Here is a 57,671-nt window from a genome sequence, read left to right as displayed (position 1 = left end):
TTTGTTAGAGCAGCGGGAAGACCGCTCAAAACCGATGAGAAGTATCGGTAACGTTCAGCTGGATTATAGTTTTCACTTCCTTCCAGAGCTGCACGCCAATTTAAACGCGGCTTATGATGTAGCAACCGGTAAAGGTACTGTTTATGTAGATCCAAATGCTGCAGAATCTTTTTTGAGCAAAGGCGTAAACAATCAGTACAAAACCAACCGTAGAAATACAGTGCTCGATTTTTACCTGAATTACGTTAAAGAGTTTAAATCGATTAAAAGTAGGGTAGATGCAACTGCAGGTTATTCTTACAACGATTATTTAACTACCCAATACTATTACCCAAGTTTCGATGCATACGGAACTAAAGTGGTAAACTCCGATCCCGCTTTTGCGTTTAATAAACCACAATACCGTTTAATTTCTTATTTCGGTAGGTTAAACTACAATTACGATGAACGCTTTTTATTAACGGCAACAGTACGCCGCGATGGTTCATCACGTTTCGGCCCAGCCTATAAATATGGTGTTTTCCCTTCAGTAGCCTTAGCCTGGACGGTTAATAACGAATCATTTTTGAAAGATGTTAAGGCAATTACAGCTTTAAAGTTAAGGGCAAGTTATGGTGTTACCGGCCAGCAGGATGGAATTGATAATTATGGTTATTTATCTACATACGGGTTGAGCTCGCTTAATGCACAATATCAATTTGGCAATACCTTTTATCAGATGTACCGCCCAAGTGCATACATTGCCAACATTAAATGGGAAGAAACAGCCACAGCCAATATTGGTTTGGATTTTGGTTTATTTGATAACCGTGTAAGTGGTAGTCTTGATTTTTACCAAAAGAAAACAAGCGATTTATTGAACAGGATACCTCAGCCCGCAGGAACAAATTTCGCTGCTACAGCGGTTGTAAACGTTGGCGATATGAAAAATGAAGGTGTAGAGCTGACTTTAAACTTTAATCCTATCAAAGCGAAAGATTTTAACTGGGATTTCAGCTTCAATGCAACCTATAACAAAAATACCATTACCAATTTAACGGTAGTGCCAAACGATCCAAATTATGCAGGTTTCCCTAGCGGAACCATTGCAGGTGGTGTTGGCGGTCAAAATGCTTTTATCAATGCTGTTGGCGGACCAAAAAATACCTTTAACCTTTTTGAGCAAACTTACGATCAGGCAGGAAACCCGATCGAAGGCGTTTATGTAGATCAGAACGGCGATGGAATTACCAGCCCGAGCGATTTTAAAAAAGGCAAACAGGCCGATCCGAAAGTGTTTTTGGGCTTTAGCAATAACCTGAGCTATAAAAAATGGAATTTATCATTCACATTAAGGGCCAATCTGGGTAATTACGTGTACAACAATAATTTTAGTCAGGCCGGAAACCTGGCGCAGATTCTCGGTACATCAGTAATTTTAAACGGATCGCCAAACTACCTGGCCACCAACTTTACGGCACAGCAGTTATTGAGCGATTACTATATCCAGAATGCTTCTTTCCTGCGTATGGATAACGTTAACCTGGGCTATTCATTTGGTCAGCTTTTAAAAAGTAAGGCCAACCTACAGCTTACCGCAAGTGTGCAGAATGTGTTTGTAATTACCAAATACAAAGGGCTCGATCCCGAGGTAGCTTCTGGCGTGGATAACAACATTTATCCTAGGCCGCGCATATTCTCTTTGGGCCTAAATCTTAATTACTAACGCTTAGATATCAAAAGATGAACTGTTTTAACAAAAAATATATGAAACCACGTGTTTTACAATTAATCCTATTGGCTTGTAGTGCCTCTATTTTACTGCTATCGTGCAATAAATTGGACCTAACGCCAACCAACGATTTAACCGCAGATAAAGTATATACCAGTGCCGCAGGTTATAAGCAGGCCCTGGCCAAGGTTTATGGTGCGTTCGCATTAACCGGAAATGCATCAGTAGGTCAGCCTGATATTCCTTCAGAAATTATCAAAGATGAAGGAAATTCTGATTTCTTGCGTTTGTACTGGAATTTGCAGGAGCTAACCACCGATGAGGCCGTATGGTCGTGGAAAAATGATGCTGGTATTCAGGGACTGCACGAATTGAGCTGGTCGTCTATCAATTCGATCATCAACGGCTTATATTACCGTTCGTTCTTCCAGATTACGTTATGTAACGATTTTATCAACCAATCATCTGATGATAATTTGAGCAAAAGGGGAATTGTTGGCGCCGATGCCGATGCCGTACGTAAGTTTAGGGCCGAAGCACGCTTTATCAGGGCCTATCAATACGCTGTTTTAATGGATATTTATGGCAACCCGCCACTGGTTACCGAAACCACAGAAATTGGGGGAAAAGATTTACCAAAACAGATTTCCCGTAAAGATTTATTCGCTTACGTAGAATCGGAACTTAAAGCCATTGAAAATGATCTGGCTGCACCTAAAGCCAACGAGTATGGCCGTGCAGATAGGGCAGCAGATTGGGCTTTGTTATCGAGGATTTACTTAAATGCCGAAGTTTACACCGGTACAGCCCGTTATACCGATGCCATTACCTATTGCAATAAAATTACCGGCGCGGGTTATACACTTCATGGCAATTACCCTGAGTTAACCATTGCCGATAATCATTTAAACACCGACGAGAATATCTTTACGATTAATTACGACGGAACAAGCACCCAAAATTATGGTGGTACAACCTATTTAATGCATGGTCCTGCAGCTGTTCCGGGTGATGTATCGGGTTCGAGTGGCAACTGGGGCGGTTTAAGGATTACCCAGCAGTTTGTTAACCTCTTTGCCGATAAAACAGGCGCAACCGATACAAGAGCACAGTTTTACATGTCGGGACAGAATATGGAAGTGAACGATCTATATGTATCAACTGATGGTTATTCGAGTACCAAATTCCGCAATAAAACACGTTCAGGTGGTCCGGCGCCGCATCAGGATGTAGCTAAAGACTTTTCTGATATCGATTTTCCACTTTTCCGCTTGGGCGAAACCTATTTAACTTATGCTGAAGCTGTGTTGCGTGGCGGAACAGGAGGGAGTTTAACGCAGGCTTTAGGCTATATTAACCAGTTACGTACCCGTGCTTATAATGGGAGTACAGCAGGGAACATTACTTCGAGTGCTTTAACAACCGATTTCATTTTAGATGAACGCGGAAGAGAACTTTGGTACGAGGCAACCAGGAGAACCGATTTAATCCGCTTTGGTAAGTTCACTACCGCGGCTTATTTATGGGCATGGAAAGGCGGTGTTAAAGAAGGAACTGCCGTAAATACCAAATATAATCTTTATCCGTTGCCTCCAACCGATCTTTCGGCCAATCCAAATCTCCGTCAAAATATAGGTTATTAATCCAAGAATTATGAAAAAGTTATCAATTAAGATCATATACACTTTGCTATTAATCAGCTTGTTTTTTGGCTGTAAAAAAGAAGAAAGTACAAATATTGTGAGTTCACCTACTGCGGGCAGTCTTGCTTTTAAAAGTTCTGCAGCGAGTGTAGTTTTAACTGCAGCTACCGATGCAACTAATGTGGCTACTTTCAGTTTTAAGGCTGCAAATTTTGGTGCCAGCGTTATTCCGGTTTATTCGTTGCAGTTTGATGTACCTGCCGATACCTTAGGCGCAAATGCCTGGGCAAATGCCATAACTGTTAAGCTTGCAGCGGGCACTTTTGAAAAAGCTTATCTGGGTTCAGATTTTAATTCCCTTTTAGCCAATCAGCTCATGCTGCCAACAGGAACGGTAAGTACCTTGGTGGTACGTTTAAAAGCAGAGGTAACACAAAATACAGGAGCAGCATCGACCATTAAGCCTATATATTCGAGCTTAACCATGACGGTTAATCCCTACAAAGCTACAATAGAATACCCGGCTTTATTGGTAAGGGGCGGCAATTCGTGGAAAACACCAACAGCCAGAACCAATGGTTTTGTATTAACCTCTTCTAAATTTAACGATAAATACGAAGGTTATTTAAACCTGCCAAATGCCGATGGTTACGGTGGCGATGCCTTTCAACTGGTATCATCAAAAGATGCCACCAAAATTTACGGCTGGGGAGGTACTGCTACAACCATGAGTTTAACCGGAGGCAATTTATACCTTACACCTGCACCTGCCTACCTCAAAGTTAATGCCGATGTAAGCGCATTAACCATTACCTACACGCCAGTAAAATTCTTCATCTCTGGTGATGATAATGCCTGGAGCACCTCATCAACCCCAATGGTTTATAATGCAACAACAGGTAAATGGGTGGCTGCAAACGTTTCTTTAACCGCGGGCAAAACATTTGTATTTACCTGCAATGGCGGCTACGATATCAGCTATAAAGTAGATGCCAACGGTAATCTGGTTTATGCAGGTGCACCAACTTGGGGCGGTATCAATATTCCGGTTGCCAAAACAGGTGTTTTCACCGTTACTTTAGATTTAAGTGCAGGCGATGGGAATTATACTTACTCGGTAAAATAGTTTTAGCGAGGACAGAAAAATTAAGTTAAATTTTGCTTAAAGGAATATACAAATGTTTAAAAAAATAAAAACCATCAACTGGTTAGGCCTTATCTTAATGCTTAGCCTATTTAGTTCAGCCTGTAAAAAATCGGTTAAGGGCGAAACGCAGTTCTATCCAGAACCCGATCAACCTGGAACCTATGCCAAAGGAGCAGATGTAAGCTGGGTGACCGAGATGGAAGCTGCGGGTAAAAAATTCTACGATAATGCAGGCCAACAGCAAGATCTGTTCAAGATTTTGAAAGATAAAGGGATAAATACCATCCGTTTAAGGGTTTGGGTAAATCCAAGCTCAGGTTATTGCAATACTGCCGATGTACTGGCGAAGGCCAAAAGAGCATCGGCCATGAACATGCGTGTGCTGATCGATTTTCATTACAGCGATTCGTGGGCCGATCCTGCGCAGCAAAATAAGCCTGCAGCTTGGGCCACACAGGATTTTGCCACTTTAAAAACCTCTGTTTACAACCACACCGTAGAAGTGTTAACAGTTTTAAAAACCAACAAAATTGTACCAGAGTGGGTACAGGTAGGTAACGAAACCAATAACGGTATGTTGTGGAATGATGGCAAAGCTTCAGTGAATATGAAGAATTTTGCTGAACTTGTTCAGGCTGGCTATAATGGGGTAAAAGCTGTTAATCCAAGTACTAAAGTTGTTGTTCATATTTCTAACGGATATGATAACAGTTTATATAGGTGGATATTTGATGGATTGAAAAATAATGGTGCAAAGTGGGATGTAGTGGGCATGTCGATGTATCCAACGGCCAGCGATTGGTCGGCAAAAAATACTCAATGTTTAGCCAATATGACCGATATGGTTAACCGTTATGGATCGGAAGTGATGATTTGTGAACTAGGGATGCCGGTTTCGGATGCTGCAGCCTGTAGGGATTTTATCAAAGATTTAATGGCTAAAAATAAATCATTGGCCAACAATAAGGGATTAGGTGTTTTCTATTGGGAACCACAATCTTACAACAGCTGGAGTGGTTACAAATTGGGCGCTTTTGATGATACAGGTAAACCAACGGTTGCAATGGATGCCTTTTTGCCATAGTTTGGATATGTTGGTCCGGATTTGCAATCCGGGCCAGGCTAAAAGCGGATTTTAAATCCGTAGTTCAAATGTCGGGATTACAAATCCCGACTAACAGAATTGTCATCCTAAGCCTGTCGAAGGACAGGTTAAATGCCTTGAATTTTGGATGAAATTTCGACTTTTGATATAGCCGCCAGTTGGTCTGGATTTGTAACCCGGACCAAGCCAAAATCGGATTTTAAATCCGCAGTTCAAATGTCGGGATTGCAAATCCGGACTAACAACAAAAAAAATGACTTTACTTAAAAAAATATCTCTTTCAGTTGCTTTTGCCGCCATGGCCATTGCTGCGCATGCGCAAGATAACCAGGGCATTTACGTAGATGCTTCGGGTGTAATCCGATGGCAGAAAGACCATAAAGAAGCTGCTTTTTACGGTACAAATTATACCGCACCCTTTGCCTATGGGAACCGGGCAATTGTAAGGAGGGGGGTAACTGCCGAGCAGGCTATAAAAGATGATGTTTATCATTTTTCGCGTTTGGGCTTAGATGCCTTCCGCGTCCATGTTTGGGATCAGGAAATATCGGATGCCAAAGGAAACTTGATCGATAACGAACATTTACGCCTTTTCGATTTTCTGTTGGCCGAACTAAAAAAGCGTAAAATTAAAACATTGGTTACGCCAATTGCTTTCTGGGGGAATGGTTATCCTGAAAAAGATGAAAATACAGGAAGTTTTGCCAACATATTTGGAAAGGAAAAGGCTTTGGTTAACGAAGAAGCCTTTAAAGCACAGGAAAATTACCTGAAACAGTTTTTTAAGCATAAAAACCCTTATACTGGCTTAACCTATCAGCAGGATGCAGATATTCTGGCAACAGAAATCAACAATGAACCCCATCACAGTGGCCCCAAAGAAAGGGCAACCGAATACATTAACCGGATGACTGCTGCCATAAAAAGCACCGGCTGGACCAAGCCTGTTTTCTATAACATTAGCGAATCGCCCTGGTATGCAGATGCTGTTGTAAAAGCAGATGTTCAGGGGCATAGCTTTCAATGGTACCCAACGGGCCTCGTTGCCGGACATACACTGAAAGGCAATTACCTGCCAAATGTTGCCAGGTATAAAATTCCTTTCGATACTATCCCGGCGTTTAAAACCCGTGCAAAAGTTGTTTACGAATTTGATGCCGGTGATGTAATGGCACCGATCATGTATCCGGCAATGGCCAGAAGCTTCAGGGCTGCAGGTTTTCAATGGGCCACCCAGTTTGCTTACGATCCTATGGCCACCGCTTATGCCAATACAGAGTATCAAACACACTATTTAAACCTTGCTTATACACCCGCTAAAGCCATAAGCATGTTAATTGCTTCGAAGGTTTTTCATCAAACCAAGCGTTTAGATACGCTGAACAATAGCAATACCTTTGGGCCTTTTAAAATCGATTACAAAGGTTCGTTGAGCGAAATGAATGCGGAAACCGAATTTTATTACACCAATACAACCTCATCGAAAGTGATCAATGCGAAAAAACTAAAGCATATTGCCGGCGTAGGGAGTTCTAAAATTGTTCAATACCAAGGTAGGGGAGCCTATTTTATAGATCAGGTGGCTCCTGGCGTTTGGCGTTTAGAAGTAATGCCCGATGCAATACAGATCAAAGACCCTTTCGAAAAAGCATCGCCCAAAAAAGAGGTTACCCGCATTAACTGGGTTACCTTGCCCATCGGTATTGAGCTGCCTGATTTAGGTTCGGGCTTTACAGTTAAGGGCCTGAATCAGGGCAATACTTTTAATGCTGCAGCCAGTAAAAATAATTTCAGGGTTTCTCCCGGAGCTTATCTGCTAATCAGAAAAGGACTTAAAACGGCTTTAAATGCTCAAAGCAACATGCAAAATATTGCCTTGGGCGAATTTGTGGCCCCAAAAGCAGATCAGGAAGGTGTTTTTGTTAAGCATGAGGCATTGGCAAGCGTTTCAGCAGATGCGGCTTTTCTAATCAATGCAGAAATTGTAGGTTTAGGAACAACTGATTCGGTATTTATTCAGCTGAATGCAGGCAGCCGCTGGAAAAATATTCCGATGCAAAAAAATCAGGAGTATACATATACAGCAACCATTCCTGCCGAACTGGTCAAAAATGGCCTGCTGAAATACCAGATCATCATCCACAGGGCCAATGGCGATTATATTGCTTTCCCCGCCAACGAAAAGGGAAATCCGAATGCATGGGACAGGCTCGAAACCGAAAGTTACCAAACCTATGTTGCAGCTAAGGATGCCGTTTTGGAGATTTTCAACGCAGCTGCGGATGGAAAAAACATCAATATCTACAGTCCCGATTGGGGAAGCAACAAGGTGGATTATGTTTCGGGAGAAAATCCTTCCGTACTGCAATTGAACCTCGCGATCAACAAGCCCAAACCCGGCCAGTTGATGGGTTTTCAAAGTTACTTTGCTGATAAATTGGAAGGTAGGTTAGAATCGCTCCGCAATGCAAAGACATTGGTAATCAAGGTTAAGGCAAATGCCGAAAACACGAAGCTTAAAATAGGCTTAATTGATAATGATGCGCATTTTTTTGCTGCAGAAATTTTGGCAGGGAAAGAATTTAAATCAATCGAAATTCCATTGAACCAACTTAAAAAGGCTGCACAACTGTTGCTGCCCCGTCCATACCCGGGGTTTTTACCGCTGTATTATCAACCAACTGATAGCGCTGCCTTTAAACTGCAAAATGCCGAAAAGTTAGAAGTTACTTTTGGCTACGGAAGCAATACCAGTGCAACTCAAATTACCATCGAATCTATTTACCTAAAATAAACATCTGTTACATGTTCAGTTTAAAAAAAATACTTTTTACCGTTTTTATTCTCAGTTTAGCTTATTTAAATGCCCTTGCCCAAAGAACTGAAATACTATTAGATGAAGGCTGGAAGTTTTCGAAAGGAAATTTTCCTACAGCTGCAGAATCAACATTTAACGATACAAGGTGGGAAACGGTAACCGTTCCGCACGATTGGGCCATTAGCGGTCCGTTTGATAAAGAAATAGACAAACAGGTAATTGCCATTACCCAAAATAACGAAAGCAAAGCCAGCGAAAAAACGGGCAGAACAGGTGCTTTACCTTACATTGGTGAAGGCTGGTACAGAAAAAAACTTAATCTTCCGGTAATTCAGTCCAATCAAAAAGTTTTGCTGCAGCTTGATGGTGCCATGAGCGAACCACGTGTTTACCTGAACGGGAAGCTGGTTGGACAATGGAATTATGGCTATAACTATTTTTATATCGATATTACAAACGACCTCAAAAAAAGCGATAACTTATTGGCCATTCACCTTAAAAATATGGCTAAATCGTCGCGCTGGTACCCTGGTGCAGGTTTGTACCGCAATGTGCGCCTCATTATCAAAGAAGAAAAAAGTATTGAGCAGTGGGGCATTACCGTAACCACACCAATAGTTAAAAAGGAATTTGCCAAGGTAAATATCAAAACCAAATTAACAGGTAAAGGGTTGCGGTTGGTTACGCAGATTGTAGATAGCCTGGGCAAGCAGGTTGCTGTTGATACGGCCAAAACTATCTTTGGAAATGAAGCCGATCAGAATATCCAGCTCCAAAACCCTAAGCTTTGGAGTCCAGAACGGCCTTACCTCTACACGGCAATTTCCAAAGTATACGAAGGGAACGTATTGAAAGATGTAGTTAAAACAAAGGTTGGAGTTAGGGAAATCAGTTTTAGCGCAGCAAAAGGTTTTAGCTTAAACGGGCAGGTAAGGAAATTTAAAGGGGTATGTTTGCACCATGACCTTGGACCACTTGGAGCGGCCATAAACACAGCTGCATTAAGAAGGCAGTTAACCATTTTAAAAGAAATGGGCTGCGATGCCATCAGGAGCTCGCACAATATGCCATCGCCAGAGCAATTGGAGCTGTGCGATGAAATGGGATTTATGTTTTTGGCCGAAAGCTTTGATGAATGGGCAAAAGCCAAGGTAGAAAACGGTTATCACCTCTATTTTAATACCGATGCCGAAAAAGATATTGTTAACCTGGTTAAGGCTACTAAGAACCACCCTTGTATTGTAATGTGGAGCTCGGGTAATGAAGTGCCCGATCAGTTTGGTGCTGAAGGAGTTAAAAGGGCCAAATGGCTTCAGGAAATTTTCCACCGCGAAGATCCTACGCGCCCCGTTACTGTGGGTATGGATCAGGTAAAGGCAACCATGCAATCGGGTTTTGGTGCATTATTGGATATTCCAGGGTTAAACTATAGGGTACATCTTTACGAAGAGGCAAACAAGGCTTTCCCACAGGGATTTATCTTGGGTTCAGAAACAGCATCAACTGTAAGTTCGAGGGGGATATATAAATTTCCGGTTGTAAAAGGATTTGATAAACAATACCCTGATTTCCAGTCTTCTTCTTACGATCTTGAATATTGCAGCTGGTCTAACGTGCCTGATGATGATTTTGTGATGCAGGATGATAAGCCATGGGTAATTGGTGAGTTTGTGTGGACGGGTTTTGATTACCTTGGCGAACCAACACCTTATGATAGCAGCTGGCCATCAAGAAGTTCTTATTTCGGGATTTCGGATCTGGCGGGCTTACCTAAAGATCGTTATTATTTATACAGAAGCCGCTGGAACAAAGATAAACCTACTTTACACCTGCTTCCACACTGGAACTGGGCGGGAAGAGAAGGAGAAACGACCCCGGTTTTTGTATACACCAGTTACGATAGCGCCGAGCTTTTTTTAAATGGCAAAAGCCTGGGTGTACGGAAAAAAGATAAATCATCGCCGCAGAACCGTTACCGTTTAATGTGGATGGATGTAAAATATGAACCTGGAACGCTAAAGGTAGTTGCGTTGGATGGCAATGGCAAACCTGTAGCGGAAGAAAAGGTTACAACAGCCGGAAAGCCTGATCAAATCGTGCTAAGTCCTGATAGAACCACAATTAAAGCTGATGGAAAAGATTTGGTTTTTGTAACTGTATCGGTAGTGGATAAAAACGGAAATCCTTGTCCCACCGCTACAAATGCCTTAAATTTCGAGGTTAAAGGAGCAGGTGCATTTAAAGCGGTTTGCAATGGCGATGCTACCTCTCTTGAATCTTTTGTAAAACCAACTATGAAACTGTTTAGCGGCAAGCTGGTGGTAGTTGTGCAGGCTAATCAAAAAGGTGGGGCTATACAATTGAATGTAAAAGGTAAAGGTTTAAAAGAAGGGCATGTTCAGGTTACTGCTAAATAATATCATCAACTATTAGGTTATTTTACCATGTAAGGCAGCTGAAAACATAAGCCGAAGTACTTATATGCCTTACATGGTTATCAAAAAAATAAATCAACCACACAATTTCCACTGCATTATCGGGTTTTATTAGTGATACAGGTTTTATAAAAAAATCAGATTGTATAGGTGCTGTTACAATTCACCACAATTCGGATAATTTTTTAAATTAGCATATATTAAAACCTGATAAGCTTATGGAAGAACTAAAAGAAGAAACCAAAATCAAAGCTTTCCTCACCAGGATAAAAGCAGAGTGGCCAGGAGTTGTTGAGCGCTTTGAGTTTAAAACAGGAAGTGTAATTTATGTTCATTTAAAAGAAGGGATATCCAGCATGGATTTTTTGGGTAAACTTTCCCGAAAGGTAGAACGCTTTGTTGATTTTAGCATGCCGATTATCCTTTATCACATCGAGAGCGATGGCATGAATTTAAGATCGCACCCCATTAACTGGTACTCATCAATTACGCAACGGAAATCTTTCTGATCTAAGTAGCTTGCTGTTCATTCTCTTTGTACTGAAAGGATTAATCTTTACAGTTGTAAATCTTTTTGCGCATTATTAACAAATTTGTTTGCCTGTAATTTTGGTTTTTGCGTTTTAATCCTATTTTTGGTTTTTTAATTTAAACATCCAGTATAATGAAAAACGGAACAGTAAAATTTTTTAACTCAGAAAAAGGCTTTGGCTTTATCAAAGAAGAAAGCGGATCTGAGATTTTTGTGCATGCATCAGGCCTGATTGACGAAATCAGAGAGAATGATACAGTTGAATACGAAGTTCAAGAAGGCAAAAAAGGCCTTAATGCAGTGAAAGTAAGAGTTGTTTAATTCTTCCCTAAAAAGATTTTGAGCAGGATTTATTCCTGCTTTTTTTTTGCCCGGACATCTGTAAACCCAGCTGTGCAATTACTGAACAAAAAGGTTGAAAAAATTTCTTTCTCATTTCTAGCCCATTACCTTTTCAGTTTACTTAACAAGTTGTTTCTACAGTTATTTTCTGGATTGGATTTTTATTTTTGCCCTTGCCGGTACCAACGGCCAGAACCAGACAAACTAAATACTTTTGCAACTTTCTATTTTTTCAGTTCAACAACCTGCCAACAGCAATACACATGTGGATGAAGGCGCTTTTATGGCGGCCGCACAGTTCGTAATGGCACTTAATTTTGAAAGCGAATTCGAGCTCCTAAGCCTATCCAGTACCAACGTTCAGGCCGGAATGGTAAAAAAAGGCGGATTGGTATTTGTACGCAATGGGAAATTAAAAATGCATCCCGCAATTTACGATCACTTGTCACTGATTTCCATATCCTCTATCTGCGCTTCGAGTGTTTATTGCCACGGCTTGAGCAAAATTTCATCAGAAATTGTAGATCTCCCTTATAACGATAGTCTTTTGAATTTAAACGGTGCAGAAGAAGATTATATGGCCTTTAAGCGTCTTTGCAGTCCGGTTTCGAGATTCTTTCTCCTACAGGCTAAAAAAACGCAATGGTCGGCAATATTAGCTGCTTTTAGGTTTTTCCTAATGGATGGCATCTGGGATGTGGTTGCATTTGTAGCCAGGGCCATTCACCAGGCCGATGCGGATGTTTGTGCCTGCGTACAGCTTTTAGAGCAGCTTAAAAAAGAAGATTGGTATGAAGGTTTTAGTCTGTCGCTTAAAAACTTCCATTCCTCACGTTATCCATTAAACAAGGCCGGTTTAGAATCAGAACTGCCTGAGATTGTTTAAACTGCTTATTTTAAATAATTTTCCAAGAGGTCACTAATTTCAGCATCAATAGTTCTATTGCTCATGTTGGTGAGTTTTTGCTGAGAAGAGTTGTGTTTTTCAATATAGGTTGCTTCGGTTTTATTAAATTTAAGGTAGCCCTGTTCAAAATAACGCTCTTCAATTTCGTTGGATGAATCGAGCGAGCGGAACCATAATTTAATTAAAGAACCCGTAATTTTATCGAGATAAAGCCAGTGGTATACCGCTTCCGCATCAGCGTTTTGAGGTAAATCAAGACGTTGTATTTCTATTATAACAGTATCGGAGTTTTGAAAAAAATATAAAACCTTGTATTTAGACGACATCCCGCAAAAATAAGACTTAATTTTTTATCCCAAAGGGATTTTGTTGTTTAGATTTAATCTTGGTGATAATTATTCAGCTTAGAAAAATTGCGGGGCTTAATGTTTTTCGCCCTTAATAACCTTAAACAGATGAAATACATGTGGAAATAGCGCATCCATACTTTCTTCTACACCGTTTTTTGAACCCGGAAAAGTAAGCACCAAAGTATCGCCGATAAAACCGGCCACACCACGCGAGAGCATGGCATAAGGCATACGCTCTTGGCCATACCTGCGCGCCGTTTCCATAATTCCATCTATTGGGCGGTTAATTAAAGGTAATATCGCCTCAGGTGTTACATCACGTGGCGAAAGACCTGTTCCACCCGTAAATATCACCAATTCGTAGCCATTACTGCTTAAATCGAGCGCCTTCTCTCCAATAAGCTTTATTTCATCAGGTAAAACTTCATACTGTAAGGTGTTAATGCCAAATTGTTCCAGTCGCGAAATAATGGCCTTTCCCGAGCTATCCTGTGCCTTATTTTCAAAAACCGAATCAGAGCATACTACAACTGCAGCTTTTATTTCAGGGAATTTGGCATTTTTGAGATCCGATTTCCCCCCCGATTTTTTAAGCAGCCTAATATTACTGATTTCTACCCCTTTATCAATCGGTTTCAACATATCGTACATGGTAAGTGCCGTAATCGATGCGCCATGCATGGCTTCTACTTCTACGCCGGTTTTATATACCGTATGCACCTCTACGGTAATGATAATGCTTAAATCTATAATTTCGTAGCTGATTGCCGTATATTCAATAGGCAGCGGATGGCAATCGGGAATAACATCGCTTGTTTTTTTTACGCCAAATAATCCGGCTGCACGTGCAAATTCAAAAACATCGCCTTTTGGTATTTTACGCTGCTCAATAGCATCGATGGTTTCTTGCTTTGATACGTTAACAGTGGCAGTAGCAATGGCAATTCTTAATGTATTCGATTTTTTTGTAATGTTTACCATGTTAAATATTTTCTTTCCATTGATGCGTTTCGTCTTCAAATATTTCTTTTCCCCAGATGGGCAGTTCGGCTTTTAGGCGCTCTACCACTTCGTTGCAGGCATCCATTGCCGGTTTACGGTGGGCTGAAGATGTAAACACAAATAAACAGATTTCGCCAGTTTTTACAGTACCTAAACTGTGGTAAATGTGCATGCAGTTAATGGGATACTTTTCAAAAATATCTTCCCTTATCTGGTGCATTTTTTCCAAGGCCAGTTCCTCGTAAGCTGTATACTCAATAGCGGCAACGAATTTCCCAGATATTTCATCTTTCCTTACCTGGCCCATAAAAATACTGTGACCACCAATGGCAGTTTTAGTACTATGTTTGGCAATACTATCGGCAATAAAAGCAGGTTCTATTTTACCGTTTACGAATATATTTTTGATTTTTTTTTCGCTCATGTTACGATTTGATAAAATGGTCTCTCCATTTAACAATGCCACCTTTTAAGCTGTATATTTTTTTTGAAGCACCGTATTTTTCCTGTAGTGCTTCGGCGGCGGCTACACTTCTTATTCCATGCTGGCAGATTAAAACCACATGCTTTTGGGTAATTTCTTTCGTAATGAAAGCCCCAAACTCTGACATCGGTACCTGGGTAAAAACCTGTTTGTCCAATATAGGTACTTCGTGCCTTTCGCGCACATCGATCAATAGGGTAGATTCTGTCTGTTGAAGTTTTATCAACGCTGCGGCATCAATTTCTATATATCCCTGCGGCAGTTCGCACGTATCCTGGTATTCCATATTTAAAAATTCATCAACAGTTTTGGGCATGGTATAGTTATTGGCCTGACTGATGTTGATGATATACTGTTCTTGAGTAAGTAAGTTATAATTTAATATTTTGTTGGTTAAAGGTTGGCCAATTTTGGTGATCAGTTTAATGGTTTCAGCTGCGGCCATGGTACCCAATATGCCCGGAAGAACACCGATTACCCCATTTTCGGCACAGTTTGGAATTTCTCCTTTTTCTGGCGGGATAGGGAATAGGTCGCGGTAGTTGGTACTGGGTACCAAATGATCTGGCGTGTTAAATACAGCCAATTGGCCTTCGAAACCCGAAACAGCAGCAAAGATGAGCGGTTTGTTGAGCAGGGCACAGGCATCGTTAATGAGGTATCTGGATTCGAAATTGTCGGTACCATCCAATATGTAATCGTAGCGCGATAAAATATCGAGAATGTTGCCTTTCTGCAAACGGATTGGGTGGCGCACAATTCCAATCTGGGTATTCATTTCCTGCAATCTTTTTGCTGCAACCTCAGTTTTCAGTTTGCCTATATCGGCGGTGGTAAACAAGATCTGCCTGTGCAGGTTGGATAAAGAAACCGTATCATCATCAACAATACCCAAATGGCCAATCCCTGCGGCAGCAAGATACTGTAATGCAGGGCAACCTAAACCGCCAGCACCAATTACCAGTACTTTGGCCCTTAACAATTGCTGTTGTGCCTCTTCGCCAAATCCTTTAAGGATAATCTGCCTGTTGTATCGCTCTGCACTCATGTGTTATCCTCCAGAAAAAGGTGGCATTATGGCTATGGTATCGTTATGCTTTATTACTGTGTTGGCCTGAACGATATCCTTGTTCAAAGCGAGTTTGTATTTTATCCCTTTCAGTTCGGGAAACTGGTTTTCTAAGTGTGCTTGTAAAGCCGCTGTATCCCCAATATCAGAAATATTAATTTTTTGATTTTTGATCAGCTCAGCAATCTTTCCAAAACTGATAATGTCGATTTCCATGCTGCTAATTTACCTGTAAGATGCTGATTTTACTCAATCCTTTCACAAATCTTCTTCCTGTGGCAAAATCGCTTGGCGTAATAATGGCAATATTGCCTTTTTCTGCCTTTGCGGGGTCGGTGTCATATCCGGTTAACACCAATAGCTGGTTGCCCGTAGGCGAATTAAAAATTTCGTTCCAGGAATAAACCACTTTGTAGTTATCTGTTGCCGTAAAAACAAGGTAATATTCGCTCAACGTTTTCGGCGAAGCGGCATCAATTTCAACTTTGGCCAAAATATCTTTCAACAATACGCCCTTGATGTTTTTAATGCTGCTTTTACGCTGCATTAAGTGGTTAAAAATAGTCATACTATCCAAACTAACGGATTTGTATGCACTTAAATTGCCCAATGTTACTGTTAATGGAGCTTTAACCTTTCCTTCAATTACAAATTGCGTGCTTTCTTGAGCCCTTGTGGCAAAACCTATAAAGAGTAGGGCAATTAGGATGTATTTCATATTATTATGCATGTGTAAACAGTAATTTATAAGCGGCCAATGCCAGTACACAGGCCAGAACATTTTTTAAAACGGTTTGTGGAAATTTTAATGCACCAAAGTAAGCACCGCAAATGCCTCCAACAAAGGCTACGCCAACATAAGCCAACATATGGCTGTTAAAGTCGAAGCCCTTAATCAGCTGGCCACCTAAGCCCGAAACTGAGTTGACAAAAATAAAAGCTGCACTTATGGCTGCAGTTTGTTTTTGATCGGTCCACTTTAACAACAGCAAAATGGGCGATAGGATAATGCCCCCGCCAATACCGATCATACCAGAAAGAAGCCCGATTATACCGCCAATGGCTAAAGATAAAGGAATATTGGAAGGTTTAAAATCTTTGGGATCTGTATTTTTGAAAAAGAAAAAACGGATTACGGGAATAAGCAGCAGCAGCCCCAAAATCTTCTTGTAAACTGAACTTTCAATTGCCATCATGCCTCCCACAAAAGAGAGTGGGATAGAAGCCAGCGCAAATGGCCAGAATGTTTTCCATTTAAAATGCCCACCACGGTAAAACTGAATAAACGATGTGGAGGAAACAAAAAGGTTAAGCAGCAATGCAGTGGGTTTCATTACAGCTGGCGAAATTGCAAAAATAGCCATCAGTGCCAAATAGCCGCTAGCACCGCCGTGGCCTACCGAGGCATATAAAAAGGCAACAATAAAAAGTAAACAGTAAAATAAAATAAAGCTTTCTTGCATGTTTATTGAGGTAAAATAATGGCGGTTACGGTTTCTCCTTTTTCAAACTGCTCTTGGCTTTCGTTTAGGCAGATTAAGCAGTTGGCCTGTGCAAAAGAACTGAGCCTGTACGATTCTTGAGCACTAAGTGGCGTGGCCTGTCCGTTTTCATACTTACCTTTCAGAAAATGTGTTAATCCGGCCGGTTTAGTGTAAGGATGGGTTAAAATGGCTTTAACCTCATTTAAGCTGCTGGTTTTTTGAGCCGCAAGCTTAAGCGCAGGGAGCACATAATTGTAATAGCAACTGAGCACTGATGAGGGGTTGCCAGGCAGACCGAAGACCAGTTTTTCTGCTTTGGTGCCAAAAAATAACGGCTTTCCGGGTTTCTGTTTCACTTTGTGGAAAATAGGCTTAATTCCGCAATTGGCCGATGCTTCAATTACAAAATCATAATCGCCAACACTTACGCCGCCGGTTAAAAGTACTACGTCACTGTTGCATAATGCTTCTTGCAATACGTTTTGTAAAATATTAAGGTCATCATCAGCTTCATAAACGGCAAGCCGATTAATCCCTTCGGCCTTTAATGCGGCAGAAAGCGAGTAAGAGTTCGATTCGTACACCTGCCCAAAACCGAGCTCCGTTCCTGGTTTTTGCAGTTCTTTACCCGTTACAATAATCGAAACACTGGGCAGTGGAAATACCGCGACTTCGGTTATGCCGATGCCGGCCAGAAATCCAATTGCCGCCGGACTGAGCAGGTTGCCTTTTTCCATGGCCAATGCACCCGCACTAATTTCCGAACCTTTATCCCTTACATTCGAGCCTAGTTTTAAATTGCTATCCTGTAAGGTAATTTTTCCATCCTGCCGGGTTATTTTTTCCTGCATTACCACCGTATCGGCACCTTCGGGCAGTGGAGCACCCGTAAATATCCTACTGGTTTCGCCCTGCTTAATTTCAATATTGGTAGGGGTACCGGCCGCCATTTCGCCAATAAGCACCAATGCTTGATCGTGGTCTTCAAATTTTAAGGCGTAACCATCCATTGACGATTGCCTAAAAGCAGGAATATCGTATTGTGCGTAAATGTTGTTGGCAAGTGCGAGTCCTGAGGAATCCGCTAAGGGGCTAACAACAGGAGTTAAAGGTGTAATGTTTTGATAAATAAGGTTTTTAGCTTCGGTAACGCTTATCATGAATGTTTTATCCTCCAATGGTAATCATGCTGCGGTTGTTGATGGTTGCAGCATCTATTTGTTCAAAATCGGGTAGTAGTTGTCCGCCAAGTGCTTTTTTCTTGCTCCATATGTTCGCCTCAATTAAGGGCAATACATCTTGGTTATTTCTCAAAGCTGTAAGCAGATCGGTTTCACTGTCCGAAAAAAGGCAGTTTTTCAGTTTCCCATCAGCGGTTAAGCGCATGCGGTTGCAGGTATCGCAGAAAGGGTTGGTCATGGTGCTTATAATGGCAAAAGAACCCTCGTGCCCCGGTATCATAAATTTTTTGGCCGTATCGTGCGCGGCTCCTTTTACCGGAAGAACCGTAAACTTTTGGGCTGCAACAGCCAGTATTTCATCTAATGAGAACATTTTGTTGCTCGTCCATCTGTTTCCGCTAAATGGCATAAACTCAATAAACCTGATCTGCACTGGGTTGGGTTTAGTCCAGGCTATAAAATCATTGATTTCATTATCGTTAAGGCCCTTCATCACCACCATATTGATTTTTACCTCAATTTTATGCTGTAAAAGCAGTTCAATATTGCTGCGTACCTGATGAAATACATCTCTGCGCGTAATCATGAAAAACTTTTCGGGCTGTAAAGTATCCAGGCTAATGTTGATGGCTCTAATTCCTGCCTCCTTTAAAACAGGTAGCATTTCGGCAATGCGTGTTCCATTGGTGGTAATGGCCAGTTCTACAGGTAATTTGCCCAGGGCGGTAATAATGGCTGCAGCATCTTTGCGCACCAAGGGCTCGCCACCGGTCAACCTGATTTTTTTTACCCCATTGGCCACAAAAATTTCTGCCAGTTTGATAATTTCGTCAGTTTGCATCAATCTGGAAGCAGGTGTAAAGTCGTATTCTTCCTCTGGCATGCAATAAAAGCAGCGAAAGTTGCAGTTATCGGTAAGCGATATCCGCAGGTAATCGTGTGTCCTTCCAAAAGAATCTTTTATCATTTACCCGTTTATTAAATTGATGTAATCTGTTTCTGTGTCAATATCTACGTACCCAAGTTCAAACGCCACACTTTCTACGTCTGCTGGATATTGTTTTACTATTTTTTTTGCCCCTGAAGATCCTTCGAGCGATAAAAGTGCTTCAAAATAATCTTTTGTAAACAGAACCGGTGTACCTAAAGTTTGCTGGTAAGCACTGGCAATAATACCTTTTCCGGTCGATTTTTTCTTTTCAATTAGGTTATTAAAGGTAAGCTCAGTAATAAATGCCTGATCTGCTACTGCAATAATAATATTTGCCGGGTATGGATCTAGATTAACAACAGCCGAAAGGCCCGCTACAATGCTCGATGCCATTCCATTTTCCCAAAGGGGATTAACTATAAAATGTATGTTTTTGTTGTTATGTTGTTCCAATATTTCATCGGAATTTGCACCTAAAACTACAACAATGGGACTGCAACTGGTTTTTAAAGCTCCGTCTATAACATTTTGGAGCAGGGTTTTGCCTTTGTAGCTTAAAAGCTGCTTCGGCCTTCCCAAACGGGATGATTTGCCTGCTGCCAATATGATAATGCCTGTTTCCACCTTAAATGCTTTTCATTTCGTAAACATGGATCGGTTTTTTTTTCGCTTTGAGATAACCGCTCGATGCGCCTGTAAAAACGGCTTTAATTTCAGCGATGATCGAAATGGCAATTTCCGCTGCCGTTTCTGCACCAATATCCAAACCAATAGGGCCATGCACCCTTAATTCATTTTCGGGCGTTCGTAAATCCAGCTCATCAAGCATTCTGATGAGTTTTTTCTTTGGCCCCAATGTACCGATATAGGGAGCTTTGGTTTGTAACAAATGCCCAAGTAACTGTAAATCGTAGTTGTAATTGTGGGTCATTAATACAAAAGCAGTCTGATCGTCTATTTCGGTCTGGCCACAAACATTTTCTGGTTTACACACCAAAATTTTGTTGGCATTGTTAAAGCGTTGGGCGGTTGCATGGGTAGGCCTGCCATCTATCACGGTTACTTCCCAACCTAAAAGATAGGCCACTTCGGCCAAAGGCTGCGCATCGTTTCCGGCACCGGCAATAATCAAAGAAACAGATGGATGTATAAATTCTAGAAAAGCATCAATCTGCACATTATCCGTTTGGTAACTGTTAAATATTGAGGTTTTGTTGCCCATAACTTCTTCCGCATCTTTAAGTACGTTGTTTTGAATGCTTTCAGGGAGCTTGGACAAATTGTCTTCTGCCCGGTAAAGCATGCTGGTTCCCAGCTGAAGCTTTTCGCTTAAAGAAAAAAGGGTTACCAGTACTGCATTTTCTCTTTTTGCCTGCAGTGCCAGTAAAATGGCAATTGGGTTTAAGGCATCATCGGCTTTTATGGGTTCGAACAGGATGTGCACAATGCCGTTACAGCCCAGCTGAACGCCAAATTTGGCATCGTCTTCGTCGGTAGTATCGTAAGTAATCAGTTTGTTTTCCTGTTGTACAATTGCCGAAAGGGCTTTTCTCAAGGCATCGCCTTCCAAGCAGCCACCACTAATGGCACCTGTTAACTGTCCATCTTCGGTAATCAACATGCGGGCGCCCGGCCTGCGGTAAGAAGAACCTTCTACCTTCACCACAGTGGCCAGGGCAGTTTTTTTGTGTGCCTTTGCTGCCTTTTTGTAAGCCTTAAGTATATCGGTAATTTCTTTCATTCGCGGATGGTGGAATAGATGATGCAATTTAAGCATAATCTATTATAAAAAGACCAAAAAGATAGGCGAAAGAAGAACTATCAGCAGTAAAAGCTATCGTTAAAAAGGATCGGTATGAAAAACTTCGAGGTGCGTGCAACGGAGACCGATGCTGCTAAACAATGCTGTAATTTCTGCCGTCCAATCTTTGTTCGAATCTACCCGTAGGATTTTATCATTGTCCCAAAGATCGATGTTCCACTTAATCTCTTTAAAATAACGGTTAAGTAGCGGACTGATTTTGTTTAACTCACGATCTGAGGATACATTAGTTTTGAAAACGGATATCATATAGATTATGTTTTAGGTTTATTATTAGCGGTAGACGTATGAGACCGATAATTACTTTAAAACAATGTGCTTTTTTTGATATTCATTTAAAAATGCATTCGCAAATCCAAATTATAAGCCCGAATAATAGTCGTAGCCCTGTTCTGCCCAGTAATCCCTTGGCCTGTTATTGCTAAAACTCATGGTTCCTATTCTTTTTAGGTTTTTAATGCCATATTTTACCGGTACAATGAGTCTTAGCGGTGCACCATGCGCTACACTTAAGCTTTTTCCGTTCATTTCGTAAGCAAGCAAGGTTTGTGGATGAAGTGCGCTTTCTCTTTCTAAACCTACATAATAAGCGCCATTTGGGGTTTCTAAGCCCATGTACGGCAGTTGCGCCTGAGCATCTAATTTAAAATGTGTTAAAAAATCGCTCAGTTTTACACCTCCCCAATGCTGGATTTCGTCCCAGCCCTCTACGCATTTAAAATCGTAAACAATTTCAGTTTTGGGCAGCGCCTTTATTTCTTCCAAACCGATGTTTAGGTTTTGCCCATTTACACGTTTTACAACCAGTTTCCATGCGTTAATATCAAAATCTTCATCGTCTTCGATACCAATTAAGCTGTTAACCCTGGGCGTAGCAGCTGCCAGTTCTTTGGGGTAGGTTTTAACCAGGTGGCTGTTGCTAAACAAATTGCGGAAAAAGAGTTCTGTTTTGTTCAGTGCCCTCCGCAATGGCGCCCTTGCACCAGCGGTAACTCCAGGTATTTCTTCCGGAGCATCTAAAAGCCATTTCCAGCCAACGGTTGCAGCTCCACCGAGTGCGAAAAAAGCACCGAATGAAATAAAACTCCGGCGTTTAATTTTTTGCTCAACGGTTAAGGGCACTTTGAGTTTCTTTTTATGGTCTGCTGGCTTCATCATTTTCAGGTTTATGGTGTATTGGCTGTTCTTTTTCGGGCAAAGGCTTTTTTTCTATCACTTCAAAACCGGCAACCACTGCGCGGAAGTTATTCCACCCGGCAAGTGCTACCTGTACAATATGAATGATAAAGAATAATACATAGCCAATGGTTAATGCAAAGTGGATAATCCTTGCAAAATGGTAACCGCCACATAACCAGCATAACCAATATAGCTGCACAGGCTTGTAAATGGCTAAACCGGTTAAAGCAGAGCCTATACCCATTAGTATAATTGCCGAATAAGCTATGCTCTGGGCAGCGTTGTATTTTTTTTGCGGTGGAACGGTTTTACGGAGGTGAAGATCATGTAACAAAACTAACCAGGCCTCTTTAAACGAATTTTTATTGGGTAAAAGTTCGCGCCATGCACCAGAAAAAACCGTGTATAAGAGGTAAATCAGTCCGTTGATAAAGAAGAACCACATGAAAAGAAAGTGAAAGGCCATTCCTTCTGCCAGGCGCTGGGGGATATGGAAATAATTGTAAAACCACTCTGGGAAAAACTTAATCAATGTAATGCCCAAAATGGAAACACCATAAGCATCATTTGCCCAGTAAATCAATAAACCGCTCCAGATCATAATGGCCAATACGGGGAAATTTACCCAATGGGTCCACCGCATTAACAGAGCATGTTTTTCCTTAATTTCTATCATATTGATAACTGTTTAGCTTAAAAACGCAAAATATTATTGCTCAGATTTATGATTTAACTCATTGTATACCAGGCTTCTTAAGCTTGTCGCTGCAGTTATTCTACCTGTTTTATTATCTTGCAAAAAGGAAATCAGTGCTGTTGGCTGTTGCCCCTTTGTTTGTTCCATTTGCACAATTACCGACCCAGTGATTTTTTCACTAAGAGGAAAGGTTTCAAATTGGTTTACTATCTGCACATGGCTTAAAGTTTTGCCTTTATTCTCACCCTTTAAAACCCGATTGCTTGCTTGCTCAATTACCAAAGCCACTGCTAGTGAATAACCATCGGTTGGTTGGTCGGTATTATAATTTAGTGTTAGTTTACCGTTGCCACTTTTACTGGTTGAAACAGCCAAATTGCGGGTTGATGGTTTGGAGAGTGCTGTCTGAATGTTGTTCCGCAGGATGTTTTCTTCCGAACCCACAAACTCTTTACTTCCATTTACCACAATCTGTGGCGTGTAAATGGTTTTAAGGTTAAGCCAATCGGCATATTGATGCTGTCTGGAAGAAAATTTTGCACTGCTAAAACTATCTTTCCAGCCTAGCCTGTCCCAATAATCTACGTGATAGGCCAATAAGTATACAGGTTTGTTTTGGCTTTCTTTTTCAATCTCAGCAAATAATGCATCGGCCGGGGGACAGCTAGAGCAACCTTCGGAAGTAAAAAGTTCTAAAACTGCAAAACCTGTTTTAGCAGGCGGTTTTGAGGCACCTTTATGATCTTCAGTAGAAGCAACACAGAGTAAACTCATCACTAAAAAGGGCAATCCTATTTTTCTGATCATGGTTATCAATTTTAGATTTGGTCGTTTTCAATATGGAAACCTTACAAGAAAAAAAATAAAATAAATTGTAAGGATATACGCATTTGCCCGACTAAGCGATTAAGCACTATATTTATGCTAGATACACAAAAGATGCAAAAAGAAATGGATCGCAATGTTAATCAGAAGTATAGCAGTTCTGACCCGGTTACCTGGGTAGAGCAGTATGCCGATTATCTTTATGGTTTTGCCATGTCGAGATTAAGGGATGAGGATGTAGCAAAAGACCTGGTACAGGATACTTTTTTGGCAGCCCTACAGCGTTTGAACCAATTTGAAGGGAACAGCCAGGAGAAAACCTGGTTAACCGCTATCCTTAAAAACAAGATTGCCGATTTTTACCGGAAACAATCATCAGGTATTTTAAAAGATTTAAAAGTAACTGATGCCGAAAAGGAGCAAAGCGATTTTTTTGATGCCGAAACTGGCCACTGGAACGCACATTGCAGGCCACAGGCCTTTGGTTTAGAAACACACGACCCATTAATTTTAAAGGAACTGGGTGTTATTTTAAATGCCTGTTTGACCAAGTTGCCTAAATTATGGTTTTCGGTATTTGCCATGAAACATATGGATGACCTGGAATCGGAGCACATTTGTGCTGAACTCAAACTCAGCCAGCCCAATTTTTGGGTAATTATGCACCGAACTAAGCTAAACCTTCGGAACTGCCTTCAAAAAAACTGGAACTAACATGACTAACGCATTAAAAAATATTATTTACAACTGTAAGCAGGCTACTTTTTTAATAGAAAAGAGAATGACCGGTAAAATTACAGCTGCAGAAACGGTACAGTTAAAAGTTCATTTGGCCGGCTGCTCGGTGTGCAAGCTTTATCAAGAACAAAGTATGCTGATAAACAGATTGTTTACTGGCTTTCCGGTAGAGGGTTTTAAGTTAGATGAAACTTTTAAAAGCAATTTGGTTAAAAAGCTAGAAGCAGAAATAAATAAAAACTGATTTTTATTGTAAGGTATTCTGTTTTTCTCCGACAGAGGGGTAAAAACACATAAAACATGAAAAATCAAATTTTAAAATCGACAGGAAAATTGTTTGTAGCTACTTTAGTTGTGGCCAGTCTTTATTCACAAGCCTTTGCTGCTACCCAACCTTTGCAGGAAAAAGAAAAAATGAGCACAGTGAAACAGGATAAGATGGGTAAAAAGAAAATGGACAAGATGGAAAAAGACAAAATGGGCAAAATGAAAAGTGATTCGGTGAAGAAAGCTAAAATGGAAAAATCGAAAATGGCCAAAGACAAAATGTCGAAAAGTAAAATGTAAAAAAAACTGGCAGGAAAGGCTAAAATCTTTCCTACCTTTTAAACTAACCATATGATGAAAAGAATTATACTATCTATTGCCTTAATTACAGTCCTGTGTTTACAGGTAAAGGCGCAAAAAGGTTTAACAGTTGGCTCAAAAGCTCCATTATTTAGTGGTGTAGACCAGAACGGTAAAAAAGTGGGTTTGAAAGATGCGCTTAAAACACACCGCTCGGTTGTACTGTTTTTTTACCGTGGGCAGTGGTGTCCATATTGCAATAAACACATTAAAGAACTTCAGGATTCTCTGCAGTTGCTCAGCGATAAAGATGCTTATGTGATTGGCATTACGCCCGAAACCAAAGAAAACATAGACAAAACGATCAAGAAAACAAAGGCGGGTTTTTCTATTCTGCAGGATAAGGATGATTCAATTATGAAGGCTTATGATGTAAACTTTGTAATGGACGATGCTACATTTACCAAGTATAAAGGCTATGGTATAAACCTCGAAACCAATAATGGCAATAACAGGCACACGCTTCCGGTACCGGCAACTTATATAATCGATAAATCAGGCAAGATTAAATATATTCATTTTGATCCCAATTACCAGAAAAGAGCATCGGTTAAGCTTTTGTTAAGCCGATTGTAACGATAAATAAGACGGTATCATAAGTCGAAATTTTATTCGGATTTGTCAGGCTCAGCTCTCCGATTTTTGGGAAGCAATCTTTGATGCTAACATTCTTACCTTTTTTGAGGCCTAATCCTCAGCGAAAAGACGGTTAAAATGGTTTTCAAGATGGTTTCTCATCGCATTGCGGAAAAGTTCTGGCGATCCGTTTTCCAATATATCCACTAAACCTTTATGCGATACGAACTTATGCAGCTGTCCCTGTTTTTTTAATAACCCGCTATTGTGTACAAAATCGAATATGGGGAGCAGCATGCTCTGAAATTTCCTTAAGGTTTCATTGCCGGTAATATCGTAAAGTTTACCATGAAAGGCAATTTCATGTTCGATGTTGAAGAGGTGATCCTGTGCCGCTTCGGGCTCATTATCTACAATGGTTCTTAACGCTTTTAAATCTTCATCGGTAATGCGCTGAAACAGAAAATCGGCCATTCCAATTTCCAGCACCAGCCTGATCTCGAAAATTTCCTTTAATGTTCCCTGATCCAGGATATGTGGATTCATGCTTTTAGAAAGGATGCCAAATAGATCGGGACTGGTAATTACTGCGCCTTTTTTCTTTTTGGATTCGATGAGTCCCATCATCCTTAACCTCAGCATAGCCTCGCGCACAACCGTTCTGCTTACCCCCAAAGCGGCGCAGAGTTCGAGTTCAGTAGGGATGCTATCGCCCACTTTAAGCTTGCGCTCCTGTAACAGCTGAACTAGTTTATCTTCTACACGATCTACCAACGAACTGGTATCCACTTGTTTAAAATCACTAATGCTATCCATTATTATGTATAATTTATTTTTTCGGGTAAAATCCGCTTTATCGCTATGCTAAGGGCAAATATAAAGCTAAGTGCTTAAATTCTAATTCAAAATGTATAGAAATTATTTGCAAATAACTAAAATAAATCGGTACTTAGTATTATTATGTATAACATAATACAAAATAAGATAACCAAATTATGAAAGAAACTTACTTTAAACTCATTAGGCATTGCTTGCCGTTTGTGTTGCTGTTTGCAACCATTACAGCATTTGCCCAGCAAACCATTACCGGAAAAGTTACAGATGCAGGAGGGCAGGGCATCCCCAGCGCTACCGTTGTAGTAAAGGGAACAAGAAATGGTACGGCAACCAGTCCAACCGGTACCTTTAGCATTAAAGCGAATAAAGGAGAGGTATTGGTGTTTAGTTTTACCGGCTACCTTAGTCAGGAAATTACTATTCAAGATCAGACCAATGTTAATGTTAAACTTTTGGAAGATACTAAAGGCCTGGATGAAGTGGTTGTAGTAGGTTACGGTACGCAGAGCAGGCGCAGTGTAACCAGTTCTATTTCTAAACTGGATAAAGATGTACTGGCCAGTACGCCAAGATCAAATGCAGCATCGGCCTTGCAGGGTACTGTACCGGGGTTACAGGTGGTAACCGCTTCGGGGCAACCTGGCGCAGCACCTGCTATCCTGTTACGTGGGGGCGCATCTATCAACAGTCCGGGGGCACCTTTGGTTATTGTTGATGGAGTAATCAGATCATTAAGCGATATTTCTTCTGAAAATATAGAATCGATAGAAACCTTAAAGGATGCTTCGGCAACTGCTATTTATGGGGCAAGGGCAAACAATGGGGTAATATTGGTTACAACCAAAAGGGGTAAATCGGGCAGCGCGCAGATTGGCTATAAATTTACCGGAGGTTACAACCAGGAGCGCAAAGGCTACGAATACATGGGCGCCGGCGATTATATTTATTACACCCGTTTGGGCTATTTAAATGCCGGCAGAACTTTAGCCCAGGCCAACGGCTCGAGGGGACTTGGACTTTCTACAAACGCAGCAGATCTGGCTAGTTTCGATATCCGCACTTATACACCGGGCACTACGGTGCTGCCCAGCGGCTGGCAATTGGTAAACGATCCTTACGGTGGCCAGATTATGTACAAAGACCACGGTGGAGAAGTGGAAGACCTTGTTTTTCAGAATACCTATACCAAAGATCATTATGTGAGTGCCAGTGGGGGTAACGATAAAGGAAAATATTTTGCTGCTTTTGATGCCTATAACGAAAATGGTGTAATTGTGGGTTCGAAATATAAACGCTACACTGGCGATATCAACGGATCGTACAAGATTAAGCCGAACCTGGAAATCAGCTCGGGAGTAACTTTATCTACTTCTTCACAACTGGGTACAATTGGAGGCGAGGTAAATACACTGTACAGAAGTTTAGCCATATGGCCTACTTTTAACCCCTGGATTGATGAAGCAAAAACGGTAGCCAATCCCGGCAACAGTACCAGCGATGGCAATCCGCTTTACTGGTTGGGCAGGTTAGACCGATCGAACGAGGTAAACCGGATTGTGGCCAATGCTGCCGTAAAGTGGGATATTATTCCTGGTCTTTATTTTAAGGCAACAGGTAATGCCTATTTATTCGAAACACTGGATCAGTCTTTCCAAAAATCGACACAGACCTATGCGCAGATTTTTGCGAATACCGGTAGCAGTACCACCAGAAACTCGATAAGCGCTTTTAACAGGGATTTTCAGACCCAGTATAACGGAATTTTAAATTATACCAAATCATTCGGTAAGCACAATTTTACCATAATGGGCGGTGCAGAGTATTTTGATGTAAAATCGTACGGTTCTCAAGTATTTGGTCAAAATGCACCAACTGATGATATTCCAACGGGAAATGCATCTACAACTTTTGCGGCCGGAAATAACAACACTACCCGATCGGAGTATAAAATTTTATCTACCCTTGGCAATTTTTCTTACAATTTTGATGAAAAATACCTGCTTAATGCTTCATTCAGGGTAGATGGCGTATCCAGCTTGGCCAGCGAAAATAGAAATGGCTTTTTCCCGGGTATATCTGCAGGGTGGAATGTGCACCGTGAAGATTTTTTTAAGAACTCAAAAATCAGTCAGTTCATTTCGAGCCTGAAGCCACGCATCAGTTACGGCCAGAACGGAAATATTGCAGGTTTGGGCAGGTATGAAACCCAGGGTGTTTACAGTTTACAGGGAAATTATAATGGCAGTGCAGGTTTCTTAAATACAGGTATCATCAATAGTGATTTAAGATGGGAGAAAAGTAAAACTACTGATTTCGGTTTAGATATGGGCTTGTTGAAAGATCGAATTACAGTGATATTTGATTACTACAACCGCAAAACCAGCGACCTTTTAACCAACCTGGATTTACCAAGCTATACCGGATTTTCGAGCTTCCGGACCAACTTGGGTACTTTCCAGAACAAAGGTGTAGAAATGGGTATTGATGCCAAAATTATCAGTAAAGGTGATTGGAAATTAAATGCCGGCGCCAATGCCTCATTTGTAAAGAATAAGATCCTGAAATTGCCTTTTAACGGAAACGATAACAACAGGCAGGGTGGTTTACAGATTTACGATCCGGCATCGGGCCAGGTAATATGGGTTGGCGGTTTACAGGAAGGCCAACCGTTGGGTAATATGTATGGCTATAGGCAGATTTCGATTTTTAAAGATGCTGAAGAGGTAGCCGCAGTTGCGGGTAACAGAACCGATGCTATTGCAGGCATTACAGGACCTAATTTAGCCGTTGGAACCAATGGAAGGATTACCCCGGGTGATGTAAACTGGCAGGATGTAAACGGCGATAATATTATCGATTCGAGAGATCAGGTGTATTTGGGTAACATTTATCCAAAATGGACAGGTGGTTTTAATTTAAATGCCAGTTACAAAGGTTTCGGTATTTACAATAGGTGGGATTTTGCGCTAGGGCATACCATTTACAACGATCTTGTAGCCAGAACTCTAGGTAACTATCAGGGTACTTTTAACTATATCACGCTACAGGCTGAAGCTTGGTCGCCAACCAATACAGTTACCGATATCCCGAAAGTTTATTATGCAGATCAGGTAGCCGGTTCTAAACAAAATTATACGCGTGCCAATAACGGAAACGCTGTTTTGAACGGAAACAATTCGCGCTTTTACGAAAAAGGAGATTACCTGTGCCTGAGGGAGATTACCCTTTTTTACGATCTGCCTAAAGGGCTTTTACAAAAATCGAAATTCTTTAACAATGCCAGAATTTATGTAACGGGCAGCAATTTGTTGTACATCACCAAGTTTTCGGGTCCATCGCCTGAGCCACCAGTATCTGGATCTACAATTACCGGCATTTATTCAGGAACATACCCAACACCCCGCACTTTTATAATGGGACTTCAGGTAGGCTTTTAACACAAAAACGATCAAAGATGAAAACGATATTTAGAAATTTATTGGTAATGTTAAGCCTTTGTGGGCTGGTGTTTACCGGATGTAAAAATGACCTGGATTTAAGTCCGGTGAGTAGTTTAAGCGATGCAAGTTATTGGCAAACTGCCGATCAGTTTGATGCTTTTGTAAACGGTGTGTATGCAAGGTTCAGGGGCCACAATTCAAATTTTCAATACCTTGGCGAGCTGCGTTCAGATATTTTTGGTACCGATCCGGGTTCTACTGCAACCTTTACCGGCGAGGCTACACAGGGTTTGGAGCGCATGTGGCTACAAACACTCGATGCAGATAATGCTGGGGTGAGTGCTTTTGGTGGTTTTTATACCAACATTAACCAGATTAACCTGCTGATTAAAAAGCTGAACGAAACCAGCATATTGCCCGATGCCAAAAAGAAAAACTACCTGGGCATGGCTTATGGTTTACGCGCATTCTACTATTTCCAGATGTACCGGACCTGGGGCAAAACCATTATCCAAACCGAGCCCACTACTTCGGTTGATGTGGCTAACCTGGCCAAAGCGGCTTCAAGCGAAGCGGATGTAATGACATTGATTAAAGCTGACATTGATTTATCGAACGCTAATTTCGGAACGAGCTATGCTTTTGACAGCAAAAACAAAAAGGGCTTTTGGTCTAAAGCAGCAACACAGATGCTAAAAGCGGAGGTTTCACTTTGGAATGCACACCGCAGTGGGGGAGTTGCTGATGCCACTACAGCGAAAACGGCACTGACCGAAATCCAATCGAATGTTACCCTAGCCCTATTGCCAAATTTTGCAGATGTTTTTTCTACCACCAACAAGGACAACAATGAAATTATATTTGCTTCTAAAAATAAATTAGATGAGGCTACGCTAGGTTTTATTGGTAATTATGTGCCTCAAACCGGTTTGATTGTTAATTTTTACGATTCGGTGGGCAACCGTAAATTCGATGTAGCTACCGATAATTATGGTGGCCTGCTAAGGGCGCCGACCAAAATTGCCACCTACCGTAAATTCAACAATTTAGATCTTCGAAAAAACCTGACCATCCAGGCGGCCTATTCAAAAAATGCTGCCGGTGCCTACCTTATTGCCGGGGCCTTCTTTAAAAAATTCCAGGGCGAGCAAAATGCAGGTAACAGGGTTTACACCAACGATTTCCCGATTTACAGATACGCAGATCTTTTGCTTTTACTGGCAGAAGCTAAAGTATTGTTGGGCGAAAGTCCGGTTGCCGAAATTAATCTGGTTAGGGCCAGGGGCTACGGCGCAAATTTTAGCGCGGGCAGCTTTGGTTATCCAAATCAAACGGTAGATGCCAATCCAAACGAAGCCATTTTAAAAGAACGTTTTCTCGAATTTATAGGTGAAGGGAAACGCTGGTATGATTTAAGACGCATGGGCGATAATTATGTATACGAATATACACCGATAACCGCTGCAACGGCCTACAAATTGCTATGGCCGTTAGATCGGAGCACACTTACCAATAACAGGGCTTTGGTGCAGAACCCAGGTTACCCTGCTTTTTAGACAAGAAAATCGTCATTTCGACTGGAGCCAGCCGGTTTTTCACCGGTGGTGGAATGGAGAAATCTATTGAATCAGATTTTAGCTTCGCTGAGCCTTCGGGTTCTGGAATAAATTGCCCCGGATTACTATCGGGTCTGCTCGAAATGACGATCTTAAAGAGGATGTCATTGATATTGATTTTTTTACGAAATAGATTAACCCACAGGATGACAATTGATAGGGAAATAAAATTTGGTAGCATTTCTTAATGTTATCATGTTAAATTATATAGATATACAATATGTTAAATACTAAACTACAGGGACTTATTGCCGCACCCTTCACACCATATAACCAAAATGGCGAATTAAACTTGGAACTGATTCCGAAATACTACGGGTTTTTAAAACAGAATGGTGTTACAGGTGCATTTATCTGTGGCTCAACTGGCGAAGGAGTTTCCCTAACCAAAGATGAAAAAATAGCTGTTGCCGAGGCTTGGGCTAAGGCAAGCAAAAACGATCCTGATTTTAAGGTAATGACCTTGCTTGGCGGCACCTGCCTGGCCGATTGTAAGGTACTGGCAAAACATGCTGCATCAATTGGCCTCTATGGAGTTTCCTTTACGGCACCATCGTATTTCAAGCCCTCATCGGTAGCGGTATTGGCAGAAATGTGTGCAGAAATTGCCGCTGAAGTTCCTGATATGCCTTTTTACTATTACCATATTCCGGTATTAACAGGCGTAAACCTGAGCATGATCGATTTACTCGAAGCCGTTGATGGTAAAATACCAAACTTTGCAGGCGTTAAGTATACCCATGAAGATTTTATGGACTTTCTATCTTGCATGAGTTTCAAAAACAACAAGTACGATATGCTTTGGGGCCGCGATGAAAATATGCTTTCGGCATTGGTTTTAGGTGCTAAAGGCGCCGTTGGAAGCACTTTTAACTACCTTACCCCATTGTATAGCCAATTAATGGAGGCTTTTGAGCAAAACGACCTGAAAACTGCAGTAGCATTACAACAAAAATCGATTGATTTTATCCGCTTATTGGGTAAATACGGTGGCATTGCAACAGGTAAGGCCTACATGAAGCTGATCGGCTTGGATTGTGGTGGATTTAGGCTTCCGGTTAAAAATATGGATGCAGCAGCTTTTAACCATTTTAAAGCCGACGTTGAAAATTTAGACTTTCAGGCTTTCAGGTCAAAATAAATTGCATAAACCTTTATCAGCGGGTGACAAAATAACCATATTAATGTTTGGCAATGGTTATCTTTATTAAACCGCCAAATCGTATTCAAGAATTCATCATGTGCTTACCGTTCAGCAATAAAGCAACGAATATAGCTCATGATGGTTTCATAACGGATAAGGGTAAAATAGATTCCAATGAAAAACATCATTTTATACTTTACTTTCTTGCTAACATCTATCATATCACCCCAATTATTGGCGCAGCACCAACACGTTAAAAATATCGGTTGGCGCGTTGCAGCCCAAATACCGCCAGTGCCCGGGCAGCCCATTTCCATTGGTCTGGCTGGTGCAATTTCAGGTATCGATCATCATATACTACTTATTGCAGGCGGAACAAACTTTCCCCATGAAATGCCATGGAACGGTGGGAAAAAGCAATATTACGACAACGTTTTTATTTACCTGAAAACAGCAAACGATTTATTGCTAATGCCTGTTACTAATGCCTTAAAATTACCCTTTAACCTAGCCTATAGTGCTGTTTGCAGTAGCCGGCAGGGCATAGTGGTGGCCGGTGGCGAAAATGAAAACGGATTAAGCCAAAAAGTACTGCTGCTCAACTGGAAAGCGAATAAGCTACTTACCGGTTTTCTGCCAGATTTACCCCAGGGCTTAACCAATGCCTCTTTAACGGCAATAGGCGATGTAATTTATCTGGCCGGCGGCGAAACCGAAAATGGAGCAACTAATCAGTTCTTATCACTGAACCTGAAAAAAACAGGTGAGGGTTGGAAAAAAATGATCAATCTCCCTTATCAAGTATCCCATGCCGTACTATTGCATCCGGAAAAAGGCGAAGAACTTTTCCTTATTGGAGGCAGAAAAAGAAACCCGGGCGATACCAGTACCATATATAAAAATGTTTTTGCCTTTAATATAGCCAGGCAAAACTGGGTAGCAAAGGCATCGTTGCCCTATCCGTTATCTGCTGCTTCGGGCATAACAAGAGAAAAAGAACTTTTAGTATTTAGCGGCGATTTAGGCGAAACCTTTCATCAGGCAGAAAAACTGATTGCGGCAATTGACGAGGAAAAAGATCCATCAAAAAAGGAAAACTTAAACCAGCAAAAAGCTAAAGTTCAGGCCAATCATCCCGGTTTTAGTAAAACGGTTCTAAAATATGATCTGCTGAGCAATAGCTGGCAAGCTTTAAAAGGCGAGTTGCCTTATGGTACCGTTACCACAACGGCAGTATTTTTAGATGATGAGGTCATTATAGCCGGAGGAGAGGTTAAAGCAGGAGTGAGAACGCCCAATATCCTGATTGGACAATTAAAATCGAAGAAATGAGCGAAAAAAGATATGCTTGGATAGTGGTTGCTCTGCTTTGGTTTGTGGCCTTGCTTAACTACATGGACCGCCAAATGCTCTCTACCATGAAACCCGCCATGCAAATGGATATTGCCGAGCTAAAATCGGCTACAAATTTTGGCTATTTAATGGCTATTTTTTTATGGATATATGGCTTTATGAGCCCGGTATCAGGTATTATTGCCGATAAGTTAAACCGCAAATGGTTAATTGTGGGCAGTTTACTGGTGTGGTCGGCAGTTACTTTTTTAATGGGCTATGCTACCACCTTTAACCAGATTTATTGGCTTAGGGCTTTAATGGGGGTTAGCGAAGCCTTGTACATTCCGGCTGGTTTATCTTTAATTGCCGATTACCACAGTGCCAAAACAAGGTCGGTTGCCATTGGTATCCACATGACGGGGCTTTACATGGGGCAGGCCCTTGGTGGTTTTGGCGCTACCATTGCCTCAAAATTTTCATGGCAGGCTACCTTTCATGCTTTTGGTTTTGTAGGCATGGCTTATGCTTTGCTGCTTGTATTCTTTTTAAGGGAGAAAAAAAATATTCAGGTTTCCCAATCAGAATCTATCCGGATCAAACCTTCGCTGTTTAAAGGCTTGGCACTTTTATTCAGCAATATTTCCTTTTGGATTATCCTGATTTATTTCGCCATTCCAAGTTTACCCGGCTGGGCCACCAAAAACTGGCTTCCAACTTTATTTGCCAATAATTTAGGCATCGATATGGCTCAGGCCGGACCCATTTCTACCATTACCATTGCGGCTTCTTCTTTTTTAGGGGTAATTTTTGGCGGCATCCTATCCGATAGGTGGGTGCAAAAAAACATTAAGGGCCGTATTTACACCAGTGCCATTGGTTTGGGTTTAACTATTCCTTCCTTATTGCTAATCGGTTTTGGGCACTCGCTGTTCAATATTATTGGTGCGGCCTTTTGCTTTGGTTTTGGTTACGGCATGTTCGATGCCAATAACATGCCTATACTCTGCCAGTTTGTTTCTTCAAAATACAGGGCTACTGCTTATGGTATAATGAATATGACCGGCGTATTTGCCGGTGCCTTTATTACTGATTTATTGGGAAAATCGACCGATTCGGGGAGTTTGGGCAAAGATTTCGCCATGCTATCCATCATTGTATTTATCGCGCTGATGATCCAACTTTATTTCCTGCGTCCGAAATTTAATGATTTTGAAGATGCTTAAAACAACAGAAAAAATGATGAAACACATTAAAATAACAATTGCCTTTGGTTTTTTATTCCTGATGGCTTCGTTTACAGTCCAGGCCACCGCCATTAAAGGGATAACCATTACGGCTTCATCGCCAGTGGTGCCCGTTTTAAAGGGATTGGAATATAACGAACTGTTAAGGTTGCTGATTTACATTCCGGCAGGTGAGAAAGAAATTTCATTTAAAAAGATATCGGCCAAGCTCAATGCAAACGGGGCTCAGGCCATCGAAAAAATTGATGTTTATTTTACCGATCAGGAGCCGCTTTTTGCCCCGAAAAATAAACTGATTAGCATTAACGCAATGGCTTTAAATATGGGCTTTGATTTAAACCTTAGCCTCAAACCCGGTATGCATTACATTTGGTTCTGTGCGAAACTTAAAGATAATGCCAATGTCGATTCGAAAATCGAGTTTCATGTAAACCAGGTTGAAGGGGCAGATGCGAAAAAATATCCTGTGCTGGAAGAAGGGCAGGGCTACGTTAAAAGATTGGGCATTGCCGTAAAAAAAGCGGGCGAAAACGGCATCAATACTTTCAGGATACCCGGAATAGCGACTACAGATAAAGGTTCGCTTATTGCCGTTTACGATGTCCGTTATAAAAACTCCGGAGATTTGCCGGGCAACATCGATGTAGGCTTGAGCCGCAGTGTGGATGGCGGCCTTACCTGGGAGGCAATGAAAGTAATTATGGATATGGGAGAACCGAATGAAAATAATGGCGTAGGCGATCCGGCTGTGCTTTTTGATCCGGTTACCAAAAAAATATGGGTGGCAGCCCTGTGGAGCAAGGGCAACCGCTCTATAGCAGGTTCGAAACCAGGTTTATCAGAAGATGTAACAGGCCAGTTGGTTCTGGTAAGCAGTGATGATGATGGACTAACCTGGTCGGCTCCTAAAAGTATAACCAAAACAGTCAAAGATCCGGCCTGGAACCTATTTTTTAATGGGCCGGGCAGTGGTATTGCCATGGCTGATGGTAAGTTGGTTTTTGCTGCACAATATTGGGATGAACGGGCCGTACCGCATTCTACTTTGGTGTACAGCAACGATCATGGTTTGAGCTGGAAAACCGAAGATGGGCCCAAACCCAATACCACCGAAAGCCAGATTATTGAAACAACTCCAGGTGTTTTAATGCTGAACATGCGCGATAACCGCGGAAGTTTTAGAAGTGTGGCTACCACAGCCGATATGGGTAAAACCTGGACCGAGCACCATACTTCGTACAATGCCCTTCAAGATCCTGTTTGTATGGCCAGTTTTATTAAGGCCAATGTGAATTTAAATGGCAAGCAAAAAGAGGTGGTGTTTTTCGGTAACGACAATACGCAGGCTAACCGCTATAATTTAACCATAAAAGCCAGTTTGGACCTGGGCGAAAGCTGGAACAGAAAAAATGAGCTGCTGGTTGATGATAGAAAGTTTTATGGTTATTCATCCTTAACCAAAATTGATGATAAAACGCTAGGCTTCTTTTACGAAGGTGTTAGGGATTTATATTTTGTGCGGATTCCGGTAAGTGAAATTATAAAATAACCCCGATGAAAGCTTTTTTCAGATTGATATTTGTGCTGATCTTTTTGATGGGCAGCAAGGCCTATGCGCAGAAAATAAAAATTGCCTGCATCGGTAATTCGGTAACAGCAGGTTATTTATTGGCCAGCCCCGAAACAGAATCGTATCCTGCTCAGCTGCAAAAGCTTTTGGGCAACCAATATCTGGTAGGTAATTTCGGGCACAGCGGAGCTACTTTGTTAAAGAAAGGGCACAATCCGTATGCTGAAACCAAAGCATTTAAGGATGCGTTGAATTTCAAGGCTGATGTGGCGATTATCCATCTGGGCTTAAATGATACCGATCCGCGGAACTGGCCCAATTATCAAGACAATTTTCGGCCAGATTACCAATGGCTGATTGATAGTTTGAAACTGGGAAATCCACGGCTTAAAATTTATATCTGCAAGCTAAGCCCCATTTTTAGTGGTCATGCCCGGTTCAAATCTGGAACGCGCGATTGGTATGATCAGATCCAGGAAAAAATTAAGCAGGTGGCCCAGGTAAACGGTTTTGATTTGATCGACCTTAATACAGCGCTAAACAACCGCCCAGAGCTTTTTGCCGATAACCTTCATCCCGATGTTACCGGAGCCGGTATAATTGCAAAAACTGTTTATGGCCAAATAACTGGCAACTATGGTGGGTTTAAACTCAATAGCTTCTTTACCGATCACATGGTTTTGCAGCGCAATCAGCCCATTCCGTTTTATGGCACAGCCAATGCAAACGATAAGATTGAAATTCAGTTTAACCACATCACCAAATACGCTATTGCTGATAAAAAGGGTAAATGGAAAGTGTTTTTTGAAGCGATGAAATTTGGCGGCCCTTACGAGCTGAAAATCATAGCTAATCAACAGCGTTTTTCAATCCACGACATCCTGATCGGTGATGTTTGGCTGTGCGCTGGGCAGTCGAATATGGCCTTTCCCTTAAAATCATCTGCCACCGGGCAGGCTACGTTAAAAAGTTTGAACAAAAACCTTCCCCTAAGGTTGCTAAAATTTAACCTCTTGGCCGAAACCGACAATGTTTCGTGGGATGAGCAGACATTAAACAGCATCAATTCGCTTAATTATTTCTCCGGCAGCTGGTCGAAACTAACTGAGGACGCAGTAAGCAATTTTTCGGCCGTAGCCTATTATTTTGGCGAAAAAATAGTTTCGGATGAGCAGATCCCGGTAGGTTTAATTCAAATGGCGGTAGGTGGCTCAACGCTCGAATCGTGGATAGACAGAAAAACATTAACGCATGATGATTTACTGGTTGATATTTTAAATAACTGGCGCAGATCGGATTTTATTCAGGATTGGGCGCGCGGCAGGGCAGATGTTAACCTTAAAAATGCCAGCAACCCCAAACAGCGGCATCCTTACGAACCGGCCTATAATGATGAAGCCGGTATTTCAAAACTAAGCGGTTTTCCAATAAAAGGAGTCATCTGGTATCAGGGCGAAAGCAATACACACAATGTAGCGCTTTTTAACCGCGAATTTCCCTTACTGGTTAACAGCTGGCGCGAAAAATGGCAGCAAAATTTACCTTTCTATTATGTACAGTTATCCGCTATCGATCGGCCTTCGTGGCCATATTTCAGGGATGCGCAACGGCAATTGCACTCGGTTATTCCCAATTCGGCAATGGCGGTAAGTTCCGATCTGGGCGATTCGTTAAATGTTCATCCTAGCCGTAAAAAAGAGGTAGGCGAACGCCTGGCCTTACTGGCGCTAAAAAATACTTACCATAAAAATATTTCAGCCAGTGGCCCTGTGGCTGTAAAAGCCTTTCAAAAGCAGAACACAGTCACTGTTACTTTTAATCACAACAAAAAACTCTTGCCTGGCACAGGTTCAGTACTAAAGGGCTTTGAAATTGAAGATGAAAAGGGCAATCATTTAGCTGCTGAGGCCAGGATTATAAAAAACAGCGTGTATTTAACTGTTCCAGCACATTTAAAAATAAAACGGGTTTTTTATGCCTGGCAGCCGTTTACAAGGGCAAATTTAATTAATGAGGCTGCTTTGCCAGCTTCTACATTTTCTATTAGCATCCCATAAAAAATATGAGTTACACTACTAAAGAACTGCAGGATTTAGCTGCTTTTTATAAAAACCAATTGCTTCAGAATACAGTGCCTTTCTGGTTTCCACGGTCAATAGATCAAGAATTTGGTGGTTACCTGTTTATGCGCGATAGGGACGGCAGTTTAATTGATGATGATAAGGCAGTCTGGATTCAAGGGCGCGCGGCCTGGTTGCTGTCTACACTCTGTAATACCATTCAGCCAAAAAAAGAATGGTTGGATGGTGCAAAATCGGGTATCGATTTCTTAAATAAACATTGTTTTGATAGCGATGGGCAGATGTTCTTCCATGTAACACGCGATGGGCAACCCATCCGTAAACGCCGGTACTTTTTTTGCGAAACCTTTGCCGTGATTGCCAATGCTGCATATGCAAAAGCAAGTGGAGACGAGGCTGCGGCCGAAAAGGCGCGTTTTCTGTTCGGCAAATGCATCGAATATGCCACAACCCCTGGCCTGTTGCCGGCTAAATTTACAACAACCCGTCCATCCAAAGGGATAGGGGTGCCTATGATTATGATAAATACTGCCCAGCAGTTGAGAGAAACCATTGGCGATGACCGCTGCGATGGGTGGATTTTGAAATGGATTGAGGAAATTAAGCGCGATTTTGTAAAAGATGATATTGAATGTGTGATGGAACAGGTGGCGCCCGATGGTGCTATAATTGATCATATTGATGGCAGGACCTTAAACCCCGGGCATGCCATAGAAGGCGCGTGGTTTATCCTGCATGAGGCGAAATACCGCAATAACGATCCCGAACTGATTAAACTGGGCTGTAAAATACTCGATTACATGTGGGCACGCGGTTGGGATGAGCAATACGGTGGAATTTTATACTTTAAAGATGTGTACGGTAAACCTGTACAGGAATATTGGCAGGATATGAAATTTTGGTGGCCACAAAACGAAACCATTATAGCCACATTGCTGGCCTACACCTTAACCGGCGATGAAAAATATGCCCGCTGGCATAAAATGGTGCATAGTTATGCCTATGGTAAATTTCATGATCAAGAGCATGGCGAATGGTTTGGTTATCTGCACCGTGATGGTTCTGTGGCGCAAACCGCAAAAGGCAATCTCTTTAAAGGCCCTTTCCATTTGCCAAGGCAAGAATGGTACTGTGCACAATTATTAAGCAATTTAGGCTATTAATCCAGTTTAAAATGAATAAGTTTAATCCATTGTTGGTACAATTAAAATGGAATTATTGAAAATTGAAATGACAATCTTAAAATCAAAAATAGGCCTATTGCTGCTGATCGGCCTGTGCTTTTCGGGGATTTTATACGCCCAGAAAACTGCCCCACCAGCCACTAGGCCAAATATCATCATCATCATTTCCGACGATCATGCTTATCAGGCCATAGGCGCGTACGGCTCAAAATTAATGGCTACACCAAATATCGACAGGATTGCCCGCGAAGGGGCAACGCTGAACAAGGCTTATGTAACCAATTCTATCTGTGGTCCAAGCAGGGCGGTAATACTCACGGGGAAGTACAGCCACAAAAATGGTTTTTTAGATAATGAACATTCCAAGTTTGATGGTGCGCAAAACTCGTTTATCAAAGAACTGCGGGCTCAGGGCTATCTCACTTCGTGGATTGGTAAATGGCATCTGGAAACCGATCCGCAGGGGTTTGATTACTGGAAGATACTGCCGGGGCAGGGTGCATACTATAATCCCGATTTTGTTAACATGGATGGCAGTACCAAAAGATTAAACGGCTACGTAACCAATGTAATTGAAGATGAAGCCGAAAAATGGCTGGATAATAGGGATCAGAGCAAACCTTTTTGCTTGGTTATCGGTCATAAGGCCACACACCGCACCTGGCTGCCCGATACTGCCGATCTGGGGAAGTTTGATCAGGTGAAGTTTCCGTTGCCAGCCAATTTCTTCGATCAATACCAATCGAGGGTGGCTGCCAGCCAACAGGATATGACCATTGCCAAAACCATGGTTATGGGTTACGATTTAAAAATGTTTGGCGAAGCCGAAGAGGAGAAAGAGAGTACGTTTAAAAGGATGAACGAGGCACAGCGGAAAAGAATGGATGCTTATTATAAGCCGATTTATAACGATCTCATTTCTAAAAAGCTCAAAGGAAAAGCACTAACTAAGTGGAAATACCAGCGTTACATGCGCGATTATTTAAGCTCGGCACTCGCATTGGATAGAAACATAGGCCGGACACTCGATTACCTGGATGCGCATAACCTGAAAGATAATACCTTGATTATTTATATGTCTGACCAAGGATTTTACTTGGGAGAGCATGGCTGGTTTGATAAACGCTGGATGTATGAGCCATCTTTCCGAACACCTTTGGTAATGCGTTATCCGAAAGTGATCCCTGCTGCAACTACCTCAAACGATTTTGTGCTGAACCTGGATATTGCGCCAACGGTACTGGAGGCAGCGGGCATAAAAAAGCCACAGGATATGCAGGGCGAATCTATATTGCCATTACTTAAATCTGTAAAGAAGGCAGGTAGAACGGCTGTTTATTATCACTATTATGAAAATGGCGAACATGCGGTTTCGCCACATTTTGGGATCAGTACCAAGCGGTATAAGCTTATCCGTTTTTATAAGCGCGTTAATCAGTGGGAACTTTTTGATCTGCAGAAAGACCGCAATGAAATGCATAATCTTTACGGTAAAAAAGCTTATGCCGAAATTACTGAAGAGTTAAAAAAAGAGTTGACTGCGTTGTTGGTAAAGTATGAAGATACTGATGCCCAGGCCATTCTCCGTACAGAGAATTAAGGACTTTAAAGATTTCCGCCCAGATTGAGACAAAACGTAGAAAGGTTGATCTGTGGCTGTACCGCGATTTGGGATTTCTTCTGTTTCTTTGCTCTCCCCTCAAAAGCAGTTTTTTTGAGGATAGATGAGCCAGTTTACAAGAAACCAAATGGATACCTTAATAGTAGATCAAAGTACATTAAAAACCAAACAGCATTTTAAAATCCTCGATGGATTACGCGGCATTGCAGCAATAGCTGTGGTTATCTTTCACTTTATGGAATTTGCCACCCCCGATTATGAAGATAATTTTATTGCCCACAGTTACCTGGCCGTCGATTTTTTCTTCTGCCTTTCGGGCTTTGTAATGGCCTATGCATACGATAACAGGGTAGCCAGTATGGGCGTGCTCAGGTTTATCCAGGCGCGCCTTATCCGCCTGCATCCATTGGTGCTAATCGGTTCGGTGCTTGGCCTTATTACCTTTATTTTCGATCCTTTTAGTCAGCTTTATCAGGTATATGGACTCGGCAATACCCTGCTGATGTTCTTGTCATCCAGTTTATTGGTGCCATATCCTTTGGTGCACGAACGCTACTTTAACCTTTTCCACTTAAACCCGCCAACCTGGTCGCTGTTTTGGGAGTACATGGCCAATATTTTTTATGTTTTTGTACTGTATAAAATTAGCAACAAGCTGCTGTGGGCACTGAGCATTGTGGCAGCCTTGCTATTGGGCTATCAGGCTTACCAGACCACAAACCTGGCCGTTGGTTGGGGCGGGGAGAACTTTTTTGGTGGCGCTGCCCGTATTTTTTATTCTTTTTTGGCTGGTATACTGGTTTATCGCTCGCAGTGGATCATCAAATCGCGTATCGGTTTTATAGGCATGTGCATATTATTGGCTGCGGTTTTTATGGTCCCTTTTAGCGATAAACTGAACTGGATAATTGATTTGTTAACGGCAGTTTTTTATTTCCCTCTTTTGGTTGCGCTCGGAGCTGGTGCAGTGCTACATGCCCGTTACGATAAAATCTGTAGGTTTCTTGGCGATATTTCTTATCCGCTGTACATGATCCATTATCCTTTTTTATGGATCTTTTTAAGTTACGTGGAAACAGAAAAACCACCTATGCAAAATATGGTGATCATTATTATCCTATCTTTATTTTTATTGCTCGGATTGGCCTATTTAATCATGATTTTTTTAGATCAGCCCATCCGTAAATATTTAACCGCAAGGATTAGGAGGAGCAGTTAAATGGCGTTTTTAGGTAAATTATAAGGACGATGAAAGGTATTATATCGATTTTTTTGTTTAGCCTGGTTGTTTTTCAAAACGCCAAGGTAGCGGCACAGCAGCTCGATAGCATTAAGTTTAAAATTAGCGAAGCCCCAGAGTGGAGCAATCTTTTTAACCGTACCGAGGGCTGGTTTGGGGGCGATGGCATTTATACCATCCCATTAAACGGGAAAGAATCATCGCCACCAAAGGCAAAACAAACACTGTTTATTTTTAGCGATAGCATGATCGGGAAAGTGGCCCAAGGTAAGATGGAACCAAATGCTAAAATGATCCACAATTCGGCCGCTGTTTTGGTTGGAAATGAGCCAGATTTACAAAAGCTCCACTTCAGTTGGAAAACGAATAATCAACATCCCGACCCCATATTTGAGCCAAAAACGCCCTTAACAGGTGCTAACGATTATTACTGGCTTGGAGATGGCTTTGTAAACCAAGAGCTGGATAATACAACATTTATTTTTGGTTACCGGGTAAAAAGCACGGGCAGCGGGGCATTTGGTTTTGCCGAAGTGGGCAATACCCTGATTAAAATTAAGGCCAGCGAGACTTTGCCCTTCGCTAATTACGAACAGCAGGATACACCATTTTTCCTGAGCAATGAAAAAGGCGAAACAGGTTCATTTGGTGCCGGGATATTTGTGAATACAGAAAAGGCTGGCGAGGTAAATCCAGACGGTTATATTTATGTTTACGGAACCATTGGGCAGGCCAAAAAATTGCTTGTTGCCAGGGTTAAACCTAAAGAATTTGAAGATTATGCTAAATGGACCTACTGGGATGGGGTAAACTGGCAATCGGACATTAAAAAATCGGCTGCTATAACCGAGCAGGTTTCGAACGAGTTGAGCCTATCCCGCTTGGCCGATGGGAGGTATGCACTCATCTTTCAGCAAAGTGGTATCGGTAAATACATCTGCATGCAATTGGGTAAATCCCCATATGGGCCTTTTGGTCGGGTAATTAAGCTCTACGATACCTCTCCTGCACTCGAATTAAAATCATTTTTCACCTACAATGCCAAAGCGCACCCAAGCTTATCCAAAAAGGGCGAGCTGCTGATCAGCTATAATGTAAATTCATTCGATTTTTTAACAGATTTACAGCAGCATCCCAATCTATACCGGCCCAGGTTTATCAAGGTCGTTTTTGAACCGTAAAAATAATTCGACCAAATGGAGGCTGTACCCTAAATGCGAATACACAATTTAGGATACAGCCTTCCTTATTTTTAATGTTTTTTGCCGCTGGGGCGTACACTTTGAAGAATAACCGAAGTAATTACAAAACAGCAACCGATGTAAAAATACAGGTTAACTTCTTTTCCCTCGTTAAAAAACAGAAAGGCCATTACTATGGCATAAATGGGTTCGAGATTAAAACTGAGGTTTACCGTAAAGGCCGGCAATTTTTTAAGCACTTCGGCAAATAAAATGTAAAGGCCAACGGTACAGAAACCCGCCAATAACAATAAATAGCCAAAATCGGGCAGGCTCGGAACGAGGGATGCAATTGGGAGGTAATACATGTAAAGAGGTAAAAACAGGCCCAGGCCCAATGTACCGGCAAGCATCTGGTAATAATTGATAGAGATGCTATCATATTGTTTCACCAGCCTTTCGTTAAACACGGTATACAATGCGGCAAAGGCAGAAGAAATAACGCCCAAAATGATCCCAAAGCGGTAAGAAGTATCGAAGTGAAAGATGAGGCTTATGCCTAAAAGGGTTAATGCACTCAAAGCGAGCTGCGATATTGAAAAACGTTTTTTATTGATCAACGGTTCAAATACAGCAGTACAAAGGCTGGTTAAACAATAACAGACCACACCTATAGAAATGTTCGAATATTTGATACTGGCATAAAAGAACACCCAGTGAACGGTAATGAGCAAACCGATTTTTCCGATGGATATGCGCTCTTTCAGGCCGATTGGAGCTGATTTTAGAAAATTACGCTTGATGAACAGCAGTATAATTGCCGAAAACAGTACCCTATACCATACCAAAAGCCCTTCGTTTAAAGATATAAGCTTGCCAAAAACTCCTGTAAAGCCAGCCAGTAGTACTGCTATGTGTAATAGCAGATATGATTTTTTCATAAGATGAATCTTATAATTAATAATGTGTTAAAACTGATTTTTTGGGCACATCAAAGAAAACGGTTAACATAAAACCGGTAAAATGTGCAACGGATTGTGGTTGAACTATGGGGCTGGAGGAGAGATAATGCTTCTTCTGTTCATAAAAGCAAATATAAAATTAATTTTTAGTTTTGGGTTAGCTGAATTAGATACATTTACCGCTTCAAAACGATAAAAAATATGGAATCACAGTATTGGCCAATCATTAAAAAAGCTTACGATGGGTTTAACATCAGAAACATTGATGGGGTTTTCGCTGTAATGCATGCGGATGTAAAATGGCCAAAGGCTTTCGAAGGTGGTTATGTTAGCGGTCAGGATGCTGTTAGGGAATATTGGACCAGGCAATGGAGCGAAATTAATCCGATAGTAGAACCGCTATCGGTTACAGAACGCCCCGACGGAAAGATAGCCGTTCTGGTAGATCAGCTTGTGAAAGATTTAGAAGGGAATGTTATTTTTGACGGACAAACAATCCATGTATATGTTTTTAAAGATCACCTGATTTTAAGTATGGAAATTGGACAGGATTAATCTTCCATGAATAGCATATGAAAATATACACTACCTTTATTTAAAAAAATAATGCTCTTATTACAGATCACCGGCCTTTCTGGCGCTGGCAAAACAACTTTGTCAGAAATGGTAAGTTTCCGGCTCAAAGAAATGGGCCTATCCTGCATCGTGATAGATGGAGATGTTTACCGTAAAACCCTGTGCAGTGATCTTGGATTTTCGAAGGCAGACCGCTTGGAAAATATCCGCCGGTTGGGCAAACTCGCACACCAGCACGTTCAACAAGGTACTATTGCGCTAATTGCTGCTATAAACCCCTTTGAGGCCGCACGCCGGGAGTTAAAAGAATTATACAATGCCCAAACCGTTTGGGTAGATTGCCCGCTTGATACTTTAAAAGAACGTGATACAAAAGGGCTTTACCGGAAAGCTTTTTTGCCAGAGCACCATCCCGATAAATTACATAACCTGAGCGGTGTAAATGATAGCTATGAAAAGCCTCTAAAAGCCGATCTGTATATCGGTACGCATCTGTTAAGCCCTGAAGATGCTGCCCAAAAACTGTTCAATTTTATTGCAGCACAGCTTGCGAAGCCCTTAGCTGCTCCAATTGGTTATAACGTTTAAAAACCGCTTGCTGGTAAGGCGCAATCTGTTCATCCGGCTGTAGCTCGTTGAACAGCTGTTCAGGGTGCTTGGCATTAAACTTACTGCGCAGCTTGATCTGCTCCCAATCATTAGTGTCCAATTCTATGCCTGTAATGTTGCACAGTTTATGCATCATATCCATAATGCCTTCATTATAGTTAACCAACAGGGCAAGCGGGTCATTTTGCGACCATTGGATAAAACAGTCAAGATATATTTCCAAAACCCGTGTAATATGTTCGTCTAGGTTGATATTAGCTACCGAGCCGGGCTCGATGCCCAAAAATTCATCCGGTACTACGCCGGGTACAGCTTGCATACCCCTTAGTTTTTGGTGCGACCGGATAATTTCATCGGGTTTCCGGTACAATAAAATAAAAGGTGTGTTTGGGTATAGTTTTCTAAGCAAAGGCATAAAGTGGATGTGCCAGCTATCTGTTTTGATAAACAGGTGTTTTTTGTCTCCGGTAGGGTTTTGGCCGTATAAACTAAATACCGCCTTTAATATCTGTTCCCTGTTTAATGTTGATGGCCAATTGTCATTTTTGGTAAACCTCAGCATTTCATCAATAAAGGGTGCTTCAGGCAAAACGATGTGCTGTTTATTAAGGGATAAAGACTGGGAGATTAGCGTTGAACCACACCTGGAAACATGAAAAATAAAAGCAGTAGGCGTTAAGCTGTTTATCCCTGTAGCCCATTCGGGCAGTACACTGATATGGCTGTAAGGCCTGTATGGCCTAGCGTTGAAGGGGTGCGACATGCATTTGCCCATCGATTCGGAAAAAAATGGACCCGTAAAATGCGCGCCATCAGTATAGAGCCACCTGCAGGTAAGTTCATGATCTTTAGTTGCCAGTTGGTAAGGTATCCAGTTGTATATATTACTGTGGAGAGTGTTCATTTTAGCTTGGTATTAAGTTATCGTACTCTTGTTGCAGGCTATCGGCCAATTGTGAGGCGGCGGTTGTATTTTGAGATCGGAGTGAAACAATCATCTGCTTCAATAGCTCCGGATCGCGCATTTCATCAGGTGCATGCGCAATAATGTTCGAAGTTAATATCACATCTTGCAGCCAGGCATTAACCTTACAATCGATAACCAGGTGTATCCTGTCGCTAGTGCTATTATTGGTTACGCGATGGGGCAGATTGGCATTAATGTACCAGCACTCGCCTTCGGCCATTACCACACGTTCGCTGTTTACATAAAATTCCACTTGATTGCTGGTTTTTAAAGGTATGTGCAGCCTGGCTTCACCTTTTTCGAAAGCAAGTTCTACATCCCGGTGTTCTTTAATAACAGATCCGGCTGCTAGATTTAGCAATCTTACCGACATAATTTCGCATGGCAATCCATCAGTAAACTGTTTAATGGATGGAAAAAGCTTCATGTTCGGGTGGTCTAAAAAGCAGGATGCACCAGCAAGTTCAGCAAAAATGCTGTCGGTACCATCTGGTGTCCGCAATGGAAACACGGTCCAATCGCCACTATAATGGTAAGTATTGAAATGTGCTTTCCAATTTTGGGTAACCGCTAAGAGCTCGTGCTGCATTTCGCTGATGGGTACTGGGAGATTTGCCTTCGAATAAATAACCATTCCGTAAATAAAATAAAATTTTCGAGTATTATTAATTTAAAAATAACGGCATATTAAATTATACTGATTTTTAAGTATTTGTATATTCCTATTTGGAGTTGACAAAATAATTAAATAAATTTACGTCATCCAAATAATAACCTCTCTTGAAATTAATCATACTCTCAAACCATGTCTTATCAGTCCCGGTATTAGATTACTTTTCGGTACAGGGATGGTTAAAAGCTGTCGTATCTACCAACCGGCTCCGGGGCCAGCACTTGGGCCTCGAAGAATTCTGTAATCAGCGCAATATTCTGCATTTAAAGGTTAATAAGAAAGGATTGCTTGTTGCTGTAAATGAATTGTTTACAGCCGTGAAACCTGATGTAGTGATTATGTTTAGCTTCTCTTACCGCATTCCAAAAGTACTTTATGATTTCCCAACCCTAGGCTTTTTTAATGTTCATTTTAGCCTATTGCCTGCCTATAAAGGACCGGATCCTTTATTCAGACAGATGGTAGATAGAAAGACTAGTGGCGGTGTGAGTATCCACAAAGTTGATGATAATTTTGATACAGGATCTGTAGTTCTACAGCAGGTTGTACCATTCATTCCCGGCGAAACCTGGGGCATAGCTGACGGGAGACATAGCGCAGTAGCTGTTAACATGATGGTTCAATTGGTAGAACAATTAAGAGCCACAGGTGGCATTGCCGAACTTCCTGTTGATGCGCACGCTGCAAGTTATTTTCCGAGGGCTACCACCTACGAGCTGGCCATTAACTGGGCATTACAAACAGCTGAAGAAATAGAAGCATTGGTAAATGCCTGCAACCCGGGTGCCGGTGGAGCACTTACCACCTTTAAGCAGCAAATGGTTAAGGTATTGGAAGTATCACCGGTTGATGCCCAGGGCGATCCTGGGGTTGAAGCCGGAACAGTTGTACATGCAGATGCCAGTGGGATATATGTACAGTGTGTGGATGATAAGATACTCCGCGTCAATATCATAAAACTGAATGAAGGTTATATCACAGGTTCAAAATTAGCCGCAATGGGCGTACAGCGCGGAGAGAAATTTGAGAACGGGCTATTTGAATATCAGGAAACAAATTAATTTATAAACCATAAACAACCTTACTATGTTAGATTCACCTTACATCGGCGAAATCAGGATTTTTGCGGGGAATTTTGCCCCGCTGAACTGGAAAGTATGCGATGGTTCACTTCAACCTATCAGTCAATACGAAACGCTGTTTGCGTTAATAGGCACCACCTATGGTGGCGATGGGCAGAGTACATTTGCCTTACCCGATTTACGCGGGCGTGTGCCTGTACATGTAGGTACTGGCGGTGGCTTATCGCCAGTGGTATTGGGTCAAAAAGCAGGTGTTGAAAGTGTTACCATGACAACCAACCAAATGCCGTCTCATACCCACCCGTTAATGGCACAGAGTGCAGAAGCTAATGCAAATTTACCCGCTACAAATGCATTTGCCAATACGGGTTCAGGAGATCTTGATTACGCATTGGGCACTGTTGCGCCAGATGCTCAATTGGGTAACCAATCCATTTCAGTTGCGGGAGGGAGTGCCCCGTTTGATATCGTACAGCCATCATTGGTTGTAAACTACATCATCTCAATGGCCGGTGTATGGCCTTCACAAAACTAACCACATATAAACCTTAAACAATCGAAAAAAAATGGAATGGTATTTAGGAGATATAAAAATTGTTAGCCAAAACTTTGCACCTAAAGGATGGGCGGTATGTAATGGGCAACTAATGTCTATTGCACAGAACCAGGCATTGTTTTCGTTGCTTGGCACTGTATATGGTGGCAATGGAACAACAACATTTGGCCTGCCAAATCTTCAGGGGCGTGTATCACTTGGTTATGGCGTAAGCCCGGTAAGCGGCACAAATTATACACTCGGGCAGGTTGCAGGTACACAGAATGTTACCGTGCTGCAGAGCCAGTTGCCGATGCACAACCACATGTTTGCTGCAAATAATGCACCGGGCACCTCGAATGCGCCAAGTGGAAATTATGCAGCAGATTCTGTTGCTCCTGATCTTGATTACTCCAATTCTGGTGTAAATACGGTAATGGCCCCTGGCGCAATAGCACCAGCTGGTGGCAGTACGCCGCTTTCAATTCAGCAGCCTTATTTAGGACTTACATTTATCATCGCTACCACAGGGATGTATCCATCTAGAAACTAATTAAAAGAACCTTAAAAACATTAAAAATGGACAATAATTTTGTAGGAGAAATAAAATTGGTAGCAGAAAACTATGCCCCATCGGGCTGGGCGTTCTGCCGCGGACAGTTACTGCAGATCCGTCAATATACAGCATTATTTAGCCTTTTGGGCACCAATTACGGCGGCGATGGTAAAACTACTTTTGGCCTACCTAATCTTCAGGGCATTGTTCCTGTAGGTATGGGCAGTGGTCCGGGCTTAACACCGCGGGTAATTGGGGAGGAATTTGGTGCTGAAAGTGTTACTTTATCGGCTAACAACCTGCCTATGCATACGCATGCTGTACGCGCGGTAAGTGCCAATGGCACAGTATCGGAGCCTACAGGCAACTATTTCGCAAATAAAGGGAGGGGCGACAATGATTATACGCCAACTGCTCCCAATGTAGCCATGAACCCAATGACGGTGGGTATAGCAGGCAGTAGCCTACCAGTGCCCCTGATGCAGCCTTACCTGGCACTTAATTATGTAATTGCACTTCAGGGTGTATTCCCCGCTAGAAATTAAAATACCTATTACCACGGCTTTGTTTAATTAAACAGGGCCGTGGCGTTTATAAACCAAAAAATAAAAATACCAGCTGTGATAGTTGTTTCTGATTGCCAGTTGATATAGGACCTATAATCCAAAACATATGAAAAAAGCTCTACGTGTCTTATTTACCACCACCATTTTTTTATTACTTGCGTTGGCTGTAAATGCTCAGATCCAGTTTAGGGATACCTATGAAGAAAGCTTCCCGCCAACTACCCAAACTATTACACTTGCGCCAACAGGTAATTCGGCAGGGCGTAATACCTATGCCGGAAATTCTACAAAAAGCGGCACCCAGTATCGCATACTTTATGTAAATTCCCGTTGGGAAATCCAATTTCACGATGGGGGTTCGTTTATTGCAGGCTACTGGAATACAACCGCAACACTTCCTGATCCTCCGGCGCTTAATAATGGCACTTGGGTATCTGCACCTGGCAATCCTGACCAACTTACGGTATTAACAGGCAATGTGATCAGCAGTGTATCAAATGATGCCACATTATTAAGCTTAGCCTTATCGGCTGGTACATTAACACCAGCATTTACAAGTAGTGGAATAACTTATTCGGCGAGTGTTCCCAATGGTACAGCAAGTATCAATATTACACCAACCCGAAACCAGGCAAATGCCACAATCAAAATAAATAATGTTACGGCAGTAAGCGGTAGCCCATTTACCGTAAATTTGAGTGTTGGAAACAACCCAATTAGTGTTGTGGTTACGGCACAGGATGGCACCACAACCAAAAACTATACGGTGAATGTAGGGAGAGCACTACCAGCACCAATGGTAATTATGCCGGCAAATGGAAGTGCTAACAATACCCTTACACCAACTTATACGGGTACATCTACAGGCAATGCAACCGTAACGGTTAGTGTGGATGGTGTGGTTATTGGTACCACAACAGCAGAGCCTGGTGGAACATGGAGCTTGACTCAGCCTAGCAGCTTAACTCAAGCTTTACATACTCTAACTGCTACAGCCCAATTGAGTACCAATTCGGTTAGTGCAATTAGCAATACCAATACTTTTACGGTTGATGTTACCAAACCCAATTTAACTATCACCAGTTCTGCTGGTGCGTCTGGAAGTTCAACAGCAACTTCACCAATTCCCTTTACCGCTACTTTTTCAGAAAGTGTAAGCGGTTTTGCACTAGGCAGTATCACGGCTACCAATGCAACATTGGGTAGTTTTTCGGGCAGTGGTACAACTTACAGTTTTACTGCAACACCAAGCGCCAATGGTGCTGTTACAATTAATGTAGGGGCTAACGCAGCGCAGGATATAGCAGGTAACGGAAATAATGCAGCAACACAGTTTTCAATAACATATGCGGCAGCGGCCAATATTACAGCAGGCAGCACTTTCCCTTCGGCTTTAAGCACTACATACGGAACAGCGTCTGCATCAAGCAGTGTCGCGGTTTCAGGAAGCGGATTATCAGCGGGTATTACCGCAACACCATCATCAACAGCCAACTTTGAAGTAAGTGCGGATGATATTACTTACGGACCATCTGCTACCATTGGCAGTTCTGGTACAGTATCTGGTACTATTTACGTAAGGTTAAAAGCAACTGCGGCCGCCAATGCCTCTATTACCGGAAGCGTAACATTAACCAGTACAGGAACTAACAGTCCCATTGTAACCATACCAACCAGCTCTGTTGCACAAAGAGCAATTACGGTTACAGCCAATGCAGGTCAATCGAAAACCTATGGTAATGTCGATCCAACTTTAACCTATGCAGTCAGTTCAGGAAGCTTGGTTTCTCCAGATACATTTTTAGGAAGTTTAAGCCGTGTAGCTGGAGAGAATGCAGGCAATTATACCATTACGCAGGGTTCATTATCAGCGGGAAGTAATTATGCAGTTACTTTTACCCCCGCAGTAACTTTTGCCATTAATCAAAGAGCAATTACAGTAACGGCTAACGCAGGTCAATCAAAAACTTACGGAAACGTTAACCCAACATATACTTATACACTTAGCGCCGGAAGTTTAGCTTTTGCCGATACCTTTACAGGAAGCTTAGCCCGCGCGGCAGGAGAGAATGTGGCCAATTATGCCATTACACAGGGTACACTTGCCCTTAATGGCAATTACGCTATTACCTTTACGCCGGGAGTAACCTTTGCTATTAATCAAAGAGCAATTACGGTAACAGCAAACGCAGGTCAATCTAAGACTTACGGAAACATTAACCCAGCATATACTTATACACTTAGCGCCGGAAGTTTAGCCTTTGCTGATACCTTTACAGGAAGCTTAGCCCGCGCGGCAGGAGAGAATGTGGCCAATTATGCCATTACACAGGGTACACTTGCCCTTAATGGCAATTACGCTATTACCTTTACGCCTGGAGTAACCTTTGCCATTAATCAAAGAGCAGTTACGGTAACGGCTAATGCAGGTCAATCCAAAATTTATGGCGATGTTGATCCAACTTTAACCTATACTGTGGGTGGAGCAGGCTTAGCCTTTGCCGATACCTTTAGCGGAAGCTTAGGCCGCGCGGCAGGAGAGAATGTGGCTAATTATGCCATTACACAGGGCAGCCTTGCCTTAAGCAGCAATTATGCGGTTACTTTTACACCGGGATTAACCTTTGCCATTAATCAAAGAGCAGTTACGGTAACAGCAAACGCAGGTCAATCCAAAATTTATGGCAATGTTGATCCAACTTTAACCTATACTGTGGGTGGGGCAGGCTTAGCCTTTTCCGATACCTTTAGCGGTAGCTTAAGCCGTGCAGCAGGAGAGAATGTGGCCAATTATGCCATTACACAGGGTACACTTGCAGCAAGTGGTAATTATAGCCTAACTTTTACACCAGGCATAACATTCGCTATCAGCCAAAGAGCGGTAACGGTAACGGCCAATGCAGGTCAATCCAAAATTTATGGTAACGTAGATCCAACTTTAACCTATACCGTTGGTGGAGGAGGTCTGGCTTTTGCTGATACCTTTACTGGAAGCTTAAGCCGTGCGGCCGGAGAGAATGTAAGCAATTACGCCATTACACAAGGTACACTTTCAGCAAGTGGTAATTATAGCCTAACTTTTACACCAGGCATAACATTCGCTATCAGCCAAAGAGCGGTAACGGTAACGGCCAATGCAGGTCAATCCAAAATTTATGGTAACCTTAATCCAACTTTAACCTATACTGTGGGTGGGGCAGGCTTAGCCTTTGCCGATACCTTTAGCGGGAGCTTAAGCCGTGCAGCAGGAGAGAATGTGGCCAATTATGCCATTACACAGGGTACACTTGCAGCAAGTGGTAATTATAGCCTAACTTTTACACCAGGCATAACATTCGCTATCAGCCAAAGAGCGGTAACGGTAACGGCCAATGCAGGTCAATCCAAAATTTATGGTAACGTAGATCCAACTTTAACCTATACCGTTGGTGGAGGAGGTCTGGCTTTTGCTGATACCTTTAGCGGAAGCTTAAGCCGTGCGGCCGGAGAGAATGTAAGCAATTATGCCATTACACAGGGTACACTTGCAGCAAGTGGTAATTATAGCCTAACTTTTACACCAGGCGTAACATTCGCGATCACCCAAAGAGCGGTAACGGTAACGGCCAATGCAGGTCAATCTAAAGTTTATGGTAACGTAGATCCAACTTTAACCTATACCGTTGGTGGAGGAGGTCTGGCTTTTGCTGATACCTTTAGCGGAAGCTTAAGTCGTGCGGCCGGAGAGAATGTAGGTAATTACGCCATTACACAAGGTACACTTGCAGCAAGCGGTAATTATAGCCTAACTTTTACACCAGGCATAACATTTGCGATCACCCAAAGAGCGGTAACGGTAACGGCCAATGCAGGTCAATCCAAAGTTTATAGTAACCTTAATCCAACTTTAACCTATTCGGTAGGCGGATCAGGTCTGGCTTTTGCTGATACCTTTAGCGGAAGCTTAAGCCGTGCAGCAGGAGAGAATGTAGGCAATTACGCCATTACACAAGGTACACTTGCAGCAAGTGGTAATTATAGCCTAACTTTTACACCAGGTGTAACTTTTGCCATTACGCCAAAAACATTAACGGTTACAGCAAGCGGAATAAATAAGGCTTATGATGGCACTACAGCTGCTACGGTAAACTTAAACGATAACCGTGTAACAGGAGATATATTCACTCTAAATTATGCAAGCGCTGTATTTTTAACACCGTCAATAGGTACAAATAAAACCGTAAATGTTACTGGTATTACCATAACAGGCGGTGCATCTGGCAACTATACCTTGGGCAATACTACTGCTGCAACAACCGCAGATATTACGGTCAGGGCTATTGTGGTAACGGCCGATGCAAAAAACAAAATCTATGGTGAGGCCGATCCGGCGCTTACCTATACCTACACCGGCACTTTAGTAGGTACTGATGCCTTCACAGGAACATTATCAAGAGCTGCAGGTAACAACGTAGGTACTTATGCAATCAGTCAGGGAACATTGACTTTAAGTAATGCAGGTAATTATAGTTTAACTTACAACACTGCTAACCTATCCATTACGCCTAAAACTTTAAACGTTACCGCAACTGGTATCAATAAGCTTTACGATGGCAATACAACGGCAACAGTAAATCTAAGCGATAACCGTGTAGCAGGTGATGTATTTACCGAAAGCTATACAGCAGCAGCATTTACAAGTCCAGTTGTTGGAACAAACAAAACGGTAAATGTTACGGGTATCGCCATCACAGGCGGTGCATCTGGTAACTATAGCTTAGGCAATACTACAGCGGCAACCACTGCAGATATTACTCCAAGAACTATTGTTGTTACAGCAGAAGCAAAAAGCAAAGCTTATGGAGACGCCGATCCGGCGCTTACCTACACTTATACAGGTACACTTATAGGAACGGATGCTTTTGCAGGTGCATTAAGTAGAGCAGTGGGCGAAAATATCGGTAACTATGCTATTAACCAAGGTACACTTGCTTTAAGCACAAACTATAGCATTACATTTAACAGTGCTGATTTAACCATCGGTGCAAAAACCATCACGGTTACGGCCGCTGCTAAAAGCAAAACCTATGGCGATGCTGATCCTGCTTTAACCTATACTTTTGCTCCGGCACTGGTAACTGGCGATAGTTTCTCAGGAGCATTGACCAGAGCCGTTGGCGAGAATATTGGTACTTATGCCATCAACAAAGGTACATTGGCTTTAAATGGCAACTACACTTTAACTTACGTTGGCGCAGATTTAACCATTGGTGCGAAAAACATCACGGTTACGGCTGCTGCGAAAAGCAAAACCTATGGCGATGCTGACCCAGTTTTAACTTATACTTCTGCTCCGGCACTGGTAACTGGCGATAGCTTCACAGGAGCATTGACCAGAGCCGTTGGCGAGAATATTGGTACTTATGCGATCAATAAAGGAACGCTTGCTTTAAACGGCAACTATGCCTTAACTTACGTTGGCGCAGATTTAACCATCGGTGCAAAAAACATTACAGTTACAGCCGCTGCGAAAAGCAAAACCTATGGCGATGCTGATCCGGCTTTAACCTACACTTTTGCTCCGGCACTGGTAACTGGCGATAGTTTCTCAGGAGCATTGACCAGAGCTGTTGGCGAGAACATCGGTACTTATGCCATCAACAAAGGAACATTGGCTTTAAACGGCAACTATGCCTTAACTTATGTTGGTGCAGATCTGACCATCGGTGCAAAAACCATCACGGTTACGGCTGCTGCGAAAAGCAAAACCTATGGCGATGCTGATCCGGCTTTGACCTATACTTTTGCTCCGGCACTGGTAACGGGCGATAGTTTCTCAGGAGCATTGACAAGAGCTGTTGGGGAGAATATTGGTACTTATGCGATCAACAAAGGTACATTGGCTTTAAACGCTAACTATGCCTTAACTTATGTTGGTGCAGATCTGACCATCGGTGCGAAAAACATCACGGTTACGGCTGCTGCGAAAAGCAAAACCTATGGCGATGCTGACCCAGTTTTAACTTATACTTCTGCTCCGGCACTGGTAACTGGCGATAGCTTCACAGGAGCATTGACCAGAGCCGTTGGCGAGAATATTGGTACTTATGCCATCAACAAAGGAACGCTTGCTTTAAACGGCAACTATGCCTTAACTTACGTTGGCGCAGATTTAACCATCGGTGCAAAAAACATTACAGTTACAGCCGCTGCGAAAAGCAAAACCTATGGCGATGCTGATCCGGCTTTAACCTACACTTTTGCTCCGGCACTGGTAACTGGCGATAGTTTCTCAGGAGCATTGACCAGAGCTGTTGGCGAGAATGTGGGTACTTATGCCATCAACAAAGGAACATTGGCTTTAAACGGCAACTATGCCTTAACTTATGTTGGTGCAGATCTGACCATCGGTGCAAAAACCATCACGGTTACGGCTGCTGCGAAAAGCAAAACCTATGGCGATGCTGATCCGGCTTTGACCTATACTTTTGCTCCGGCACTGGTAACGGGCGATAGTTTCTCAGGAGCATTGACAAGAGCTGTTGGGGAGAATGTGGGTACTTATGCGATCAACAAAGGAACGCTTGCTTTAAACGGCAACTACACTTTAACTTATGTTGGTGCAGATCTGACCATCGGTGCAAAAACCATCACAGTTACAGCCGCTGCTAAAAGCAAAACCTATGGCGATGCTGATCCGGCTTTAACCTACACCTTTGCTCCGGCACTGGTAACGGGCGATAGTTTCTCAGGAGCATTGGCCAGAGCTGTTGGCGAGAATGTGGGTACTTATGCCATCAACAAAGGTACATTGGCTTTAAACGGCAACTACACTTTAACTTATGTTGGTGCAGATTTAACCATCGGTGCAAAAACCATCACGGTTACAGCCGCTGCGAAAAGCAAAACCTATGGCGATGCCGATCCGGCTTTGACCTACACCTTTGCTCCGGCACTGGTAACGGGCGATAGTTTCTCAGGAGCATTGACCAGAGCTGTTGGCGAGAATATTGGTACTTATGCGATCAATAAAGGAACGCTTGCTTTAAACGGCAACTACACTTTAAC

50 protein-coding genes (1 of these 50 running past the window's edge) are annotated in these 57,671 nt (G+C 42.1%); 31 read left to right on the top strand and 19 right to left on the bottom strand.

Translation table 11 applies throughout. The features are described 5' to 3' along the window. The 9 genes from ACS5PU_RS21480 to ACS5PU_RS21440 all read left to right on the top strand — a co-directional run. A protein-coding gene (locus tag ACS5PU_RS21480) for a SusC/RagA family TonB-linked outer membrane protein (RefSeq protein ID WP_439461224.1) crosses the window boundary here: on the top strand, positions 1–1,705 show its 3' portion. The gene continues 1,232 nt to the left of window position 1, outside the view; 1,705 of the gene's 2,937 nt are visible here — the last part of the coding sequence; the start codon falls outside the window, past its left edge; the stop codon is at positions 1,703–1,705. Positions 1,706–1,746: 41 nt separating this feature from the next. Beyond that, positions 1,747–3,354: a RagB/SusD family nutrient uptake outer membrane protein gene (locus ACS5PU_RS21475; RefSeq protein ID WP_439461223.1), complete on the top strand. Its 1,608-nt coding sequence runs from the start codon at positions 1,747–1,749 to the stop codon at positions 3,352–3,354. A gap of 10 nt (positions 3,355–3,364) precedes the next feature. Further along, entirely contained in the window at positions 3,365–4,480 is a 1,116-nt protein-coding gene (locus tag ACS5PU_RS21470) for a SusE domain-containing protein (protein ID WP_439461222.1), read from the top strand. Between the two features lie 52 nt (positions 4,481–4,532). Then, positions 4,533–5,585, top strand: coding sequence for a glycoside hydrolase family 53 protein (locus ACS5PU_RS21465; RefSeq protein ID WP_439461221.1), 1,053 nt, complete (start codon positions 4,533–4,535; stop codon positions 5,583–5,585). Between the two features lie 274 nt (positions 5,586–5,859). Continuing rightward, complete coding sequence (locus ACS5PU_RS21460; RefSeq protein ID WP_439461220.1) at positions 5,860–8,400, top strand: membrane or secreted protein; 2,541 nt, start codon at positions 5,860–5,862, stop codon at positions 8,398–8,400. A gap of 11 nt (positions 8,401–8,411) precedes the next feature. Beyond that, positions 8,412–10,841, top strand: a complete 2,430-nt coding sequence (locus ACS5PU_RS21455; protein ID WP_439461219.1) for a DUF4982 domain-containing protein — start codon at positions 8,412–8,414, stop codon at positions 10,839–10,841. A gap of 236 nt (positions 10,842–11,077) precedes the next feature. Beyond that, positions 11,078–11,368 carry a hypothetical protein gene (locus ACS5PU_RS21450; RefSeq protein ID WP_439461218.1) on the top strand — a complete coding sequence of 97 codons (291 nt, stop codon included), beginning with the start codon at positions 11,078–11,080 and terminating at the stop codon, positions 11,366–11,368. Between the two features lie 155 nt (positions 11,369–11,523). Beyond that, entirely contained in the window at positions 11,524–11,712 is a 189-nt protein-coding gene (locus ACS5PU_RS21445) for a cold-shock protein (RefSeq protein ID WP_025142821.1), read from the top strand. 235 nt (positions 11,713–11,947) lie between these two features. Then, positions 11,948–12,619: a hypothetical protein gene (locus ACS5PU_RS21440; RefSeq protein ID WP_439461217.1), complete on the top strand. Its 672-nt coding sequence runs from the start codon at positions 11,948–11,950 to the stop codon at positions 12,617–12,619. 5 nt (positions 12,620–12,624) lie between these two features. On the opposite strand, the gene ACS5PU_RS21435 is transcribed toward ACS5PU_RS21440, so the two are convergent. The 15 genes from ACS5PU_RS21435 to ACS5PU_RS21365 form a co-directional block, all read right to left on the bottom strand. Next, the gene (locus ACS5PU_RS21435) at positions 12,625–12,966 is read right to left on the bottom strand and encodes a hypothetical protein (protein WP_439461216.1); all 342 of its coding nucleotides are present in this window, start codon (positions 12,964–12,966) and stop codon (positions 12,625–12,627) included. Between the two features lie 96 nt (positions 12,967–13,062). After that, positions 13,063–13,971, bottom strand: a complete 909-nt coding sequence (moaCB, locus tag ACS5PU_RS21430; protein WP_439461215.1) for a bifunctional molybdenum cofactor biosynthesis protein MoaC/MoaB — start codon at positions 13,969–13,971, stop codon at positions 13,063–13,065. A 1-nt stretch (position 13,972) separates the two neighbouring features. Then, complete coding sequence (locus tag ACS5PU_RS21425; protein ID WP_439461214.1) at positions 13,973–14,416, bottom strand: molybdenum cofactor biosynthesis protein MoaE; 444 nt, start codon at positions 14,414–14,416, stop codon at positions 13,973–13,975. Position 14,417: 1 nt separating this feature from the next. Beyond that, a complete protein-coding gene (locus ACS5PU_RS21420) occupies positions 14,418–15,524 on the bottom strand; it encodes a ThiF family adenylyltransferase (RefSeq protein ID WP_439461213.1) in 1,107 nt (368 codons plus the stop codon). Positions 15,525–15,527: 3 nt separating this feature from the next. After that, a complete protein-coding gene (locus ACS5PU_RS21415) occupies positions 15,528–15,761 on the bottom strand; it encodes a MoaD/ThiS family protein (RefSeq protein ID WP_439461212.1) in 234 nt (77 codons plus the stop codon). 4 nt (positions 15,762–15,765) lie between these two features. Continuing rightward, on the bottom strand, positions 15,766–16,263 hold the full coding sequence (locus ACS5PU_RS21410; protein ID WP_439461211.1) for a molybdopterin-binding protein: 498 nt from the start codon (positions 16,261–16,263) through the stop codon (positions 15,766–15,768). Positions 16,264–16,267: 4 nt separating this feature from the next. Beyond that, positions 16,268–17,008, bottom strand: coding sequence for a sulfite exporter TauE/SafE family protein (locus tag ACS5PU_RS21405; RefSeq protein ID WP_439461210.1), 741 nt, complete (start codon positions 17,006–17,008; stop codon positions 16,268–16,270). A 2-nt stretch (positions 17,009–17,010) separates the two neighbouring features. Then, a complete protein-coding gene (locus ACS5PU_RS21400) occupies positions 17,011–18,189 on the bottom strand; it encodes a molybdopterin molybdotransferase MoeA (RefSeq protein ID WP_439461209.1) in 1,179 nt (392 codons plus the stop codon). Positions 18,190–18,196: 7 nt separating this feature from the next. Further along, positions 18,197–19,177: a GTP 3',8-cyclase MoaA gene (gene moaA, locus ACS5PU_RS21395; protein WP_439461208.1), complete on the bottom strand. Its 981-nt coding sequence runs from the start codon at positions 19,175–19,177 to the stop codon at positions 18,197–18,199. Next, positions 19,178–19,765 (bottom strand): nucleotidyltransferase family protein, encoded by a 588-nt coding sequence (locus tag ACS5PU_RS21390; protein ID WP_439461207.1) that lies wholly within the window; start codon positions 19,763–19,765, stop codon positions 19,178–19,180. It lies immediately after the preceding gene. A gap of 1 nt (position 19,766) precedes the next feature. Further along, positions 19,767–20,882, bottom strand: a complete 1,116-nt coding sequence (locus ACS5PU_RS21385) for an XdhC family protein (protein ID WP_439461206.1) — start codon at positions 20,880–20,882, stop codon at positions 19,767–19,769. 99 nt (positions 20,883–20,981) lie between these two features. After that, entirely contained in the window at positions 20,982–21,212 is a 231-nt protein-coding gene (locus tag ACS5PU_RS21380; RefSeq protein ID WP_439461205.1) for a hypothetical protein, read from the bottom strand. A gap of 111 nt (positions 21,213–21,323) precedes the next feature. After that, positions 21,324–22,121: a molybdopterin-dependent oxidoreductase gene (locus ACS5PU_RS21375; protein ID WP_439461204.1), complete on the bottom strand. Its 798-nt coding sequence runs from the start codon at positions 22,119–22,121 to the stop codon at positions 21,324–21,326. Continuing rightward, positions 22,099–22,818 carry a cytochrome b/b6 domain-containing protein gene (locus ACS5PU_RS21370; RefSeq protein ID WP_439461203.1) on the bottom strand — a complete coding sequence of 240 codons (720 nt, stop codon included), beginning with the start codon at positions 22,816–22,818 and terminating at the stop codon, positions 22,099–22,101. The genes ACS5PU_RS21375 and ACS5PU_RS21370 overlap by 23 nt, the downstream gene beginning before the upstream one ends. A gap of 33 nt (positions 22,819–22,851) precedes the next feature. Continuing rightward, a complete protein-coding gene (locus tag ACS5PU_RS21365) occupies positions 22,852–23,646 on the bottom strand; it encodes a DUF1223 domain-containing protein (RefSeq protein WP_439461202.1) in 795 nt (264 codons plus the stop codon). A 114-nt stretch (positions 23,647–23,760) separates the two neighbouring features. On the opposite strand from ACS5PU_RS21365, the gene ACS5PU_RS21360 reads away from it, so the two are divergent. From ACS5PU_RS21360 to ACS5PU_RS21345, 4 genes are read left to right on the top strand one after another with little or no spacing between them, the layout of a single operon-like run. Continuing rightward, entirely contained in the window at positions 23,761–24,378 is a 618-nt protein-coding gene (locus ACS5PU_RS21360) for a sigma-70 family RNA polymerase sigma factor (protein WP_439461201.1), read from the top strand. A gap of 1 nt (position 24,379) precedes the next feature. Then, on the top strand, positions 24,380–24,646 hold the full coding sequence (locus tag ACS5PU_RS21355; RefSeq protein WP_439461200.1) for a hypothetical protein: 267 nt from the start codon (positions 24,380–24,382) through the stop codon (positions 24,644–24,646). 56 nt (positions 24,647–24,702) lie between these two features. Continuing rightward, complete coding sequence (locus ACS5PU_RS21350) at positions 24,703–24,969, top strand: hypothetical protein (RefSeq protein ID WP_439461199.1); 267 nt, start codon at positions 24,703–24,705, stop codon at positions 24,967–24,969. Positions 24,970–25,020: 51 nt separating this feature from the next. Beyond that, positions 25,021–25,605, top strand: coding sequence for a peroxiredoxin family protein (locus ACS5PU_RS21345; protein WP_439461198.1), 585 nt, complete (start codon positions 25,021–25,023; stop codon positions 25,603–25,605). 111 nt (positions 25,606–25,716) lie between these two features. On the opposite strand, the gene ACS5PU_RS21340 is transcribed toward ACS5PU_RS21345, so the two are convergent. Further along, complete coding sequence (locus ACS5PU_RS21340; RefSeq protein WP_439461197.1) at positions 25,717–26,421, bottom strand: FadR/GntR family transcriptional regulator; 705 nt, start codon at positions 26,419–26,421, stop codon at positions 25,717–25,719. A gap of 179 nt (positions 26,422–26,600) precedes the next feature. Between ACS5PU_RS21340 and ACS5PU_RS21335 the strand changes: the two genes are divergently transcribed. The 11 genes from ACS5PU_RS21335 (at position 26,601) to ACS5PU_RS21285 (ending at position 44,098) form a co-directional block, all read left to right on the top strand. After that, positions 26,601–29,879 (top strand): SusC/RagA family TonB-linked outer membrane protein, encoded by a 3,279-nt coding sequence (locus ACS5PU_RS21335; RefSeq protein WP_439461196.1) that lies wholly within the window; start codon positions 26,601–26,603, stop codon positions 29,877–29,879. Between the two features lie 17 nt (positions 29,880–29,896). Continuing rightward, the gene (gene nanU / locus ACS5PU_RS21330) at positions 29,897–31,438 is read left to right on the top strand and encodes a SusD family outer membrane lipoprotein NanU (RefSeq protein ID WP_439461195.1); all 1,542 of its coding nucleotides are present in this window, start codon (positions 29,897–29,899) and stop codon (positions 31,436–31,438) included. A gap of 280 nt (positions 31,439–31,718) precedes the next feature. Next, positions 31,719–32,639 carry a dihydrodipicolinate synthase family protein gene (locus tag ACS5PU_RS21325; protein ID WP_439461194.1) on the top strand — a complete coding sequence of 307 codons (921 nt, stop codon included), beginning with the start codon at positions 31,719–31,721 and terminating at the stop codon, positions 32,637–32,639. A gap of 177 nt (positions 32,640–32,816) precedes the next feature. Further along, a complete protein-coding gene (locus ACS5PU_RS21320) occupies positions 32,817–33,974 on the top strand; it encodes a hypothetical protein (RefSeq protein ID WP_439461193.1) in 1,158 nt (385 codons plus the stop codon). Further along, the gene (locus ACS5PU_RS21315) at positions 33,971–35,200 is read left to right on the top strand and encodes an MFS transporter (protein ID WP_439461192.1); all 1,230 of its coding nucleotides are present in this window, start codon (positions 33,971–33,973) and stop codon (positions 35,198–35,200) included. Before ACS5PU_RS21320 ends, ACS5PU_RS21315 begins: the two co-directional genes overlap by 4 nt. A 13-nt stretch (positions 35,201–35,213) precedes the next feature. After that, positions 35,214–36,770: an exo-alpha-sialidase gene (locus ACS5PU_RS21310; protein WP_439461191.1), complete on the top strand. Its 1,557-nt coding sequence runs from the start codon at positions 35,214–35,216 to the stop codon at positions 36,768–36,770. A gap of 5 nt (positions 36,771–36,775) precedes the next feature. After that, a complete protein-coding gene (locus ACS5PU_RS21305; RefSeq protein ID WP_439461190.1) occupies positions 36,776–38,848 on the top strand; it encodes a GDSL-type esterase/lipase family protein in 2,073 nt (690 codons plus the stop codon). A gap of 5 nt (positions 38,849–38,853) precedes the next feature. After that, a complete protein-coding gene (locus tag ACS5PU_RS21300) occupies positions 38,854–40,035 on the top strand; it encodes an AGE family epimerase/isomerase (RefSeq protein WP_439461189.1) in 1,182 nt (393 codons plus the stop codon). Positions 40,036–40,081: 46 nt separating this feature from the next. Beyond that, on the top strand, positions 40,082–41,656 hold the full coding sequence (locus ACS5PU_RS21295; RefSeq protein WP_439461188.1) for a sulfatase family protein: 1,575 nt from the start codon (positions 40,082–40,084) through the stop codon (positions 41,654–41,656). 148 nt (positions 41,657–41,804) lie between these two features. Further along, positions 41,805–42,896, top strand: coding sequence for an acyltransferase family protein (locus ACS5PU_RS21290; RefSeq protein ID WP_439461187.1), 1,092 nt, complete (start codon positions 41,805–41,807; stop codon positions 42,894–42,896). A 29-nt stretch (positions 42,897–42,925) separates the two neighbouring features. Next, positions 42,926–44,098 carry a DUF4185 domain-containing protein gene (locus ACS5PU_RS21285; RefSeq protein WP_439461186.1) on the top strand — a complete coding sequence of 391 codons (1,173 nt, stop codon included), beginning with the start codon at positions 42,926–42,928 and terminating at the stop codon, positions 44,096–44,098. A gap of 71 nt (positions 44,099–44,169) precedes the next feature. Here ACS5PU_RS21285 and ACS5PU_RS21280 read toward each other — a convergent pair whose 3' ends face one another. Beyond that, complete coding sequence (locus ACS5PU_RS21280) at positions 44,170–45,039, bottom strand: DMT family transporter (RefSeq protein WP_439461185.1); 870 nt, start codon at positions 45,037–45,039, stop codon at positions 44,170–44,172. Between the two features lie 222 nt (positions 45,040–45,261). Here ACS5PU_RS21280 and ACS5PU_RS21275 point away from each other — a divergent pair, with 222 nt between their 5' ends. Together ACS5PU_RS21275 and cysC are read left to right on the top strand one after the other, a co-directional pair. Then, positions 45,262–45,615, top strand: coding sequence for a nuclear transport factor 2 family protein (locus ACS5PU_RS21275; RefSeq protein WP_439461184.1), 354 nt, complete (start codon positions 45,262–45,264; stop codon positions 45,613–45,615). Positions 45,616–45,666: 51 nt separating this feature from the next. Next, a complete protein-coding gene (gene cysC, locus ACS5PU_RS21270; protein WP_439461183.1) occupies positions 45,667–46,224 on the top strand; it encodes an adenylyl-sulfate kinase in 558 nt (185 codons plus the stop codon). On the opposite strand, the gene ACS5PU_RS21265 is transcribed toward cysC, so the two are convergent. Both ACS5PU_RS21265 and ACS5PU_RS21260 read right to left on the bottom strand, forming a co-directional pair. Further along, positions 46,169–47,149 (bottom strand): sulfotransferase, encoded by a 981-nt coding sequence (locus ACS5PU_RS21265; RefSeq protein ID WP_439461182.1) that lies wholly within the window; start codon positions 47,147–47,149, stop codon positions 46,169–46,171. The genes cysC and ACS5PU_RS21265 overlap by 56 nt on opposite strands. 1 nt (position 47,150) lies before the next feature. After that, a complete protein-coding gene (locus ACS5PU_RS21260) occupies positions 47,151–47,801 on the bottom strand; it encodes an aspartyl/asparaginyl beta-hydroxylase domain-containing protein (RefSeq protein ID WP_439461181.1) in 651 nt (216 codons plus the stop codon). A 191-nt stretch (positions 47,802–47,992) separates the two neighbouring features. Here ACS5PU_RS21260 and ACS5PU_RS21255 point away from each other — a divergent pair, with 191 nt between their 5' ends. From ACS5PU_RS21255 to ACS5PU_RS21235, 5 genes are all read left to right on the top strand, one after another. Continuing rightward, positions 47,993–48,946: a methionyl-tRNA formyltransferase gene (locus ACS5PU_RS21255; protein WP_439461180.1), complete on the top strand. Its 954-nt coding sequence runs from the start codon at positions 47,993–47,995 to the stop codon at positions 48,944–48,946. Positions 48,947–48,971: 25 nt separating this feature from the next. Further along, positions 48,972–49,502 carry a phage tail protein gene (locus tag ACS5PU_RS21250; RefSeq protein WP_439461179.1) on the top strand — a complete coding sequence of 177 codons (531 nt, stop codon included), beginning with the start codon at positions 48,972–48,974 and terminating at the stop codon, positions 49,500–49,502. Between the two features lie 31 nt (positions 49,503–49,533). Next, positions 49,534–50,055 carry a phage tail protein gene (locus ACS5PU_RS21245; protein ID WP_439461178.1) on the top strand — a complete coding sequence of 174 codons (522 nt, stop codon included), beginning with the start codon at positions 49,534–49,536 and terminating at the stop codon, positions 50,053–50,055. Positions 50,056–50,081: 26 nt separating this feature from the next. After that, positions 50,082–50,603 (top strand): phage tail protein, encoded by a 522-nt coding sequence (locus tag ACS5PU_RS21240; protein WP_439461177.1) that lies wholly within the window; start codon positions 50,082–50,084, stop codon positions 50,601–50,603. Between the two features lie 127 nt (positions 50,604–50,730). Next, positions 50,731–57,671: MBG domain-containing protein (locus ACS5PU_RS21235; protein WP_439461176.1), on the top strand; the 6,941-nt coding region annotated here is incomplete at its 3' end.

It is taken from the genome of Pedobacter sp. GSP4 (assembly GCF_051857575.1).
Classification (GTDB): domain Bacteria; phylum Bacteroidota; class Bacteroidia; order Sphingobacteriales; family Sphingobacteriaceae; genus Pedobacter.
Note: the sequence above shows the minus strand (reverse complement) of the source record. Positions and strands in the feature narration are given on the sequence as shown.

Excerpts from the sequence above, each read along its gene's own strand:
- ACS5PU_RS21240 (WP_439461177.1), top strand. The coding sequence starts at position 50,082 with ATGGACAATAATTTTGTAGGAGAAATAAAATTGGTAGCAGAAAACTAT.
- ACS5PU_RS21450 (WP_439461218.1), top strand. The coding sequence starts at position 11,078 with ATGGAAGAACTAAAAGAAGAAACCAAAATCAAAGCTTTCCTCACCAGG.
- ACS5PU_RS21335 (WP_439461196.1), top strand. The coding sequence starts at position 26,601 with ATGAAAGAAACTTACTTTAAACTCATTAGGCATTGCTTGCCGTTTGTG.
- ACS5PU_RS21310 (WP_439461191.1), top strand. The coding sequence starts at position 35,214 with ATGATGAAACACATTAAAATAACAATTGCCTTTGGTTTTTTATTCCTG.
- ACS5PU_RS21295 (WP_439461188.1), top strand. The coding sequence starts at position 40,082 with ATGGAATTATTGAAAATTGAAATGACAATCTTAAAATCAAAAATAGGC.
- ACS5PU_RS21445 (WP_025142821.1), top strand. The coding sequence starts at position 11,524 with ATGAAAAACGGAACAGTAAAATTTTTTAACTCAGAAAAAGGCTTTGGC.
- ACS5PU_RS21275 (WP_439461184.1), top strand. The coding sequence starts at position 45,262 with ATGGAATCACAGTATTGGCCAATCATTAAAAAAGCTTACGATGGGTTT.
- ACS5PU_RS21380 (WP_439461205.1), bottom strand. The coding sequence starts at position 21,212 with ATGATATCCGTTTTCAAAACTAATGTATCCTCAGATCGTGAGTTAAAC.
- ACS5PU_RS21245 (WP_439461178.1), top strand. The coding sequence starts at position 49,534 with ATGGAATGGTATTTAGGAGATATAAAAATTGTTAGCCAAAACTTTGCA.
- ACS5PU_RS21475 (WP_439461223.1), top strand. The coding sequence starts at position 1,747 with ATGAAACCACGTGTTTTACAATTAATCCTATTGGCTTGTAGTGCCTCT.
- ACS5PU_RS21415 (WP_439461212.1), bottom strand. The coding sequence starts at position 15,761 with ATGGAAATCGACATTATCAGTTTTGGAAAGATTGCTGAGCTGATCAAA.
- ACS5PU_RS21370 (WP_439461203.1), bottom strand. The coding sequence starts at position 22,818 with ATGATAGAAATTAAGGAAAAACATGCTCTGTTAATGCGGTGGACCCAT.
- ACS5PU_RS21420 (WP_439461213.1), bottom strand. The coding sequence starts at position 15,524 with ATGAGTGCAGAGCGATACAACAGGCAGATTATCCTTAAAGGATTTGGC.
- moaCB (WP_439461215.1), bottom strand. The coding sequence starts at position 13,971 with ATGGTAAACATTACAAAAAAATCGAATACATTAAGAATTGCCATTGCT.
- ACS5PU_RS21325 (WP_439461194.1), top strand. The coding sequence starts at position 31,719 with ATGTTAAATACTAAACTACAGGGACTTATTGCCGCACCCTTCACACCA.
- ACS5PU_RS21460 (WP_439461220.1), top strand. The coding sequence starts at position 5,860 with ATGACTTTACTTAAAAAAATATCTCTTTCAGTTGCTTTTGCCGCCATG.
- ACS5PU_RS21365 (WP_439461202.1), bottom strand. The coding sequence starts at position 23,646 with ATGATCAGAAAAATAGGATTGCCCTTTTTAGTGATGAGTTTACTCTGT.
- ACS5PU_RS21360 (WP_439461201.1), top strand. The coding sequence starts at position 23,761 with ATGCTAGATACACAAAAGATGCAAAAAGAAATGGATCGCAATGTTAAT.
- ACS5PU_RS21355 (WP_439461200.1), top strand. The coding sequence starts at position 24,380 with ATGACTAACGCATTAAAAAATATTATTTACAACTGTAAGCAGGCTACT.
- ACS5PU_RS21250 (WP_439461179.1), top strand. The coding sequence starts at position 48,972 with ATGTTAGATTCACCTTACATCGGCGAAATCAGGATTTTTGCGGGGAAT.
- ACS5PU_RS21465 (WP_439461221.1), top strand. The coding sequence starts at position 4,533 with ATGTTTAAAAAAATAAAAACCATCAACTGGTTAGGCCTTATCTTAATG.
- ACS5PU_RS21340 (WP_439461197.1), bottom strand. The coding sequence starts at position 26,421 with ATGGATAGCATTAGTGATTTTAAACAAGTGGATACCAGTTCGTTGGTA.
- ACS5PU_RS21290 (WP_439461187.1), top strand. The coding sequence starts at position 41,805 with ATGGATACCTTAATAGTAGATCAAAGTACATTAAAAACCAAACAGCAT.
- ACS5PU_RS21345 (WP_439461198.1), top strand. The coding sequence starts at position 25,021 with ATGATGAAAAGAATTATACTATCTATTGCCTTAATTACAGTCCTGTGT.
- ACS5PU_RS21265 (WP_439461182.1), bottom strand. The coding sequence starts at position 47,149 with ATGAACACTCTCCACAGTAATATATACAACTGGATACCTTACCAACTG.
- ACS5PU_RS21305 (WP_439461190.1), top strand. The coding sequence starts at position 36,776 with ATGAAAGCTTTTTTCAGATTGATATTTGTGCTGATCTTTTTGATGGGC.
- ACS5PU_RS21375 (WP_439461204.1), bottom strand. The coding sequence starts at position 22,121 with ATGATGAAGCCAGCAGACCATAAAAAGAAACTCAAAGTGCCCTTAACC.
- ACS5PU_RS21455 (WP_439461219.1), top strand. The coding sequence starts at position 8,412 with ATGTTCAGTTTAAAAAAAATACTTTTTACCGTTTTTATTCTCAGTTTA.
- moaA (WP_439461208.1), bottom strand. The coding sequence starts at position 19,177 with ATGATAAAAGATTCTTTTGGAAGGACACACGATTACCTGCGGATATCG.
- ACS5PU_RS21315 (WP_439461192.1), top strand. The coding sequence starts at position 33,971 with ATGAGCGAAAAAAGATATGCTTGGATAGTGGTTGCTCTGCTTTGGTTT.
- cysC (WP_439461183.1), top strand. The coding sequence starts at position 45,667 with ATGCTCTTATTACAGATCACCGGCCTTTCTGGCGCTGGCAAAACAACT.
- ACS5PU_RS21350 (WP_439461199.1), top strand. The coding sequence starts at position 24,703 with ATGAAAAATCAAATTTTAAAATCGACAGGAAAATTGTTTGTAGCTACT.
- ACS5PU_RS21300 (WP_439461189.1), top strand. The coding sequence starts at position 38,854 with ATGAGTTACACTACTAAAGAACTGCAGGATTTAGCTGCTTTTTATAAA.
- ACS5PU_RS21320 (WP_439461193.1), top strand. The coding sequence starts at position 32,817 with ATGAAAAACATCATTTTATACTTTACTTTCTTGCTAACATCTATCATA.
- ACS5PU_RS21470 (WP_439461222.1), top strand. The coding sequence starts at position 3,365 with ATGAAAAAGTTATCAATTAAGATCATATACACTTTGCTATTAATCAGC.
- ACS5PU_RS21435 (WP_439461216.1), bottom strand. The coding sequence starts at position 12,966 with ATGTCGTCTAAATACAAGGTTTTATATTTTTTTCAAAACTCCGATACT.
- ACS5PU_RS21410 (WP_439461211.1), bottom strand. The coding sequence starts at position 16,263 with ATGAAATACATCCTAATTGCCCTACTCTTTATAGGTTTTGCCACAAGG.
- nanU (WP_439461195.1), top strand. The coding sequence starts at position 29,897 with ATGAAAACGATATTTAGAAATTTATTGGTAATGTTAAGCCTTTGTGGG.
- ACS5PU_RS21260 (WP_439461181.1), bottom strand. The coding sequence starts at position 47,801 with ATGCAGCACGAGCTCTTAGCGGTTACCCAAAATTGGAAAGCACATTTC.
- ACS5PU_RS21285 (WP_439461186.1), top strand. The coding sequence starts at position 42,926 with ATGAAAGGTATTATATCGATTTTTTTGTTTAGCCTGGTTGTTTTTCAA.
- ACS5PU_RS21425 (WP_439461214.1), bottom strand. The coding sequence starts at position 14,416 with ATGAGCGAAAAAAAAATCAAAAATATATTCGTAAACGGTAAAATAGAA.
- ACS5PU_RS21385 (WP_439461206.1), bottom strand. The coding sequence starts at position 20,882 with ATGAAAGAAATTACCGATATACTTAAGGCTTACAAAAAGGCAGCAAAG.
- ACS5PU_RS21405 (WP_439461210.1), bottom strand. The coding sequence starts at position 17,008 with ATGCAAGAAAGCTTTATTTTATTTTACTGTTTACTTTTTATTGTTGCC.
- ACS5PU_RS21280 (WP_439461185.1), bottom strand. The coding sequence starts at position 45,039 with ATGAAAAAATCATATCTGCTATTACACATAGCAGTACTACTGGCTGGC.
- ACS5PU_RS21400 (WP_439461209.1), bottom strand. The coding sequence starts at position 18,189 with ATGATAAGCGTTACCGAAGCTAAAAACCTTATTTATCAAAACATTACA.